Origin of the sequence: Enterococcus montenegrensis (genome assembly GCF_029983095.1) — a bacterium.
GTDB lineage: Bacteria > Bacillota > Bacilli > Lactobacillales > Enterococcaceae > Enterococcus_C > Enterococcus_C montenegrensis.
Map to the genome: position 1 here is coordinate 1,472,501 of NZ_CP120467.1, position 57,671 is coordinate 1,530,171.

Here is a 57,671-nt window from a genome sequence, read left to right on the forward strand (position 1 = left end):
TGTGACGGGCGGTGTGTACAAGGCCCGGGAACGTATTCACCGCGGCGTGCTGATCCGCGATTACTAGCGATTCCGGCTTCATGTAGGCGAGTTGCAGCCTACAATCCGAACTGAGAGAAGCTTTAAGAGATTAGCTTAGCCTCGCGACTTCGCAACTCGTTGTACTTCCCATTGTAGCACGTGTGTAGCCCAGGTCATAAGGGGCATGATGATTTGACGTCATCCCCACCTTCCTCCGGTTTGTCACCGGCAGTCTCGCTAGAGTGCCCAACTAAATGATGGCAACTAACAATAAGGGTTGCGCTCGTTGCGGGACTTAACCCAACATCTCACGACACGAGCTGACGACAACCATGCACCACCTGTCACTTTGCCCCCGAAGGGGAAGCTCTATCTCTAGAGTGGTCAAAGGATGTCAAGACCTGGTAAGGTTCTTCGCGTTGCTTCGAATTAAACCACATGCTCCACCGCTTGTGCGGGCCCCCGTCAATTCCTTTGAGTTTCAACCTTGCGGTCGTACTCCCCAGGCGGAGTGCTTAATGCGTTTGCTGCAGCACTGAAGGGCGGAAACCCTCCAACACTTAGCACTCATCGTTTACGGCGTGGACTACCAGGGTATCTAATCCTGTTTGCTCCCCACGCTTTCGAGCCTCAGCGTCAGTTACAGACCAGAGAGCCGCCTTCGCCACTGGTGTTCCTCCATATATCTACGCATTTCACCGCTACACATGGAATTCCACTCTCCTCTTCTGCACTCAAGTCTCCCAGTTTCCAATGACCCTCCCCGGTTGAGCCGGGGGCTTTCACATCAGACTTAAGAAACCGCCTGCGCTCGCTTTACGCCCAATAAATCCGGACAACGCTTGCCACCTACGTATTACCGCGGCTGCTGGCACGTAGTTAGCCGTGGCTTTCTGGTTAGATACCGTCAAGGGATGAACATTTTACTCTCATCCTTGTTCTTCTCTAACAACAGAGTTTTACGATCCGAAAACCTTCTTCACTCACGCGGCGTTGCTCGGTCAGACTTTCGTCCATTGCCGAAGATTCCCTACTGCTGCCTCCCGTAGGAGTCTGGGCCGTGTCTCAGTCCCAGTGTGGCCGATCACCCTCTCAGGTCGGCTATGCATCGTGGCCTTGGTGAGCCGTTACCTCACCAACTAGCTAATGCACCGCGGGTCCATCCTCAAGTGACGCAAAAGCGCCTTTCAAATACTAAACATGTGTTTGGTATTGTTATGCGGTATTAGCACCTGTTTCCAAGTGTTATCCCCCGCTTGAGGGTAGGTTACCCACGTGTTACTCACCCGTTCGCCACTCCTCTTTTTCCGGTGGAGCAAGCTCCGGTGGAAAAAGAAGCGTTCGACTTGCATGTATTAGGCACGCCGCCAGCGTTCGTCCTGAGCCAGGATCAAACTCTCATAAAAAGTGTTTGAACAGTCATAGACTGTTAAGCTCAAATAAAAATTAACTTTGCTAGCTATTGCTTGCATGTTGTTTGCTTCTATAAAAGAAGCGCCCTACACATTGGTTCGTTTGCTTGCTTTGTTCAGTTTTCAAAGGTCTACTTGCGAAGTTAAATGTATTTATCTAACTTGCAATTGGTTGCTTTTTGAAATGTTTCAGCAACTCTTATATCTTATCAGCTGACTTAATTCCTGTCAACTGTTTTTTTCAAAAAGTTTTAAAAACTTTTTGAAATGATATTTCAGAAGTTCGCCGCTCATCAAGCAACTTCGTTAGTTTAACAGTCGTTGTAGCAACTGTCAACAACTTTTTTCAAAAATGTTTCAAGTTGTTTTCAATTATATGACTGCCTTGCCAACGTTGATTAATTTACCACTTCCAAGTATTTGCGTCAACCGTTTTATTTTCATAAAATACCAGCTCACCACCGTGCCAAAACTACTCTTTTTATCTTTTGTTCGCTTTTTTTGCGCTTACAAAAAAAGAAGTTAATCTTTTTCTTCATAAAAAACCTAAACTGTAAAAAAGTAAGAGAAATCCCTCTTAAAATTCGGTTATTTTTTTATTTTTCAGGCACAAAAAAGGAGATTTCCATCTCCTTAGCTAGTTTACTTATCGCGACTTAAAAAGCGAATCCGTTTTTCTTCATCGCGGTAAATAATTGTTTCTTCGTTTAAGTAAGAAAAAGTTAGTTTTTCTAAATTTGGCGTGCTAATCATTTCTTCGTATCCAGTAAAAATATCGTGAATATATTTTTTGTAGGCATGCTTCTTCTTTAATCTTTTTTTCATGGGGCACCTTCCTTTTTCAAATCACTGTCATCTTACCAAAAGTGTTACGCATTGGACAAGTAGTTTTCGTCGATTCTCAAAGATTGTTACAAGGTGCATTTTTTTACTAACTTAATATACAAGACAATTCTCTACCACTTTTATAATATCAGACAAATGATCAATAACTATATCCGCTTGTCGTTGATCAATTGGAAAATCTTGTTTTAGTGCCAATGTATACAGCTGTGCAGCTTTCGCAGAAGCAATCCCGACTGGTGAATCTTCTACTGCAATGCAGCGATCACACTTTAGCGCCGCTTCAGCCAATTGATAAATTTCTGGATGTGGTTTACTTTTTGATAAACTTTCGCCGGAAATAACAAAATCAAAGAAAGATGTTAAATTATTTTGAGCAAGCATCGTATAAATTTCGTTTTCAGGCGATGAAGAAGCAAGTGCTATCTTTATTTTTTTAGCCTTCAAATAAGTCAATACACTCTTAACATCCCCTCGCAAGGCCTTGGTAAAATCAATTGGATGTGTTTGCCGATAATCTTGATACTCTTTTTTTAATAATGCACGGTTTTCTTTTGCTGGGACTAAAACTTGCCAAATACCCACTTCAGTCAAGCCGACAAAATCCAATTTGTTTTTTGAGCCTGGACTCAAATTTTTTTCAGCAAAGAAATCCATCCGCCGCTGAAAGTAAAAGCTTTCAGAATCAATTAAAACACCGTCCATATCAAAAATTATACCTAAAGTCATATAAATCACTCCTAGCCATTAATTATTTCGTGAATTAGACGCAGCTCTAAATCCGAGATCTGAATAGTATATTCATTTTCGACATTGCGAAATGCTCGATGAATTTGTTCCATTTCCATGCCAGCTTGTGCTAAATATTCAGCAATATCTTCTTGTTGATCAACACTTTCTTTACGTAAAATTCGTTCAATCATACAACAGCAATGCAAATACAATAAAAATAATTTACTATTTGAAAGCGTAATGGCTAAATTAACCTCTGCTTGTGATACTGCACTTTGCACCAGACGTAAAAGTTTTGTCGCATCTAGAATCGTTAAATTCTCAACGATTTTGTTAATGGAAAAGCTAAACATTAGCTGTTCCTTTAATGCTTTGTCACTAATATCAAAATAATCTTGTAAAATTGTAACAAATTTCTCTATATCTTCCCCATTAATTAAGTGATCTAAGCCGATATAAGGAATCTGCTGAATTTTGGGATCTTCTGTACCAACAATCATTAACACTTCATACATTTGAAAAGGATCTTCATACAGTTTATTTTTTTCTAACTTGTGATAATCATAAGGTATGATGGCTAACTCGTCGCAGTAGTCTTTTAGACAATGTTCTAAAATTTCTTGAATTTGAATGGCAGAGCCCATTCCAGTATAGCAACAAGTTAAAATAGCTTGTTTTTTCTCTTGCTTTGGCAAAATCAATTGCTTTTGAACTTTATTTTCAATATCAACTCGTTGACTGATTTCTGAAATAGATAATTGATTTTGAATTAAATGACCGATTTCTAAAACTAACGGGGTGCAAACATAGTCAATAATCAATAATGGTCCGCGAATTTTATCTTCTAAGCGCTCACCTAATTGATTTAACGAACCCATGTCCACTAATAAAATTAAACCAGCGTCTGTATGGTAATCGTTAATAAAGCGAATGACTTGTTCTTCGACTTTGTCTAGTGTGATATTTATCGGCATATCATAAGCATGAAAAATATTTTGTTGTAACATGCGATTGCCGACATTAGCTAGACTACTGGCAGTGGAATAACCATGGGCTAGAATAATACTTTTGATTTCTTTTTCACGGGGCGTTATTTGCAAACCGTGAAAGTAAAAAGAAATAAAGATTAAATCCTCGTCTTTAAAATCCTGGTCCAATTGACGGGAAATATGACCTAAAGCTTTCTTTGCATACCAATAAGAAGTATCCATTGAACTGGAGATTAAACGCAATAGCTTTGGTTTTATCGTATGCCATTCGTGATTTTCTGCAATCGTATCGGTATTATTTTTGCGATAAAGGTATTGTGCGAGTGCGATAACCCGATTACCATCTTGATCAAATCCATAATTATCGTGCATCCAATCAAAGGTTTCTCGAATTTGATAGGTCAAAACGGAATAAAAAGACTCTTCTTTAGCATAATTATCTTTAAACATAAATTCATCCATTAAGTTATTGACACGATTTACCATCGTTGCAATAAAATCCTTGATGGCTAACTCTTGTTCATCGACTTTTTGGTAAAGTTGAACCATTTTTTCAAATAATTGTCGGATCTGCTTTGCTTCAGTAGACTCTAAAAAAACCTGATTTTTCGTATGGGGCAAATATTGGCGATCTGGTAAAGCTTTAATCGTCTTTTTCAACTGCTCTTTTAAACGTAGCGCATTCTCTTGAGGTAAATCTTTTAAGCGCACTCTTATTGCAGGGTTGTTTTGATTTTTTGCATAGGCGCTGCCACAAATGTATTTAACAATATTTTTGATTTTACCCACATTGCCTTCTAAGTCACTATTTAACAAAAAGTCTACTAGTTGATAGCTAACATCAATTCGCTTTTTTAAAATATTAGCCTCATTCACAAAAAAAGTATCAATTAGCTGCATTCTTTCTGACTGCGGGCGCTGTTCATAATTGGGCAAACTAACAATTACCGGCAGACGCCGAATAAAAGTTGGCAAAAAAGTCTGATAGACATTTTCTGTTGTGGCAAAAATTAGCCGTACCTTTGCCTTGCGTTTAAGGGCATTATCCCCCATAGGTGAAAATTCACCGGTATCCATGAAGGTAAATAATTTTTCTTGCCCTTCATCTGACAGTCGATGCACTTCATCCAAAAATAAAATACCGTTATCTGCCTTTTCAATTAAACCGATATGATCTTTTTCAGCTCCGGTAAAAGCCCCCTTAATATGACCAAACAAAGCAGAGGATAACAATTCTGGATTATTGAAATATTGAGCACAGTTATAGGCGATAAAAGGGGAATCTTTTTGAATGACCTTCTCTGTGACTGCGTATTCGTGAATTTTTTCAGCTAAGAATGTTTTCCCTGAACCGCTACTGCCAGACAAAAGAATCGGCAACCCGTTATTTGGATAAAGCACCGCAGTTTTCACTTGATCAATCGCTTCTTTTAGACTCCCTTTGGCACCAATTACTAGCTCTAATGCATTTTGTTTTTCCAATGTAAATAAATCTTCCCAACTCTCATACTCTGCGCCTTTTACGATAATTCCCAGCTCAGCAAGTGTTGCAACGTGTAAAAAAGCGACCGGATAGCTCTTAACTTTGACAACTACGCCTTCTTTTAACCCTTGATTTAAGTAAGAACTGGTCGTGCTACGGTTTAACCCGATATGCTCACTAATGGCTGAGGCAGAAAAATCCCCACGATGATGCTTGTCGTAATCTCGCGTTAAGTCAATTAAATATTTTTCTACTTTTTCATTCATGATTTACACCACCTAGCTTCTTTTTTAATCAATTGTAAGAGATTTCATACCAGCTTTCAATACAAGACAGAAAAGCTGAGGCAAATGCCCCAGCTTATGAAATCTTAGTACTCAAGTTTCCACATATAACGACGTTTTGTTAATGGATGTTGACGCGCTTCCGCCAATTCTTCAGCATAAACACGGAAGACGGCCGTAATGACAAATGGATTGAAGTAATCTAAGACTTCTTTTGAAATATGAGCCGATAGACCCCAGTCTAGTGCATCCACAACTTCTGTTTTCGCATCGAAACGATCTAAGAAGGTTAATGCTCGCGCGTCAATTGGACGTGTACGGCCATCGTTCATCAGTAAGATAAATGGCACACCTTTATCGGTAATTTCAAATGGCCCATGGAAGAATTCACCTGCATGGAAAGTACCGGAGTTGATCCATTGCATTTCCATCATTAAACAAATTGAAGTCGAATAGGCTACTTCGTGAGTTGCCCCTGAACTCATAACATAGATAACTTTTTCGTCTTTGAAGCGTTGGGCAAATTGTTTCGCTTGTAAGCGTGCTCCTTCAGCGCTCTCTTGTGATAAATCGTAAATTTTACTGAAACCATCCATCATTTTATCGTAGTCAGCATAACCTTCAATTTGATTTAACAACTCAACTGCTAACAACAAGCAATAGCCGGTTTTTTCAAGTTTCGCAGCATAATTTTCAGCAAAACGGTGATAAATGACATAATCTGCATCTTTTGTTAGCGGAGAATCTACGCTACGTGTTAAACTAATAACTGTGGCACCTTTCTCTTTGGCTACTGCGTTAGCTTTAACAGTTTCAGGAGTGGTACCTCCTAATGAAGCTGAAATAACCACAGTATGCTCGTCGACTGAGCTAGGTGTCGCATAGTTAAATTCGTTGGCTGTAAAATGACTAATCCGTAATTTTTGTGCATTTTGATCTAAAAAGTATTTACCTGGATATAAATCAGCTTTTGACGCACCACAGCCAACAAAGACGATGGATGTCACTTCTTTATTACTAACGATTTCTTTTACAATCTCTTTTGGACTTAATTTTGAATTCATTTTTGAATTCCTCCTCTTAACTTTTTTATTTGAACCTGAATAGGTTTGTCCCTTAACTAAAAATGCCGCATACACTTAATAAAATCCCGCCAACAATACAAATGACCAACATTACGCCGGTTTTAACTTTCTTTTGTAGTAACCAGTACATAAAAAATGTCAGACCCAAAGGAATTAATTGTGGCATAATATTATCTAAAACATCTTGTAAAACAAATGCTTTGCCAAATTTTAAAGGTGTTGTAATACCGATCATGCTTGCAATCATTGCCCCGATTACCATCAAACCTACAATCGTACAAACATACATTACCTTATCCATTAAACCTTCTTGATAAAGTTTAGCTAAATATTTATTCCCTGTGTTATATCCAATCTTACCACCGTAATAAGTTACTAAAGACGAAGGGACAAATGAGATAATCATCGCTAAAATTGGTCCCAAAATACTTCCTTGTTGCGCTAAATTAATCCCAAAACCAAAAGCTAAAACCCGGACAGTTCCTTGGAAAAAAGAATCGCCAATCCCTGATAGTGGTCCCATTAAAGAAGTCTTTAAAGCCCCAATTGCTTCTGGATTAAAGTTTTCTTGGTCTTGTGCATATTGTTCTTCCATTGAAGCGGCTAAACCCAGTACAAATGCACTAGTCTGCGGTGTACAATTGTAATACGCCATGTGACGTTCGTAAGCTTCCATCTTTTTTGAAGCGTCTTCTGGTTTGTCGTAAATTTTGTCGATGATCGGTGCAATTCCATACATAAACCCCATATTCATTTGTCGCTCGTAATTCCATGAAGCTTGAATCGCCCACGAGCGCCAGAAGAATTGCCAATATTTCCAACTGTTTGGATCTTTTTTAGTCATTTATAAGACTCCTTTCTATAAATCGTCTAAAGGATCAGGTTCACTTTGCGCAGCATTACCACCATTACTGCTACCAAAATTAACTTGGGCCATCACAAACGCTACAATGCAGGCAAATGCTGCAACCCCTGTGATACTTAGGCCAGAATATGCAGTTATTAAAAAACCCAGCAATAAAAACGGTATCATTTTCTTTGTTAACATTGTTTGTAAAAGCAAAGCAAAACCATAAGCCGGTAAAATCTTACTTGCTAAAGTCAAACCATTTGTTAACCAAGCAGGAATGCTGTCAACAATACTTTTGACCAAATCGGTACCAAAATAAATAGCTAGAAAAATCGGAATAAAATACATTAAGGAATACAAAACCGAGCCATAAACAATATGAATCCTTCTTGCACCAGCAAACTTACCTTCAGCAATTAACGTATCTGCACGGTGTGTTAAATTTGATAAGACCGTTCGCATTAAAATCCCTAACATTTGACCTAATACAGAAATTGGAATTGCAATGGTTAACGCTGTTTCCGCATTTGAACCAGATAAAATTGCAAAAGCCGTTGCAATAATAGAAGCCATATTCATATCCGGCGGTGCAGCTGCCCCAATATTTACCAACCCCAAAGACATCAATTCCAACGATGCCCCAACCATCAAACCTTTTTCCAAATCTCCTAATACCAAACCAACCAGCGTACTCACAATCAAAGGCCGTTCAAAGTTCAGTCTTCCTAACAATCTGGAGTCCAGAATACAAAATATTCCGATTAGACCCAGGGCAATCGATTGAAACAACATAACGCAAACCCCTTTCTTTTAAATCATTGTATTTAAATCCTCTTTTTTAGAGGTTGGTACCTGCTGCATAAACTGTGTAATCCCCATTGCTTTTAGCGCTTTGGCATCTTCAATTTCACTTTCTGTTAAGAAAATAGCGTTGCTAAATTGCTTAGCCCCTTCTTTTTTAATAATGCCGCCATAATTGATGGCCTCAATTTTCTGATAGCCTTCACAAAACTTGCGGACATCTTTAGTATTCCCGAAAATCAACATGATATTTTCTTTTAGCGTTTCAACTTTTGGCATTTTTGCTAAAGTGTTGGCCACTGTGAAAATATTCAATTTAATTCCTTGGGGTTTGGACAATTCTAAGGACATCTTTTTAAATTCATCATTGGCCGCTTCGTCGTTTACCACGATAATGCGATTTATTTGTAAAGACTTACTCCAAGAAAACACTACTTGTCCGTGTAACAATCTGTGATCAATGCGTACAAGTTTGATCATAGATCATCACCTCCTTTTTCTGATGTTTGTAATAGACGACTACAATCAATTAGTGAATTTTGGCTTTCTATGATAATCCTTTGTAAATCATTTGAACTAATTTTCCCAGCCTGTGTTGCGATGGAAATCACAAGGGGTAAATTCATTCCGGTAATAAGATGTATTTCGGGGTTGTCTTTTAAAAGGGGTAACATTTCGTTATTAACACTCCCCCCTAAAATATCTGTTAAGATAAATAAATTTTTCGTCCCCAGTTTTGTAACTAATTGCTGCATTTGTCCTTCGATTGGTTCATCTTCATCGCGATAAGCCGATAGTGCGTAAATATTATTTGCTGGACCTAGAATCATTTCAGCGGTTTGCTTTAAGCCTTGTGATAATTCTCCGTGGCTTGCTAGAATGATAGTATTCATTTTTTCTTCCCTCCTTACTGACACTTTTATACAAGCAAGTTGCGTGCCAACTTTTGTCTAAGGTTCAAATCCCGCTTGATTTCAGCGTTTTTCTGACACTTCCAACACATCTAGAACAAAAAAATACAGTGTTGGAAATTTTCACTTGAAGTGTTGATAAAAGCGTGAAGTAGCGATTGATCAATTCTAAGAAAAAAAGACACCGCAAAAAAGATTGGAAATTTTTTAAGCCCAGGATTTTTTCTTCTTTTAAATCGCTTTTTATAAATTTCAATTGCTTTTTACTTAATACTTCGATAGACACAAAAAGTCCCCGTACAAAAGTTAGTTTAGCTTTTGTACGGGGACTTTCATTTTTTATTTTGGTGCTACATACGTAACATTGTTAGAGCGGGCAATACTATTAGGGATAATACGGTATGAAACAGTTGTTGGCCCGACAACATTTCCTTCTGAGACCAAAATGCCATCTGGTCCAACAGCTTCAACAAAAGCCACATGACCATACACGGAACTAGAACCAGCAACTCCAGGATGGAAACTTACGGCATAACCAACTTTTGGTGTTCCAGTTGTTTTATAGCCTAAACGAGCACCTTTTTGACCCCATTCGCCACCATTGCCCATAAAGTTGTCAACCCGGCCACCTAATTGGGTAATCCGATTGTAAACATACCACGTACATTGTCCCACTGGATAAGAACCAGAAGTATTATAGTTGCGACCATCAAAATCAGGGAAAATCATTTTATTACGATAGTAGGTTGGAATATTTTGCCGTGATTGAATGATCATTCCGGTTTTTGTTCCAACAGGTGTTTCAGGTTCATCGTACTGGGTTAAATGATAAGCTGCGATAATCGAATTTAATTTATTACTGTATTGCGTATCCGTTGCATATTTCCCCATTAGATGGTCTGTTGCTTGGAGATAATTTCCCGCCTCAGAACGCCATGCGCCTTGATAAAAACCATCGTTTCCAGAAATACCGCCACGAATTAGTTCAACATAGTCTGCTAATGATTCTTTGTAACTAGGATAACTTCTAAAGTTTGCCGTGATTTGATACAACTCGCCGTTTCCTTTGTCTTCCATTGTTTTCATAGCGACAGAAGAACCGCCGTGAGAACCTTTAATTCCAAACAAGTTGTAATAAGGTGCTCTTGATAACCCACTGCCACCAGAACCGCTTTCCAAAATTGCCTGAGCAATCATGACCGAAGCAAAAACATCATATTTTAACCCTAATTCTCTGGCATCATCTGCAATTGCATCGATGAAGCGTTGTGTAATCGGATTGGCTTTAAAATCAACAGTAGCTGCATAATTGTCTAATGTCTTTTCACCTTGTTGTGTCAAAACGAGATTTTCCGGCATGCTAACTGCAAAAGATGGGTTTTTTATAACGCCATATTTTTCGCTTAATAGCGCTATATCATTTTCTTCTTTACTGTCTGCATCTGTTTTATCAGCAATTTTTACAATTCCGGCGTCATTAACTTCATAACCTTGAATGGTGAAAATTTGGACACCTGGCAATTCTTCTTTATCTTTTATTTGTTCTGTATCTTTAGTAGCGTCACTAGTAGTTTCTTTTTTCTCTAATGCTGCTGCTTCTTTTAGTTTATTTTGTTCTTTTAAAGCCTCGTGATTTTCATCAGTGGCCATTATATATTTACCCTGACCAAGGTAAATGGCAACTTTGTTAACTTCTTTATCTTGCCAGAAAAGAAGATCACCAGGTTGCGCTTTTTCCAATGAAATTTGCTTTTTATCTTTTACCATTTCCTCATAATTTTTACCAAGAGTTATGCCAAAAATTTCGTTATAAAGGTAATTTGGTAAACTTAAATTATTAAAGGCAGACGGCGCTTTACCATCTTTTGCAAAAGGTTTATTCAGAGTCTTCAAAGCAGCTGCGATTATAGCACCTTGCTTTTTATCCTTTAAACTATTTAACAACGGCAATTCAAAACCATTTAAATTTGAATCAGTTAAACTGTCGACAACCAAATTATCATCCAATGGTGCAGATGCTGTGCCATCTTTACTTGGACCTTGAACAGGTTGTTTGGGGGTTGTTGCATCTGTTGTGCTTGGTTTGGATTGGTTTTGGTTTGTATTGCTTTGATTTGGTTTATTGGTCGCAGGCTTATTCGGCTGTGGCTTTGGTTTAGGATTAGGCTTTGTTTCTGGCTTAGGATCTGGTTTTGGCGTAGGCGTAGGTTTTTGCGCCTCCTCTTTGACTAACCCAGTAATTGCCTTTTGTAAATTAACCAACATGCTGCTAACTTCAGCACTAGAAGCATCCTCATTGGTTAAGAGAGTATTGGTTAGTCCAATTTGTTTTTACAAAACCTTAAATGAAGCTGGTGTATATTCGCTAGCCTTAAAGTCCATTGCTTTTTTCAACAAAGCTTGTAAGCTTTCCTTATCGGGTTTTACTTCCAGTTGTAGACTACCTAAAAACACTTGAATCCTTTCAACCAAAGCATTAACAGTATTTTGATCAACCTCGTTTGCATTTTGCATTACCGAAGCTTCCTGAAAAAGCTCATTTATTTTATCACCCGGGAATGTAGAGGGGCGATATTGATCTTCTGTATTAATCAGATTTTGCAGCTGATTGTACATTTCTGTTAACACAGTTTTGTCCACAGCCACCGGTGTCGGTGCAGGTGTCGGGTCGTTTTCACCTTCACTAACTTCACCTGTATTTTCAGGACTATTTTTGGTTTCTGTTACCGCTGTGTCACTATTATTTTGAACTGCTTCACTTGCTTGCGTAGTTGTAACAACATTTGCGAAAGCCGGCGTTCCTTGCGAAAAAAGCACTAACACAATACTAAACATAGAAAGTGCCCTTCGCAAACGTAGACTATTCCTTTTTTTCATCAGAGAACCCCCTTTTATTTCCTCGCTATTATATTAGCACATATTCTCATTAAATTCTAAGTCAAAACGTCTGAACAATTAATATAACAGTCGTAACTACAACTTGAATAAAAAGAGAAACTAGCATCCTAAAGGGTTTTTGCTAGTTTCTCAAGATTAGAGAATGATTTCAGCCAATTTTAATAAATAAATTTAATTATTTTGACGCGTCCAAATTAAAGTAAAAATAACTAACTTTATTGCGTTATCAACTGATATGCGTTTCGTAGACCTGACGGAATGGGAAATTCAACTTGACCGCAATAACTAAATCCAAGCGCATTGATCGTCTTGATCATAGGAAAATTTTCTGGATACGTATCAATTCGAATATCTTTAAACCCCTTTTTTTCGGCATTATTAATTAAAGCAGCTAAAAATTTTTTGGCAATTCCTTTTTTGGCAAAATTTTTACTAACCGCTACGCGATGAATTGACACATAATCCTTACGGTCAACTGTCATCCAACGACCACAAATAGCAGTATAAACAGGATCAATTCCTTCGACTAAACTTGCAACTGCCACGATACTGCCTTCCATTATGGCAACCCAACAGAATTTATTTGCCACATCTTTTGTCATTTGATCTTCATCAGGTCCATAGCCATCTTGCCACTGAGGGGATCCTTGAGCTTTTAAAGAAGCTCGTCCATCTGCAATAATTTCCATAATCACAGGTAAGTCCATAAAAGTTGCTAATCTTATTTCCATACTGCTTAAACTCCTTAGTTAAAATAAACGAAACGAACTAATTGGGTAAAAGCGCAAACGAAATGCGCCGATAATTTCATCACGGTGGATGGAACCAAAATTACGGCTATCTGTCGAGTGATCTCGGTTATCTCCTAAAACAAAATATTCACCCTTAGGAATGCGATAAGTAAAATTATCCATCTCCCATACCATATCACCGGTTTTAAACCCTTCGGAAGTGGCTTTATCATTAATAAAAAGGTTATTGTTTTTGTATTCGATTTTTTCTCCTGGCAAACCAATGATCCGTTTAATGAATTTTTCCTCTTCACTAAATTGATCTGGATTATTTAATACAACGATACTAAACCGCTGCAACTTGCCGATTTTCAAGGCAAACCCCCGATCACCATCGTAAAGCGTTGGTGCCATTGATGAGCCGTCAACAATTACTGGGGAGAAAATAAATATTCGAATGATTATTAAAATGGCGATAAAACCACCAAAAATCGCGATATCACGAACAGATATCTTCATCTTCTTCATAAACAACATCCTTTAGCCGGCTCTTTTTAATGTTCTTGATAAAAATTTATAACGTAACCCGACTCTATTCCATAACTTACGCTAGGATTAGAACCTTCTTACAATAAATATATAATAACGACACCGGTATTTCAATGAATATCCATTTAAGCAAAAAGGAAGATTCTCGTAAGTAAATCACAAAATTTATGAAAAAGAAATTCAACACATTTTTTTGATTGTTTCATTTTAATTTTTTTAAAGTGCCTACTATTGTAGTTTTCTTTTGGTAGTAAAAAAGATTATACCTTTTGAGGTACAATCTTTTTTGCTAATTAGTCAATGACTTTTAATTTTCCCCGAAATTCATCAATTGTTTGATAGCCTTTTAAAGTCATAATGCTAGCCAACTCTTTTGTCAAACGCTCGAAAATAGCCGGTCCTTCTTTTTGCAGTTGCGTTCCCACCTGTAGCATCGTAGCGCCACACAATAAATGCTCATAGGCATCTTGGCCTGTTAAAATACCGCCGGTTCCGATGATTTTAATTTCTGGTTTTAAACGTGTATAAAAAGCTCGCACATTGGCTAAAGCCGTTGGTTTTACGTATTGACCACCAATTCCACCGAAGCCTTCTTTGGGTTTAATGACGACTTGATCGCTGGTTGTGTCGATATATAAGCCATTTCCAATACTATTGATAGAATTCACGTAAGCTAACGGATATTTATTTAAAATTTCTGCCATTTGATCAAAATGTGCCATATCAAAATACGGTGGCAATTTCACACCTAAGGGCTTGGTAAAAAATGTAAAAACTTGATTTAATGTTTCTTCTGTCAACTCAAAATCATAAGCAACTTGCGGCTTGCCTGGAACATTAGGACAAGATAAATTTAATTCAGTTACCCCTGCAAAATCACTGGCTTCAATTTCTTTTAACATCGCAATATTTTCTGCCACACTCATTCCGGCAACTGAGAAAAATAGGGGGCGTTTTGTGTTTTCTTGTTGTTTCAAGGCATATTCCAAATAGTACTCAAAACCTAAATTAGGTAACCCCATCGAATTAATACTACCCAAAGGAACATCGTAATAACGCGGCTCGCTATTTCCTGCTCGCTTTTTAGGTGTTGCACTTTTCATAATATAAGCGCCTGCTGCTGAAGTACTTAGTTCGTCAAGTTCTTTTATGGTCATGCAATGAACACCTGAAGCATTCATAAAGGGATTTTCAAAATCAAAGTCCAAAAAGTTGGTGGTTAACACAAAATCGCCTCATTTCATTTTTTGTTGGACTTAGCATAGCGGCTTTTTAGCATAAATTCAATAGTAACAATAAAACTTACGCATAATTCTTGTTTTTTGTTCGTCTTTCTTTTTTTAGTGCACAGATGATTTACAAATACCCAAAAACAAGTTATTATTTGAACAGAATTCTAAAGGAGGTTGCAGTTATGAATGAAATCCGCACCGAACAAGAAATTGAAGAAATCAAAGAACGTATTTTAACCGCATTAGAAACTGTGATTGACCCTGAATTAGGGATCGATATTGTCAATCTTGGTTTAATATATGATATTGAATTTGAAGGCGAAACAGGAGAGGCCGTCATTAAAATGACCTTGACCACCATGGGTTGTCCTTTGGCTGATATTTTGACCGATCAAATCCATCAAGCGCTAGCTGAAGTGCCAGAAGTTACTAAAACGGAAGTTAAACTGGTTTGGTACCCTGCTTGGACTACTGATAAAATGAGCCGTTATGCCCGAATTGCTTTGGGTATTCGCTAAACTTTAATAGAAATTTAAAGGCGTAACCTTTCCCTAAACCACAGGAAAGGTTACGCCTTTTATCTTTTTATCTTCACAAAAACAATTTTCAATTTTTTATTTAGCCTTATTTTTTATGCGTAATAATTTATCACATTCAGTGATAGCTAATATCACGACCCCGGCTGCCACAGCGATTCCCCATTCCAAAGGCGATAAAGCGGCTGTATAAAACCAGTTTTGCATAAACGGAAGATATGTTAGTGCAATCTGCAACAAAAGCATAGTTCCGCTAATCCAAAAGGCTTTGGGATTAGTAAAGAAACTTTTTGAAAAAAGTGGCGCTTTCGTTCGAATATTAAACAAGTAAAAAATCTTGCTTAAAACAACGATATTAATCATCATCGTACTAGCCACGACCCTCGTCACACCTTGCAAAAGCAACCATTCATATGAAATCAGGCTGATAGCTGCCACTAAAATAGAGACATATCCCATTTGAAAAATGTCATGGCGATTAAATATTCGTCCCGTTGACTGCCTTGGTTTTCGTGTCATAATATTGGCTTCTGCCGGTTCAAAAATGAAGGCAAATTGAATCGTAATCGCTGAAACCATGTTAATCCAAAGCAACTGTGTAGGCTGTAGCGGCATATCTTTTTGCAATAATATTGTAAAGGCGATAATCAACCCTTCTGCAAAAGAAGTTGGCAACAAAAAGAGAATGCTCTTTTTGATATTGTCATAAATCCTGCGCCCCTCACGAATCGCAACTGCCATTGTGCCAAAATTATCGTCAGTTAAAATCATATCTGCTGAATCTTTGGCCACATCCGTTCCTTTTTTCCCCATTGCAACACCAATATTGGCTTTTTTTAATGCTGGCGCATCATTCACGCCATCTCCAGTCATCGCTGTCACCAAGCCATTTTTTTGGAGGGCAGCAACAATTTCCAATTTATTTTGCGGTGTCGTTCGTGCAAACACTTGATTTTCTACTACTGCTTGTTCTAGTTCTTGTGGGGACATTTGCTCTAATTGGCCTCCGGTGATAACTGAAACTTCAGGTGCCAAATTGAGCTTTTCTGCAATTGCTTTTGCTGTCAGCGGATGATCGCCTGTAATCATTTTGACACTCACCCCAGCTTGATTCATTTCCTTTAACGCAGGTATCACTGATTCTTCTGGTGGATCGATAATGCCGGCAATTCCGAGAAAATGAATGCCTTTGGTTAAAAGTTCAGGTGTAATTTGTGTAACCAAATTGCTCACAACTTGGTATCCAACCGCAACAACTCTTTTTCCTTGCTCAGTTAAGTTGGTTACCTGATTTGTCCAATAGTCCTCAGCAAATTTTTGTTTTCCATTGGCTTTTGCCATTAAAAACAATTTATCAGGGGACCCTTTGATAAATAAAATTCGCTGCCCATCTTTTTTCTCTACTAATTTAGCAATATATCGGTAATCTGAATCAAATGGCAACATGTCAATTTCGGTATACTCTGTTTTTTTAGGGAAGGGAAATTGCTTATAATACAATGTTAAAAAGGCACCGTCCGTTGGTTCACCATTAATTTGCCAGCCAGCTTCATTATGCAAAACAGTATCGTTGGCTTCAAATCCTGCTTCTAAAAACAACTTTAATTCTTCATCTAGTTCGACAACTTGATTATCAGCGCTAAGAATAGCACCAGTGGGGTCATACCCATCTCCTGAGACTTTTAATTGACGTTTTGAAAAAATAATATCCTTTACGGTCATTTCATTTTTGGTTAAGGTCCCCGTTTTATCGGTTGCAACCACCGCAACTGATCCTAATGTTTCGACAGCTGGAAGTGTTTTGACAATGGTATGATTTTTTTTTGCCATCTCATTTACTCCCATGGCCAAAACAACAGATGTCGTTGCCGGCAGTCCTTCTGGAATTGAGCCCACAATCATAGTCACCACCGCCAGTGTTAGAACCGAAATTGCATAGGTTTCTAACAGAAGACTTAGGATAAATAAAAGAACCGAAACGCCGATAATTACCCAAGTAATCCCTTTTCCCAGATTATCAATTTCTTTCATTAAAGGTGTCTTTTCACTTTTTGTTTGGGCAACTTCTGTTGAAATCTTTCCAATTTCACTGTGTGCACCAGTGGCAATAACAATTCCAATACCACTGCCCGCTGTGACTGCAGTTGAGGCAAAAGCTAAGTTGTTTCTTTCTGCTAGTGGCGTAGCAGCTTCACTGATTTGGTCCGCATTTTTTTCTACCGAATCAGCCTCTCCGGTTAATGAAGACTCTTTTATACGTAAATTGTCGGTTTCGACCATTCTTAAGTCGGCAGGAACATTATCGCCAGCTTCTAAAAAGACAACATCGCCTACCACCAATTTTTCAGCTGCGATGTCTTGCCGAATGCCATCGCGATAAACTGTCGCTTCTTGCGACAACAATCCTTTGATTTTTTCTAGTGCATCTGCTGCACTTGCCTCTTGGTAGTAGCCGATTAATACATTGACAATAACAACCACAGCAATAATAATCGCATCTGAAACATGTCCCATTAACAACGTCAAAACAGCCGCAAATAATAAAATGTAAATAATCATATTGTGAAATTGTCGCAACAGTAATTTCCATTTGGGAGTTTTCTGACTCGTTAACTGGTTCAAACCATCTTTTTGCAACCTTCTTTTGGCCTCATCCTCACCAAGACCTAATGCAACTTCTCGTACACCATATTTTTTTAATAGTTCTTGTTTTTCCAACTGAAAATCTTGATATTTCTCCATGTTTGTACTCCTTTATTTTTGAATAAACGACAAATAAGCCCCTCACAGACACAACGGTCAATGACGTGCTTTATTTTTTATTCAATTAAAAAGTAAGCCAAACAAACTAAAAACTTCTGCTCTCCCTCAGGCGAGTCGTCGTCCAAAAATACCATCCCCTTTCATTAGCAAGTGAATAAATTTATTTTTTGCACATAAATTTATTTCCTACTTTCAAAATAGCATATGTTATAAAAAAGAAAAAGTCTTTTTTAAAAAAGTAGTAGATTTCTGTTAATTTATATTTTTCTTAAATTTCTTAAAATTATTTTAGAATAATAAAAAAAACGAACACTTCATTTAACTGTCACTCTCTTCTCACAAGTAAATTACTTAAAGAGAGTACGGATAGTTTGAACTGTTCGTTTACTTTTTATTTCACTTTATAGCTAACAATAGCTAACATTTTTAAAGGAATTATTTATGGCTTTTTTTCTTCGTCATTTTAATTTCAGGAAAGACTCCTGTTACTTTAAACGTTCGTTGATCATCTTCACTAGCAAAACGTCCGATAATAGATTGTGTTGGTACAAAATCGACAAAAGCATTTTCATCCACTTCTAAAATTGCCTGCTCTAAATCATACAATTCATAACGGGTGACAACCATCATAATCATTTTGCCTTCCACCCCAGAATACCCTCCCATTGAAGGTAGTAACGTCATTCCACGAAAAACATGTTCTGAAATGTTCTGCCCGACTTCATTTGGTTTTGTTGTGATAATAAAAGCCGTCACTTTTTGATGACTTGTATGAATTGCATCAACGACGTGACTCATCGCATAAATAGAAATGATCGTATATAGTGCGCTCTCCCAGTTAAAAATAAAACCAGCAATCAAAACAATAATTCCGTTTAGTAACAACATAAAATTACCGACAGTTTTCCCGGTCGTGTTGGATAAAATAAGCGAAACGATATCTAAACCACCGGTAGTAAACCCAAATTTCAAAGACAGGCCACCACCGACACCTAATAAGACTCCACCAACAATGGCATTCATCAAGATATTATTTGTCACTTCTCCTTGTGGAATGATAATGGTGAATAAAGAAACACTAATAACATTCATAAAACTCCAAAATGTTGCGGCTTTCCCCAATTTTAAAAAGCCCACGACAAAAATTGGCACATTTAATAAGAAAATAAAAATCCCAGTATCAAAAGTGATACCTAAGTATTGTTGTCCTAATGAGACAACAATTTGTGCGACCCCGTTCATCCCTGCTGCTAAGACTTGTGCTGGGATTAAAAAGAAGTTCAGTGCCACCGCAGCGATTACGCCTGAGAGCAAAACAACTCCAATTTTTTTCATCATTTCCATTTGCAGGTGCTGCTGCCAAACTTTTGTCACTACCTTCAAACTCCTTTTTGTGATAATTTATTTCACATCAATTTTGACAATATCATTCCATTTCTAATATAGCAGTTGTTGCTGTTAATGCAATCATTTTAGCTATTTTTTTGTGCCCAAAAATGCAATAAATTTTGTTTTAGTTCCTGACGATTGTTAATTGACAGATAATGCTGCCAATGTGCCGGAAAAAGGGCCTTATAATCAGAATTTTCAAACCGTTGATCTACTAATAAAACCACACCATAATCATTTTGATCTCGGATGACACGACCGGCTGCTTATAGGACTTTGTTCATCCCCGGCAGTCGATATGCATAATCAAACCCTTTTTTTCCACCGTAATAGTCTTTTAGTAATTCTTGTTCAGGATTGATTTGAGGCAGACCAACCGTTACCACCATACTGCCGATCAAACGAGTTGCTTTTAAATCAATTCCTTCTGAAAAAACACCACCGAGTACACAAAATGCAACTAAAGAAGTTTTAGGTTTAGCTACAAAGGCCGCTAAAAAGTTTTCCCGTTCTATTTCAGTTAATTCAGTATTTTGAATCATTACCTGTATGTTAGGATAAGTTTTTTTGAAATTTTCAGCTACTAAATCCAAATACGCATATGAAGGTAGGAAAACAAAATAATTGCCTGTTTTGACTGTTGCCATCTCATAAATAGCCAAAATTAAATCTGACAAGCTTTTTTCGCGATTTTTGTAAGTTGTCGGAATATAGTCCAATAAAAATAACCCTTGGTTTTCTTTGGGAAAAGGACTGGGCAAACGATAACGCAATGCCTCACTGCCTCCGCCTAAAACATCTTGATAGTAATCTAATGGTGTAAAACTGGCAGAAAATAAAACCGCTCCTTTTCCTTTTGCTAGCATTTGCTCTAAAAACGGCGCCGGATCAAGACAAAATTGTTTTAAGGTAACATCGTGGTAGTTACGGGTAACTGTCGTGACATAATGATCGTCGTAAAGTTCGCTAATTTTAAGATAATTTAATACAGCAAAGTAGTAATTTAATGCGATTTCTTGGGCTTTGTCTTTCGGATTTTCGCCCAACCACTCTTGGAGTTTTTCAGAAACTTTATACAATCTTTTATTTAAAGTCTCGGCCGGTAGCGTTTGGGAGAAAAAAATATCATTTTTCTTTGTGACTGCTGTCTCAATTAGGCTAAACTCATCATCCAATGAAGTTAACGCCCGCCGTAATTTCCGCTCTTTTTTTGGTAGTAATGCTAGTAAATGTTCCCCGCTTTGCCGATTAATACTAGCAGAATACATTTCTCTTGAACGAGCGACTAGATTATGGGCTTCATCAATTAAAAAATAATAGTTTTCTTCTTCTTCAAAAAAGCGGCGCAAATACACAGTGGGGTCAAATAAATAATTATAATCCCCTACAATAACATCGCACCATAAACTAACATCAAGGGACAACTCAAAAGGACAAAGGGTATGTTTTTTCGCGTATTTTTCAATAATTGGTCTAGTAATTTGATTTTCGTGATGCAATAAGTCCCATAAACCTTCGTTAATGCGATCGTAATACCCGTTAGCAAAAGGACAGTGCTCTGGGGTGCAGTTGCGTTCCGTCAAAAAACAAATTTTATCTTTGGCAGTGAGTGTAACACTTTTTACTTGGGCGCCTTTTTCACCACTAAGGGATTTTAAGGCGTCTTCTGCTACTTGGCGGGTAATGGTCTTTGCTGTTAGATAAAAAATGCGGTCGTTGTCTTCTTCTCCTAATGCCTTTAAAGCTGGAAAAAGTGTTGAAATCGTCTTACCGGTACCTGTGGGTGCTTCAACAAAAAGCCGCTGTTGTGTTTTTAAGGTCTTATAGGCTGCAACAGCTAATTCTCTTTGCCCAATCCGAAATTCATCATAAGGAAATTGCAAAAGCTGTAAGGACGTATTGCGAACTCTACGCCAGTTGTTTTGAAATTCTAACCATTTTTGGTACTCGTTGGTTAAATCGGTAAAAAAATCAGCTAATTCTTCCAACTGGAATTGGCGAATTTCTTTTGTAATTTTCTCTTCAATTGTTTGAAAATACGTTAACTGAACACTAATTGTCGTTAATTCTTGTTGTAAAGCGTAAATATAAGCATAAACCATACCTTGATAAAAGAATAATTCTTTTTGTTCCGGCGGTAATTCCTCAAAAGGTGTTTCAGATGTTTTAATTTCATCAATCACATAGCCTACCTCATTGGCAAATAGTCCATCCGCACGCCCTTCTACTGTAAGTTCGTCATTATTTATTTTAACAGTCTGCTTTAAAAAGACTTCTTTTTGATAGTCGTCTCCGGCAGCTTTTTGCAGACGGCGGTGAATTTTGGCACCTTCTTGGGCTGTATGACTACTTGTATGACGACTATCGATACTCCCTTTACGCAAAATAAAGGTCACTAGTTTTCTAACTGAAACTCTCGCACTTTGCAAAGGCTCACCTCCCAATAATTTAAGTCATCTTTTTAAAATACAACTCAATTTAACAGAAATTAAAAACCAAAACAACTGGAAGCTGACTTTTCTATTAGGGCTATATAGGTCTTTTAAAAGCTAAAAAGCCATGACACTTTTGTCACAGCTTTTTTAAGTCAATTCATTTATTTTGTGGTTTTTATTTGCGTTTCCATAATGCAACGATTTCGGCCAAAAACTTTGTAAAGATCGTCATATCAAAGCCAAGTTTACGATAGTTTTCAAAAATAGATTCAATTTCTAAACATAAGTAGCCTAAATAAAAGACCCATAACATAGCGACACCCGTTTTAGCTGGCAAAATAAAGGCGACTGGAACAAAGAACAGTAACAATAACATGCTTGCCAGTTTTCGAATAATCCCATTAATGCCAATCCGAGAAGATATCACCCTTTTGATTTTGGCCACTACCATACCACTAAAAAAGTCAAAAATCATCGCAATTGCTAAAACTGCTACTACATTAAAAATCCCAGTACCTTGCAAATACAATAAAAAATGCCAAAACTCTTGATACATCTTCTTCTCCTCCCTTCATTATAACAACGAAGAAAGCAGCAAAGATGTCAAAAATTATTCAAAAAAAGTGTCATCTTTTTGCGTAACAACAGCAATTTCATAAGCTGATAAAGGACATATTTTTTTAATATTTTCACAGACTCTTTTTAATGCCGCGATTCGTGAAGGGACATCGGTATTGGCATTTCCTTGCATGATTAATAATAGGTTTTTCGTCTTTGGTGTGATTTTATAAGCTTCGCCATCACGGGCATCAAGATACGCCATCACGCCTTTTTGATCGCGATAAATTATATCCCCTACGCTAACTTGTTTTTCATTAGAGCCAATTGGGAAAAAAACGGTCGCCTCATAGGCTCGTGTAAATTCAACAAATTCAGTAATGGTATCAAAATCATGGGCACCAATGGCCAAAAATGAGTGCAGTGCTTCTGCATTGTATAAATCTACAATACTATTTACCCGCGGCATACTTCCACGTCGCTGAATATTTTTGATCAAGGCTTCTGCTGTGGGGGGATTTTTTTTTACACTCTGACCGATTGCTTGCATCTTGGCACGATAACCCGCAATAACTGAATGAACACGAATCGCCTCTCGATCATAATTTGCCGCTAATTTTTCACTTGCGGTAATATAGTTTTCCAACTCTTTGGTTAACGGAACATCTGGTGTAACATTTGTTACTTTTGCTAGTACGATGGCTGTCATACCTAATTGAACTAAACTATCCCTCAGATAAAATTTCATCTTTTTTCTACCCCCACTGCAACTTTTTTCTTTTATCATAGCATATTTATACAAAGGGCTACTTCAGACATCTCCCTTTGTTTGTTTTTGTTCTTTACGCTATACTGAAGGAGACAAATGTTGTTTGGAGGCGAAGAAATGGAAATTATCAAAATTCCAACCGGGGCAATTCAAGAAAATTGCTATTTAGTAGCTGATAAAGAAAATCTTTTAATTATCGATCCCGGTGCGGATGGTCCAATTATTATCCAAGAAATAGAAAAGTTAAAGGCAAAACCGGTAGCAATTTTATTGACCCATACCCACTATGACCACATTGGAGCTGTCGATGAATTACGCGATTACTACAACATTCCTCTTTATGTTAGTCCCTTAGAGGCAGATTGGTTGCAAGATCCGATTATGAATCTTTCTGGCCTAGGAAGACACGATGAGCTGGAAAACATTCTTGTTGCACCAGCAGACTTTTTATTTGAATTAAAAGAATACACGCTAGGCGGCATGACCTTTGAGGTTGTGGCAACTCCGGGTCATTCCATTGGGAGTGTTAGCTTTATTTTTGATTCTTTTGTTATCAGTGGCGATGCCTTATTCCGTGGCAGTATCGGGCGTACCGATTTACCAACAGGCAATCTTGAACAGCTATTGACCAGTATCAAAACAGAACTTTTTACTTTACCAGATGAATTTCCCGTCTATCCGGGTCATGGTGAGTCAACTACTGTTGAACGCGAAAAAAAATCCAATCCGTTTTTTCTAGCAACACGTTAGAATTTACTATTTTACTAAAAGTTAAAGAATTAAAAAGGAGATTTCAAGATGGAAAAAGTTGAACTTTATGTTATTCGTCATGGCAAAACAATGTTTAATGCACTGCAAAGAGCACAAGGATGGTGTGACACTCCCCTAACGGAACAAGGTGCCCAAATGATTCATTATTTAGGTCTTGGTTTAAAAGAAACAGACTTCGTTGAAGCTGTTTCCAGTGATTCTGGCCGCGCAATCGAAACAATGCGGATCGTCTTAGGTGAACATAGTGATGGGAATAAAATTCCTTACTCGATAGACAATCGCATCAGAGAGTGGTGCTGGGGTTCTTTAGAAGGTGGTTATGATTCTGAAATGTGGGGTGTTTTGCCTCGAGTTTTAAACTTTAAAGACAGCGAAGAAATGTGGGAAACTAACATTTCATTTGAAAAAATTGCTGAAGCTGTTAAAGATGCCGACACTGCTAATTGGGCAGAAGATTTTGAAACAATTAAAAATCGCGTACTTTCTGGTTTTGAAGATATTGCACATCGTGTGCAAAAAAAAGGTGGCGGCAAAGCTGTCATTGTTTCCCACGGCTTCACGATTGCCTTTTTACTCAATTTAATCGACGAAACACAACCGGTTCGGGTCGATTTGCAAAACGGGAGTGTCACTCGGTTAACTTATGACGAAAATGGTAATTTTTCCATCGAAGAAGTCGGTTCTACTAATTTTATTGAAGCGGGCAAAAAGATTTCAAAAAATCTTCTAGCTTAAACGTTTAATTCAATAAGTTTTTAAAAAATATTTTCCCTTTAGACAGTCCGTCAAAAATTTTTGCGGATTGTCTTTTTTTTATAAAAGACTCAATAAAGCAATTGGTTTTCCAAAAATTTAAGGGTATACTATAGCCTGTAATCTTTTTATGGCGCTTAGTGCCAACTACAAACTTATCAAGTTAAGAAAGGAATGAAAGCATGTTTTTGCTTAACATTTTAAAAGCAATTATTCTAGGAATCATTGAAGGAATCACAGAATGGTTGCCAATTAGTAGTACTGGACACTTAATTTTGGCTAATGAATTTATCAAGCTGCAAGAATCAGAAGCCTTTATGACAATGTTTAACGTTGTGATTCAATTAGGTGCAATACTTGCGGTTATCTATCTTTACTTTAATAAATTGAATCCTTTTTCTCCTCGTAAAAGTGAGATTGAGAAAAAAGATACTTGGAATCTTTGGTTCAAAGTTGTTGTAGCTGTTATTCCATCAGTTATTATCGGATTACCTTTAGATGATTGGTTAGATGCACATTTCCATAAGTTTTTCCCAGTAGCATTGATGCTGATTATTTACGGGATTGCTTTTATCGTGGTGGAAAAACGCAACAAAAATGTAACACCAAAATGTACAGATTTAAATAAATTTACTTACAAAGCAGCATTAATCGTCGGGATGTTCCAAGTCTTATCATTAGTGCCTGGTACTTCCCGCTCTGGTGCGACAATCTTGGGTGGTATTTTAATCGGGGCTTCTCGCTTTGTTGCCACCGAATTTTCTTTCTTTATGGGAATTCCTACGATGATTGGTGCCAGTGGTTTGAAAATTGTAAAATTTATTATGCATGGCAACAGTTTTAGCTTCCAAAGTACAATTGTATTATTAGTTGGTACTGCCGTATCTTTCATCGTTTCAGTATTAGCAATTAAATTTTTAATGAACTACATCAAGAAAAACGACTTTACCATTTTTGGCTGGTACCGAATTATTTTAGGGGTTATCTTAATTGGTTATTGGCTAATCGCAATGTAATTTTTTTCATTGAATAAAACAAAAGGTGTGGCATCGAAGCGATGTCACACCTTTTGTTTATAACTTAGCAAAATACCTCGTCATTTACTAAAAAAGACTTCGCTAAAAATAAACGTGTTTGCTATAAAAATAGCTAGATGAAACTTTTACGTTATTGAAAAATCTCAGCTTAGTAGGTCAGCGTAAATTTTTTTTGTTAAAAAAAGTGCGGACAAGTCATAAAACTTGCCCGCACCTTTTCATTAAGTATTTTTAATTACCATGCCGTCAATAATATCCACAGCATCTTCACTAGCATTAACGATTTGTTCCAAACGATCATAGACGTCTTTCCATTTAATAATTTCTAAAACGTCAGTTTCTTCGGTAAACAAGCCTTTTTTCAATTCAGAATATAGGCGGTCAGACTCTGATTCAACCTGATTTACTTCATCAATCATTTTCTTCAAAGTTTTTGAATGTTTAAACTTCGGAAATTCTAGCATCGCCGTATGAACTCCGTTTGTTGCTGTTAAAACCATTTTAGCAAACTCATCTGTTTGTGGACGCATTTTAGTAATAGCTAAGTTTTCAAAAAGATAAGTCAAGGCATTAATCCCGTCTAAAATATCATCGATTCTTTCTGCTATAATCAAAATATCTTCCCGATCAATAGGGGTTATAAATGCATCATACAATTCATTAGTCAGCTCCGTCACAATGCGGTCGCCTTCTTTTTCCAAATCATGAATTTTCTCTGCCTCTAATGTTAGCGTTTCTGCAGAATAATTTTTTACTAATTGCACTAACACTTCTGCCGCATCCGCTGCATTTTGGGTCAAATGTGCCATTGCACCTAAAAAATCATATTGTTTTCTTCGTGCCATTGTATAAGCTCCTTATCTAAATTAAAAGATTGCAACAAATAATTTCGCCATTAAATAGGCAATTAAACCACAACCTGGAAAAGTCATTACCCAGGCAAAAATCATTTCTTTTACAATCCGCCAATCCACACTGGAAAGTCGTCTTGATGCGCCTACGCCCATAATAGCAGTCGTTTTAGTATGGGTAGTGGAAACTGGAATACCAAAGACTGAAGCTAGAAATAAAACAATTGCTGCACTTACGTCAGCAGAGAAGCCTTGATATTTTTCTAGTTTCACCATATCCATTCCGACCGATTTAATAATTTTCATACCACCAACGGAAGTTCCAATCCCCATCGTGATCGAACATAACGCCATTACCCATAGTGGAATGGTAAAACCACCACCAGTTTTTTCAGCCAAATTGTTATAGTAAAGGCCTAACATAAAGACCCCCATAAATTTTTGCCCATCTTGAGCGCCATGTAAAAAGGCATTGGCTGCCGCTGCAATAGCTTGGCCGACAGTAAAAAACTTGTTGGCTTTTCTTCTTGGAACATCGCGAAAAATAAGCGCAATGAGCTTAGTAATTAAATAGCCACCACCAAAACCTAAGATTGTAGACACGACTAAACCAATTAACACTTTAATCCACTCTTGTCCATTAACGGCACCAAGACCGCCTAAAGCCATTGCAGAACCAGTTAAACCAGCAATTAACGCATGGGATTCACTGGTGGGAATACCAAAATACCAAGCCGCGACTGCCCAGACAACAATTGAAAAAAGTGAAGCTGCCAGTGCTACTTGTGAGGCGCCGATATTCCCTTGGGCGTCAAAACTTACAATATTACTGATTGTTTCTGCAACTTGTGCATTAAAATAAGTCATCACTAATGCGCCAAGAAAGTTCATAATTACCGCGATCCAGATTGCCACGTTTGGTTTTAGAACCCGTGTAGAAACAGCCGTCGCAATGGCATTGGGTGCGTCAGTCCATCCGTTGACAAAAATAACGCCCATTACCAGGGTAATCGTTACAACTAATGCTATACTCAAAAAATTACACCACCAAAAAGCAGATTTGTTTTTTTACGTTAGTATCATAGCATATTTCAATTTTGTTTGCGCTATTTTTTTAACTTTTTCTGTTAAGTAAAATTTCTTTACAACTTTTATTGCATTGCTTACAATGTTTGGGTATAATGATTAGTGTTGATTTGTATGACTTATCATGCAAAACTTTTTATTCGGAGGTGAAACTTATGCCAAACATTGAATCTGCAATCAAACGCGTGAAAACTAGCACTGCTGCTAACGCTAAAAATTCATCTCAAATGAGTGCTGTGCGTTCAAGCATCAAAAAATTCGAACAAGCTGTCGAAGCTGGTGCCGACAACGTAGAAGCTTTGTATAAAGAAGCTAGCAAAGCGATCGATATGGCCGAAACTAAAGGCTTGATCCACAAAAATAAAGCTAACCGCGATAAAGCTCGTTTAAGCAAAAAAATCGCTAAGTAGTTTCAAAAAGCGTTGAAGTTAATTCTTCAACGCTTTTTCTTTTACTTATTAAGTTTGGCAAAATTTTTATCGCGCGGTTTTTAAAACAAAAAGTTGGAATAAAAATTCTTTATCCATCTGGCCCGTTTTAACAAGATAATCATTTTCGACTAATTCATCAAACAGCGTCATAAGCTGTTTTTCATCGTATTTTTTTACTTGCTGCATGGCCAATTTTACACGATAAGGATGTACCTTTACCGTCTGGGCAATGTTGGCTTGTTGATAGCCCGCCTTCATCAATATTTTAGTCTGCAACAACAAGCGCACCTGCCCGATTAAAATAGCGTTGATTTTAATCGTCTCTTCTCCTTGTAGATGTAAATCTTCATATATCCGTAATGCTTTGTCGGCATTACCTGCTAAGACATTTTCTGTCAATTCAAAAATATTATTTTCCAAAGATTGTGGCACCAACTGTATAATCACATCTTTTGTTAAAGACGCACCCGTTGCCCCGTATAATAATAATTTATCCAACTCTTGCATTGCTTTGGTTAAATCCATTTCTGTAAGTTGCATAAAAGTATCAAAAGCCTGGCGGTCTAACTGAATGTTTGCAGCCGCTAGCGTCTGGCGCACATAACGCTGTACGTCTTGTTCTTTTAAAGGTTGTACATCGATTACAACCGCCTGTTTTTTTAACAACTTGGTGACCTTTTTACGTTCGTCTAATTTTTCATAAGGCGCAATCATAACTACGACACCACTTTGCGCCGGATCGGTTAAATAGCTTAAAAAATCTGTTAAGTCTTGTTCAATCACATTACTCTTTTTTTCTGCAGTCAAAAACAACGGATTTTCAGCAATGATTAACCGTTTATCTTCTAAAGAAAACAAAGACGGTGCTTGCGCTTCTGCCACGACTAAATTTAAAGGGTCCTGCTCCAAGTCAAAATAAACCAAGTCTAAATCATCTTTTTGTAATTGCAGTCGCTCCATAAAAGCGTGCTTGATGCGATCTTGCAAATAGCTTTCGGTCCCTAAGATAAGATATAACGGTGCCAGTGGTTTTTCTTTAATTGCTTGTAATGCTTCTTGGGCTTTCATTTTTTTCTCCTTACAATGACTCTTTTTTACATCCTAACACTTTCTACTGCGGAGGGCTAGCAGATTCTTGAACGGTTTTGGGCGTTGCGACAGGTTCTAAAAAGCCCCAAGAATAATAAATCATCCCTTGTTGATCGGTGCGAAAAGTTGTGACTTGCTGTTTGTTTAGTGTTTCTAAAACTTCCTGATGCGGATGATTAAAACGATTATTTAAGCCACAGGAAATAATAGCGGCCTTTGGTGCTACCTTTTGAATAAAGATAGGCGAAGATGAGGTTTTACTCCCGTGATGTCCTAACTTTAATACATCGCTTTTTAAATTTTGGTATTTTTTTAGCAGCTGTTTTTCTCCAGCTTGATCTAAGTCTCCAGTCAATAAAAAGCGTTGCTTTTTTATTTGAGTTTGCAAAACAAGGGAGTCTTCATTTTCCCCTTTGCTTTTGAGGGGGGCAAAAACACGTAACGGAAAATAACCGGTGACAGATGCTGCCCCAGAAAGCAGTTTTAAATCTGTTTTCTGGGGCAACTGATTTAAAGACTTTGCAATATTTGGCTGTTTTTCACTTCCTGCACCTAAAACTAACTCCTTTACATCAAAATCTTCCAATACGACATCTAAGTCTCCCATATGATCACTGTCACCATGGGTAATAATTACGCTATCAATTTTTTTAATCCCGCAAGCTTTTAAAAAAGGTACCAGTGTATTTTGGGCATTGCTGTTTTGAATTTTCTGCTGCCATTTCTCTTGTGGAAAAAGCACTTTTCCACCTGTATCCACTAAAATTACTTCCCGGTTAAAGGGTGCTTTAAAAACGATCGCATCGCCTTGACCGACATCCACAAAAGCTACCATTAAAGGAAACGTCACGCGATTAATTAAAAATGGCAAAAAAAGCAGTAAAATAGCTAGTTTTATTTTAGAAAATTTCTTTTGGTACAGATAAATCCCTAAAAAAGTTAGTAAAAAGACATATAACGGCGGTACCCAGCCAATTGGTAAAGTAAAATGGACGGTATTTGCCAAAAGACTTTCAAAGAGAAAAATAAATTTTTCAAATAAATGAATCAGAAAGTCAAACGAAATAACAAATGTACTGACTATAATCACCAGTCCTACTGGTAATAAAAAAAATTTGAACACTGGTAATAAGGTGACTGTTAAAAAACCGCCCAACAATGGCCATTCATAAAAATAAAAGCAAATTAACGGTAATGCCAAAAGGGTTAACCAACTACTCGTTTTAAAGTCTTTTAGCTTACCTTGCTCATTGACTGTGATAACCAATAAAAGCGACATCATAAAGGATAATTGCCCGCCAGTCTGGAAAATTAGTAACGGCTCTTTAAATAAACATAGCAAAAGAACAATGCCAAATTTATCCATTGGTGATAAAACAATCGGCAAAAATTTTATTAATAGGTTTAAGATAAAAAGCAAAGTTGCTCGCCAGATTCCAACGCTTCCACCTGTCAAAAGGAGAATAAACACAGCAAAAATAAGGACTGGCAGCAGACTTTCTTTTAACGTTAGCCGTAAGCATTGCAATAAACCTAACCATGCCCCTAAAAAGATATGCACATGCATACCTGAGATACTAAAAAAATGCAAAATACCACTTGGTGATAATGTGCCCTGCGTTTGTTTAAAGTCTTGATCTTTATAGCCAAAAAATAATGCCCCAAGATAAGCACTCGTTTTTTGTGGCAGCTTCCTCTTTAGCTGGCGAATAAAAAAAGCACGCACTTGATCCCAGGTGAAAGTTTTTTTAGCGTGCCAATTAATTTTTTTGCTATTTAACACACCACAATAACCATGGCTTCTCAAATACTTTTGTTGATTAAAGCCGGCTAAATTTCGCTGCCCTCTTCCTTTTGTAAACGTGCCAAAAATAGTAGCGTAGTTTTGCTGAAGGTCTTTATTTACTATCTGCTTTTTTTCTGTCTCACTTTGAAAAGTATAATAACAGCTAAAAACTTCGCCACGTTGATTTTCGCCATGAAAACTCAGATTATCCCCATTAATTTTTAGACTATCTGCAGAAACTTTTAAAATAAACTCCTGTTTTAATGTATAATCATGATCAATTTTATCTAAAGTTGTCAGCAGCCGTGGTACGATAAAAAGACTGCAGAACCCAATCACAAAAACAAGTTTGAACTGGCGGCTGCAGCAAAAATAGACACAATATAAAAACAGTATTAAAAATAGCAGTGGACAATTTAAATAAATACCACAGATAATAAGAACCATCGCAAGACTCGGGATAATCCAGCGATTAGCTAAATCGTTAATCAGTTACTTCGTTTAAAGAACCAAAAGAAAGTTTTTGAAAATATTCAGGATCTAAGTCAACTTTTTGGGCGGTTGCTCCCACTTGTGCAATTAATTCAATCGCATATGGATCATTACGATAATCGTGTAAGTAGTAGATTTTTCGAATACCTGCTTGTAAAAGCGCTTTGGTACATTGCAGACAAGGAAAATGCGTTACATAAACCTCTGCTTGATCTGTGGAAATGCCTAATTTCGCGCATTGCAATAATGCATTCATTTCCGCATGAATGGTGCGAATACAATGGTTATCTACCACATAACAACCATCATCGATGCAGTGAACATCACCACTAACTGATCCGTTATAACCTCCTGCAATAATGCGTTTATCTTTTACTAATGTTGCCCCAACTTCAAGACGGGTACATGTACTGCGTAATGCTAAAAGTACCGCTTGTGCCATAAAATACTGGTCCCAAGGGATTCTTTGATCAGCCATAGCGTTGCTCCTTTATTATTTTATTTATATTGTAATCGATGCACGTAATTTTTCAACCGTCTTTTCCCCAATTCCTGAAACTTCTTTTAGCTCTTCTATTGATTTAAAACTTCCATTTTCTTCCCGATACGCAATAATTGCCTCCGCTTTTTTTTCGCCAATGCCTGAAAGTGTTTGTAACTTGGTTAAATCTGCGGTATTAATATTGACCATTTCTGAATTGGAAGTTGCCTGTTTATTGACGCTAAAATCATTACCAATCCTGACAGACGTTGATTCTTTTTGATTTGGTACATAAACCATCTGTTGATCTTCCAATTTTTGGGCCAAATTAATTTCTTTTTGCAGGGCACCTTTAGTAAATCCTCCAGCTACTTGAACAAGTTTTTGCATCCTAGAATCCATAGGTAGTTCATACACCCCTGGTTTTGCGACCTCTCCTTTAATATCAACTGTAATTGTCTTTACTTTTGTTTTACTTTCCTTTGTCTGTTCAATTTGACTACTCGAGTCCAAAGGTAACGACGCCCATGACTTTTTTTCATTTTGTTTTTGCCAGATAAAAAGCCCGCCGATAAGCAACAAGACAGACAAAACTGCACCAACTAGTATCACTCGTGTTTTATGTTCATAAAAAAATGCCATCTTCTTCCTCCTTTCACAATTATTTACGCAAAAGAAATAAAAAAACTGCAATAATATTGTCATTATTATCAAAAAAATCTACTTGTAAATAATTATCTCAAAATAATAATTACATTTAATTATAAGACAAACAAATAACTGAATTTACGTCTTTAGATTTATCTAAGAATAATTAAATTTTTGAGTATCTTGTTTTTTATAATTGATAATTTCAAATCATTTTTACTTACTAACACTTTAAGTGGTTCTTTTACAAATTGTAACAGACCTATTATTTTGCAGAAAAACTTAAGTTAACTAACTACTCAGCACGCTGATTTATTGATATAATAAGTAAAGAAACGAGGAGATGACATGCAATCTGCTGTATTATTAAAAATAAAATCATTAGAGTCAAGCTTCACATCTAGTGAACACGACATCAGTAAATTTGTAATTGAAAACCCCGAATATGTTATTTCAAACACTATCACAAATTTAGCCAAGAAGACGAACACCTCAGAAGCCAGTATCAATCGATTTAGTAAAAAAATTGGTTTTAAGGGTTTTAATAAATTCAAAATTGCATTGGCTCAAAGTATGAATCAATTAGAGGACCAAGAAAAGTCCTTCGATGAATCTAACTTGATTGAGTATGTTACACTTGATTATCACAAGATGCTAACGAATACATGTGCCATGCTGGACGCACAGGATATTGAAGATGCAGCCTCAATGATTACGCTCAATCGCAAAGTATTTATCTTGTCTATTTATAATACTTCTTTTGTTAGCAAGGAATTCGCTTTCAAATTACGTCAACTAGGAATGGAAGTAACCACCTTAAAGGAGAACTTAGAAACACAATTAGCAATAGAAAATATGAATAGCGACTCCGTTTTAATTGCTGTTGTCCCATCTGTAATAACCAAGGATATTATCCCGTTCCTAACTAAAATAAAGCGAAAAGATATAAAAACTATCCTAATCTCAAGCAACGATAATCCAAAAGTAAGCGACATGATTGATATCAAATTTATAATCCCAGACCACATGTCTGCAAACAATTCATTAGTAATGACAAACTCAATAATGATATCTTTAGTTTTTGACATCATTTTTGCTACAATTTTACGAGATAATCGCAGTCTAAGACAGAGAAAGCTAAGTAGTGATACAATTATTAATTCTTACGAATCAGCAGATTCAGCTATTTATGAATGGTAAGAGATACCAGGCTCGAAGATACTTTATATAAAAATGAGTTCAGATGAGTCTCTACATTTTTTAATCCTTCTGGTAAAAAAATTTGCTTTTTAAAGAATTAAAAATGATTGTATGAAATTCATTACACAAATTTTGTTCTTAATTATTCAATTCTTTTAAAGACTTTAATAGCACACATTTTCCTTTCAAAAAATAGCTAGATGCAAACGCATCTAGCTATTTTTTATTGTATTAAATTGATTGTATTCCTCTTCAATATCTTTCATAGATATTTGCTTAGTTCGCAATAAATACTGATAATCATAGTAGCTGGGTAATTTTTTTAGATTTAACAGATTTTTGGCAAACGAATTTGCTGCTATCTCGCTTGTCCGACGAATATGAGCTTTTTGAGAGAATCCCAGAATTTTTAAACTTTCTATTGGTGAAAATTGATTATAGACATGGTTACTACTTTTTTCTTCTAAGTAATGAAAGTATTCATGTGCTAAAACAATCTGTTTCATAGCTTTTAAACTTATCCTGTTTATTTCTGCTAACTCGGCAATTGATTTTTCATACAAATAAACAAGATTATTACCTTTTCGATCTGACTCAAACTGAGCACGCATTTGAACTTTATAAAAAACACCATCATGTTTTTCTACCTTAATTTTAATATTATTTTCTGCGTAAAGCTCAAAAATATCTTTCGATTTTGTTTTTGATGAAAAGTTTTTTCCGATAGAAAGAGACTTTTCTAGATAATACAAGATATCTTCTGACGGTATCTTGTGAAATAACATATCCTGTTTTAATTCTAAATAAGCCAAAAATTCGTCTGAAAAATAATCCATTATTACTCCTTCTTTATTTATACGCTACGGCAATAACTTCTTCGTTTGTATCTAAATTATCCGTCTCGACATCCATAATTGATGTTAATTGTTCCAATGTTTGCATTCCAGTCAAGTCTAGCATTTTTTCTCTAAAAAACAAGAAAACCTTAGGAATAGTTGCATTTGCATCCGAATAAATTGTATGTTCATCAATAAAAGAAAGGAAATCTTTGTCTGATTGATTTTTTTGAAATTTAAAGTAATGAGCATTACTGTGCTTAAAACGCACAACTCCTTCACGGTCGACTACACATACATTTGTTTGTTTACTCTTGAAAAAGAATTTCTTTTTGATAATTGTTGCATCCATCAAATTCCAGCGTCCCACTTTACCAGCAAGTTTTATGTTCGTTGTATCTAATCCTAATGCTTCTGAAGTAATTGTTTTCAATTGATTTTCAGTCACTTCTGACGCTCCTAAATTTTTTTGGCGTAGTTCTGTGGCACCCGTTGCTACTGCCCGAACAATATTGCGTTGTGTATCAATCTCAATATTTACTTCCACAGTTTCTTCGTTAGCTCCAGATTGTACTATTTTTTCAATAACATCTGCCCGAATCTTTTTAATATCACTTTCGCTTGGATTCGTGATTGAACGTTCAATTTGTTCACGAACCATTGCTAAAGCTACACCAATCGTTGAAATATAAGGTGCATTTTTAGCTAATTTCCATTTATAGTCAAAATATTCCGCTAAAGCTGGGACAACAATTGCACCTGAACCCCCACCACCAACTAGTGTGATAAAGTTGCGATCCATTTCGTATTCCTCAATTAAATCATTTATCACGGGTTCTAATTTTTCCATTGCAAAATTCATAACTACTTTAGCCGCTTCTTTTGCTGTTGTTCCTAAATACATAGCCAATGCATCCCAGGCTTTTTTGTTTGCATCTGCGTTTCCTTGGGCGTAGTCACCTTCGGGCACATAACCCAACAAGTTTGCTGCGCCAGCTAGCGTATAAGAATATGCGTTGGTACCCGTACCTTGAATAACTACATACTCATTTGAATCCCCTTCACGCGGAGAAACAAATTCTATGGTTGGATTATCCAAATTTTCTACATTAGTAAAACATTCATATTCTAACCCAGCGATGTGAGCACTCCGTGGACCCACATCGACAATTTTTTTGTCTTTCACACGGATCATACTACCACCAGCAACAGCAAGTGTTCGAACATCTAATGAACGAAGATAAGTTTTATGGCCCCCAACTTGAGCATATTTAATCATTACTTTTCCATTTTTAATGACCGAGATATCCACACTAGTTCCGCCAACTTCAAAGAAAATTCCATCACTTACTTTTTCATACATCAAAGCACCAGCTACACCCGCAGCTAACCCTGATAACATAGTTAAGATGGGTCGTTGACGAACTTCATTGATGCTCATCACACCACCATCGCATCGCATAATCATGAGACCAGATTGAATTTTTGTATCCAATACTGCAGATTCTGTCATGTTAGCCGTTTGCATCATTTTAGGAATCAGCGATGCATTTACTACTGCAGTTCGCGTACGCATTTTAAGACCATAGAGCTGAGAAATTTCATGTCCCCCGGTAGCAAATAATTTTTCTTCTTGCGCTTTTTGGATTACTCGTATTTCATTTTCAGGATCGTCAACAGAATAAGCTTCACTAGCGACAATTACTTGGCAATCTTTATTTACTAATTCATGAATGCTTTTTTCAACTTCTTGTTCTGTTAATTTTGAAGAATCGACAAAGACATGTTCAGAATTCAAATATTTATTTGGAGCTAACTCAATGTGTTCAATTGAAGTTTCTTTTTTTGCAGTCCGAGCATCCATTCCAGTACCCATACCCACGATTCCGACTTTCGCAACATCACCCTCAAGCAATGCATTTGTAGCCTGAGTGGTTCCGTGCGCTATAAAAATGACGTCTGTTGCAGCGATACTATTGTCAGACAAAAGTTTTTGAATTATTTTTACAATTCCCCTTGCTACCCCTTCTTCATGTGTAGTTGGAATTTTTAGTTTTGCAATCACTTCGTATGTTTCGTTATCAATTGCTACTGCATCTGTAAAAGTGCCACCTACATCGATTCCAATTCTTACTTTTTTTCCCATTCTATTTACCTTCAATCTCTAATTAATATAAGAAAAACGAAGCGACAACCAAACCAACAAAAGTTGAAATTGCTACCCAGCCAATTGTTTTCTTCATTACTTCATTGACATCTGTTTTAATGAAATCCGAAACCCATACATTATGTGAATTTGTTGGATCGCAAACAGATTGAACGTTACTATCTAGACGCAATGCTACCATTGCAGCAATTGGATTCATACCTCCAGCAACTAGGAGAGAAATAATCCCGCTGCCTAACCCCCAAACGTTTAATGGTCCGCGATAAATTGCTAAAGGTGAGAGAAGACCAAAGATTAACACAAACATTAATTGATTTTTAGGAATCATCATAGAAATTGCTGGTTGCAAAATAGTTGATACTTCAGAAGACATTACTGCATTCAACAGCATCCCAATCCCAATCATTAAACCAGCTGCCCCCGCTACTTCTTGAATTCCTTCAACAAAAGCGCTGCTCACTACATGAATAGGATTTTTTGGTGTACTTAAAATTAAAGTTACAATAATTCCAGTAATAATTGCTGCCACTAATGGGACTTGAAAAGCAAAAACTAAAACGACTGGGATAATTGGTGAAATTAAAGCGATGCTACGAACTTGACCAGTTCTACCTTGTTTAGTTGGCATTGCCCAAGCTTTTCGACGTTTTCCGCTGAATTGCACATAATAAATTACCATAATAACGGAAATAATAATTAATGGTAGGCCAACCAGCCACGAATAAGAAGTAACTTCGCTTAACTTCAAACCCAATACGTCAATATAAACAGCCAATGTTGAGACAGAAAAGTTTACGCCAATCCCATTTGCTAAAAGCAAAATAATTCCACTAACCATCGGTGAAAGGCCTGCTGAGATCATAATTGGAACAATGATTGTCCCAACTAAAATAACCATACCTAACCCATTGCTTGCTGCAAAAATAACAGAACATACCGCTAAAAATGATAATGCGATTGGTAGGGCTTTATCGCCAGCCATTTCAGCAGCTTTTTTGATAATAGTTTCAGTAACTCCAACTTTAGATAAAACTTTTCCGAAAAGCGATCCAAAAATTAAACCTGAAATTGCTGTAGACATTCTCATAGAGCCAGCCTCTAAAACGTCTTTAACAATTGTGAAGTGTTCTGGATCTTTTGAAATTACAGTGATTCCAGCAATTAAAGAAATTGCAATTGCCATAATAGGTAATGCTAAAATTGTAGGTACCTTTCTTGTCATCATCAAACCAACTAAACTAAAGAATACTAATAGTATCCCTACTAATTGTACTGTTGCCATTGTTTTCCTCCTAAATTTTGATAAAGCTTTTTTGCTCAATCAATTTATTTTGTAATTCTTTAATATTGATTTCTCCAGTTGCTTGATCCTCTTTTGCTGCTAAAGCTGCTGCAGTTCCAGCAGCTTGTCCTAATGCTGTCATTGTTGGCGTTGTACGGATTGCCGCCTGTGCTTCAAAGGAAGCAGACACGCATCGACCAGTGACAATCAAGTTATTAATTTCATTGGCAATCATGATTTCATAAGGAATCCCGTAATAACTATCAAATACAGATTTATCAAACTTTTCATGTTCAACTTCTTCTGTTTGATTCGCATGTACTGAAACTGTTCCCTCACCTTTTGGATTATGAATATCAATTGGATAACCAGAATGAGCTATTGTAGATGGAAACGGTCTATTTTCTAAAACATCTTGATTTGTTAACGTATATTTGCCCTTAATCTGTCTTGTTCCTCTAACACCAACGCTTGGACCGCTGTACGCAATCTTAGCATTTTCAAAACCAGGTACTGATTCAACCAAAAATTGAAATAACTCTTCACATTGCTTACGACCGATCATTTCTGCTCTAGTCAATCCCTCTGCGGACACTCCGCTTTCGTTAATGATTCGAGACGTATTCATGATAAACTCACCAGGTACATTTGTTTCAAAAAAAAGAATATCCTCTCGTGGGATACTAATCCTCCCCTTTTCTTTAGCTTTTTTAAATTCATTATCAAAACCGACAAAAGATAAGATTTCAGTATTTTTCATGACTTCTAAGTCTCTATTTAATCTTGGAAATTTTTCGGGATTCGACAAAACTGTATCGCGAAGTTTTTGAGTATCAACCCCATAAACTTTTAAATTCATAGTCATTGGTTGCATCGCATTATCTGTTTCTCGCCCCAGTTGAAATGGAACCCCAGACATTACTGCCAAATCGCCATCACCTGTTGCATCGATAAATACTTTACTTGAAATCTTACTAATACCATTTTTATTTACCACAGAGATATTCTCTATCTCATCTTTTTCTTTTTCCAGACCAATTAAATAAGTATGGAATAAAACATCAGCACCAGATTCACTAACCATCTCATCTAAAATAATTTTTAAACCTTCAGCTGAAAATGGTGTCACATAAGAAATATAGTTAGTGGAATCTAGAACATGACCTGGAGAATAGCCTCTTTTTACTAATCGTTCTACCATTTCTTGACCTAAACCTAAAATAACCTGCTTATCTCCGGCGAAATAGGTCATCATAGGACCCACACCGTTTGCAGTTAAGGTGCCTCCAAAATAACCATTTTGATCAATAATCAATGTCTTTGCTCCGTTTCTTGCGGCAGCAATCGCCGCAAATGCACCTGACATCCCACCACCTACTACAACTACATCATAATTTTTTTTCACAATAGTTGAATTCAAAAAATGCAACCCCTTTCTGTTTGCGTTTACAAAAACAATAATACATTATTTCCAAAAAGTGTCAATAGTTTCGGAAATTTTTTTCACATAGAGATATACTTATAGAAAAGAGAAATATAGAATAACAATTATGCTACCTTATGTTGATAGATCAGACTTTTTCCGCACAATATCATAACAAAATAATTCACAAATAGTAATTATTAATTTTAATAATTAAATATGAACAAAATGATTTTCATATAAAAGCAGCAGCATGAAAAATGTTTTAACAATTTTTTTGAAGGTTATATTTTTTCTGATGGTGTTAATGGTCTAAGTCTATATACTTCTGAAATAAATATTGACCCTAACAAAAATGATGTTCCGTAGCGCAATGACCATTATTATTTCAAGCTCAGATATCCAAAAATTTCTAAGTTAAACATCAAGTGAAATTTAACAATTAGTTTTTTAAAAATAAATTTCAAAAGTCTTTTCATTCTGTTTATGCAAAATAAAAAAATCGTGAAAACCAGCTTTAGCTAATCTTCACGATTTTTCTATTTTGTAATGAGATTTTGTAACTGATTAAAATCAGTAACGTAGTAATCTGCGGGGATATTTTTTAATAAGCCTTCATTATCAAAAAAGATGGTTTTTAAACCAGCCTGTTTACCCGCAGTAATATCTAAAAGGCGATCACCTACCATCACCGTTTGCATTTTTATTAACTGATATTTGGCAAGCAAATAAAGCAACGCCTCTGGATTCGGTTTTCTTGCAAAATTATTTTCTTCGCCGACAATTTCAACAAAAAAATCAGTCAATTGGTAATAGGCCAATAATTTTTTGGTGGATGCGACAGTTCGATGGGTCATAATAAAATTTTGTCCACCCTGCTCTTTTACAGCCGTTAACATTTCTCTTACGCCTTTAAAAGGATGCGGCCATTTATCGATCTGATCTTCATATTGATGAAATCGCTTGGAAAAATCAACAAAGTCTAAGTCATAGCCTTCAGTGACGGCTTTTGAAGATTTTTCTTTTAGAAGACGATAAATTTCTTCTTTTGGAGGATTTAGACCTTCTTCTTGCAAAACTTTTAAAATAGCTTTTAACATATTGGGGTACGTATCAAATAAAGTACCGTCAAAATCCCAAATAAAATCTTTCATTTTCATCAACCTTTAGTTTTTAAATGAATGGATTGGGGCTGGAATACGGCCGCCCCGCGCGATAAAATCAGCACTTTTAGCCGGATTAACTTTCATTACTGGCGCACGACCCAACAAGCCGCCAAATTCTACCATGTCTCCAACTTTTTGTCCTTTAGCTGGAATTATCCGAACTGCAGTGGTCTTATGATTAATCACGCCAATCGCTGCCTCATCGGCAATCATTGCCGCAATCGTTTCAGCAGTCGTATCACCAGGAATAGCAATCATATCTAAACCAACTGAACAAATTGCCGTCATTGCTTCTAATTTTTCTAAATTCAATAATCCGTTTTCAACAGCTTTAATCATCCCTGCATCTTCAGAAACTGGAATAAAAGCACCCGATAATCCACCGACATGATTACAAGCCATAACGCCACCTTTTTTTACAGCGTCATTTAAAAGTGCCAAAGCTGCAGTTGTGCCGTGGGTTCCAACTGATTCCAAACCCATTTCCTCTAAAATTAAAGCCACGCTGTCTCCTACAGCAGGCGTTGGGGCTAATGACAAATCGACAATACCAAAGGGTACACCTAAACGTTTTGAAGCAACTTGTCCGACCATTTGACCCATACGCGTAATTTTAAAAGCAGTTTTCTTAACAGTTTCAGCTACGACATCAAAAGATTCGCCTTTCACCTTTTCTAATGCTCGTTTTACAACGCCGGGACCACTGACACCAACATTAATCTCACAATCAGCTTCACCAACGCCGTGAAAGGCGCCAGCCATAAATGGATTATCCTCAACTGCATTAGCAAAAACAACTAATTTGGCACACCCCATATCAGAAGCATCCGCAGTTTTTTTGATTGTTTCCCCCATTAATTTAACTGCATCCATATTAATTCCCGCCCGGGTAGAACCGATATTAACCGAAGAACAAACAAATTGCGTTTCTTTTAGCGCCTCTGGAATTGAAGCAATCAGCGCCTCATCTGCACCTTGATAGCCTTTTTCAACTAAAGCTGAAAAGCCACCAATAAAGTTTACACCTAAAGCAATTGCTGCTTTATCTAAAGTTTTTGCAAAAGGAATGCAATCTTTTGTTCCACTTGCAGCAGCAATCAGTGAAATCGGTGTTACAGAAATACGTTTATTGATAATAGGAATACCAAATTCCGTTTCAATATCTTCTCCTACTTTTACCAAGTCGAAAGCTTTGGTTGTAATTTTTTGATAAATATTGTCACAAGTCTTTTTGACATCGCCGCTGATACAATCTAGTAAAGAGATTCCCATTGTGATCGTACGTATATCCAGGTTTTCTTCTTCTACCATGCGAATGGTTTCTAAAATCTGATTTGTCTCCATGGTTATAACCCCTTACTATAATTTATGCATTGCATTAAAAATTTCTTCATTTTGAATGTTAATTTTGACACCTAAACTATCTCCAACTAAGTTAAGTGCCTTTTTGATACTTTCAAACTCTGCGGTTTGTTTTAGCTGTAACATCATGGTCATTGTAAAATAATCTTCCATAATCGTTTGGGAGACATCTAAAATGTTAATATCTAAGTCAGCCAACTTTTGGCTGACGCCGGCAATGATTCCCACCTTGTCTTGTCCGATTACTGTTAAAATAGCTTTCATAAAAATACCTCCTGTTTTTTTCGAGTATAGCAAAAAAAGGTTGTCCTTTCGACAAAAAAGTGAACATAATTAAATTATCAGCTTGAAAAGTTCGTGTTTATAGCAACTTTTTCGCGATTATTTGCAGCTTATCGTCGAATTCATAAACAATTGGTGCAGCATTGGGAATTGCAATCGTATCCATCTCATTTTCTGGAACAGCTTCTAAATATTTCACTAATGCCCGTAAACTGTTGCCATGTCCAGCTATTAAAATATTCTTACCCTCTAACAATAGCGGTACAATTTGATCTTGCCACAATGGAATAACCCGTTTAACCGTTAAGTCAAGACTTTCTCCTTTTGGTAGATCTTGGGTTGCCAAATTTTGATAACGGCGATCAAAATTTCCTGCATATTCTAATGGTGGCATTTCAAAATATCCCCGCCGCCATTTTTTTACTTGTTCTGCGCCATAAATTGCAGTCATTTCATCTTTATTCTTACCAATTAAAGCACCATAATGTCGTTCATTTAAGCGCCAAGTTTTTATTAATGGCACCCACAATTGATCGCTTGTTTCTAAAACCAATTGACTTGTTAAAATGGCACGTTGCAAAACAGAAGTAAAAACGGCATCAAATTGCAGCTGAGCCATTTTGATTTTATTTCCAGCTGCTTTTGCCTGCTCTTCACCTTTTTTTGTTAAGGGGACGTCCAGCCACCCTGTCCAATAATTTTCAAAATTTGCAATACTTTCACCGTGGCGTATCAATACAACTTTCATCTTGCCGCCTCCTTAGCTCTATTATCCCAGTAATAAAAAGAAATGTCATGAAAAAAATGAAAATTCTTGCAAAACCTCTTTGAAAAGGCTTGTATTTAATAGTCGTTATGCTACCATTTACTTTGCTTAGGTAACAAGTTTGAATTAAAAATAAATTTACAAAAAAATAGGAGTAAATAAATGAAAGATTTGACAAAAGGAACACCGGCCAAACTGATTTTTATGTTTACGATTCCATTATTTGTAGGGAATATTTTCCAACAGTTTTACAATATGGTAGACATGATCATTGTCGGTCAAACAATCGGCAAAGATGCTTTAGCCGCTGTAGGTTCAACAGGGAGCATTACTTTTTTAATCATTGGTTTTGCCCAAGGTTTAACCGCAGGGCTTTCCATTATTACTGCCCAACGTTTTGGTGCAAAAGATTACAAAGGAGTCAAAAAAAGTTTTGCTGCAAGTCTTGTGATTAGTTTAATCGTTACCCTTATTTTGACGGTTTTGAGTTTAGTTTTTCTACGCCCTTTACTGCATATTATGCAAACTCCACCAGAAATTTTTGATCAAGCGGAAGAATTTATCTCCGTTATTTTGGGCGGAATGTTTGCAGCCATGGCTTTTAATCTTTTGAGTAATATGGTGCGGGCGTTAGGGGACAGTCGTACGCCGTTATTCTTCTTGATTTTTGCTGTTATCATCAACGTGGTATTAGATCTAATTTTCATTACTAAATTTAATATGGGTGTATCAGGCGCTGGTTATGCAACGGTTATCGCCCAAATGTCAGCCAGTTTGATGTGTTTTATTTATATTAAACGCCGTATCCCGCTTTTACAAATTAGCAAAAATGATTTCAAAAACTTAAAAGACGAATACCGTGTTCATTTAAATGCCGGTCTACCAATGGCCTTTCAAGCTTCTATTATCGCTATTGGGGCAGTTATTTTACAGTCGGCGCTAAATAGTTTGGGAACAGATGCAGTAGCAGCTCAAGCTGCTGCCGGACGGATTGATCAATTTGCAACTCAGCCGATGATGAGCTTTGGTGTTACAATGGCCACCTTTACCGCCCAAAATTACGGGGCAAAAGAATATGGGCGCATTCTAGTAGGGGTCAAGCAATGCTTAATTATGAGTATTATTTTTAGTATTGTTGCAGGTATTGTCGTAATTTTATTTGGTGATTCTTTTGTTGCATTATTTGTTAGTCGTAGTGAGACGAAGGTTTTTGAACTTTCTCGTATTTACTTTTTAATCGTCGCTAGTCTTTATTGGATTTTGGCTATTCTTTTTATTTTACGGTATACGCTACAAGGCTTGGGGCAGACCAAAATCCCCACAATCGCAGGTATCATGGAATTGATTATGCGTTCTTTTGCTGCAATTGTTTTAACTCACTACTTCCAATATCCCGGGGCAGCAGCTGCTTCTCCACTTGCTTGGGCTGGATCAGTCGTTGTTTTATTGTACTCTTATGTTAGAGCGATGAAAGATTTACGTCGTTTAGATCATGAGCAAAAAGCGCAATTATCAAACTAAACCCTGCAATTAAAAAATCACCAGCTGGTATTTCTTACTCTTTTTAAAGACTAAGAAATACCAGCTGGTGATTTTACTTTTTACTAGACTAATCTAATAATTGATCCATATCGACTACTTTACGATAAGAATTGATTTCTGTGATTCCCATTACCTTATCAATATCAATACTAAAGCAAATTCCATTACCGGGCTCGCTAATTTTAATCCCTTTACCAATAGCATCCATTACTTCATTTGTTAAAGTATCTGGCACCAAAGTCAAAACAACATCTTTTTCAGGTTCAATTTCAATCCCGAAAAACTTTCCTTTATCATGAGAGCCAGATCCTTTACCATGAAGCAAAGTTCCGCCATTTGCTCCGGCTAATTTTGAATAATTAATGACCTCATCGCCAATGCCACGGTCTACAATCGTAATAATCATCTCAAGGTTCAAAGCTACTGGTTTGTTCATTTTTCAGCCTCCATTTTCACTGCTTTTTGTTCTGCTCTTTTTTTATAAATATATCCTAGTGCTAAGGTGGATAAAATCGGTGTTAAAGCAATTAAGGCCACCACACCAAAACCATCAATCAACGGGCTACGCCCTTCAATTTCAGCCGCAATAGCAACGGCCATTGATAAAATAAAGGTTGAACACATCGGTCCAGTCGCCACCCCGCCATTATCAAATGCCATGGCCAAAAACATTTTGTCAACTTTACGTCCCAAAATAAAGACTGCAATATAGCCCGGAATAAGAAAGTAATAAAGGCTAAATCCTGCCAGTAAACGCCACATCGACAAACTAACCGCTGCCCCAATTCCAAGCGACACGACAGCTAATAGTACCTTGCCGCGTACCGTTCCACCACTTTCTTCTTCCACTTGTTTGACCATCACGTGAATTGCAGGTTCAGCAAAGCCTACCAAAAAACCCATTAAAAATCCCAAGGGAATTAAAATCCAATTGTAATCCAGTTGTGCAATTTCACTTCCTAAATATTGCCCCACTGGCACATAAGCAATGTTAACACCATGCAAAAATAAAATTAACCCTACTGTCGTAATCAAAAAACCTTTTAAAATCTGACTGAATTTCTTTTTACTCAACTTAAAGCTGGTAAAATTTAACAAGACAAATAAAAAGACAATTGGAAAAATTGCAATTAAGACATCTTTAATCATTTCAGTGAAGCCGGTAAAGACTTGTTGTAAAAAAATCATTGGAAAATCACCCCCAAAACCATTACCGCAAGTATTGGACCTAAAGAAGAAACGCCTACCATACCAAAACTATCGTTTTCTCCTTTTCCTTGATGAATCATACTCGTCAACCCACTGGCCAATGCTAAAATAAACGGTACTGTAACCGGACCTGTGGTAACGCCGCCGGCATCAAAAGCGATCGGCATAAATTCCGGGCTGGTAAAAAATGAGGCGATAAAGACTGCAACATAGCCAATTAACATCATGTGATAATAAGACAGACGAAACACTGTTCGTAACAAGGCAAAAGCCAGAAATATTCCCGTACCGACGCTTACTACCCCAATCAGAACAGCTTTAGTAATCGTACCCTCTGAGATTTCTGTCACTTGTTGTGCCAAAACCTGGACAGAAGGCTCGGCAATTGTTATCCCGATGCCAATTGAAAAGCCCAGACTAATCATGATTGCTAAACTGCGGCGTTTGATCATATATTCCCCTACTAATTCGCCAACTCGCAACATCGAATATTCCGCACCAAATAAAAACAGCGTCATGCCAATCATCATAATTCCTGCCCCAACAATAAAAGTAGCCAGGTCTTCAAAAGGTAACGGCGCAAAAATAAAAGTCAAAATGACAATTAAAACTGTCATCGGTAAAATAGCAACAATCACTTCTTGAAAATTTTTTCGCATATGGTCCCTCCTTAAAAAAATTTTCGATACTTTTGCCAAAAAAGTACCTAATAATTTAAGTATACAATAAAATGACAAACAAAAAACAAAACCATGTCTATTTTTTAATGATTATCACTTTTTCCTCATATATTTATTACGTAGCAGGCTTGTCTGCAAAAACAAAGCAAAAAAGCACAAGCCAGTCTTTTTCAATATGAAAGACTGGCTTGCGCCTCTAATTATAATTTTTAAATTAATTATCTAAAATGGTTACTTGCACTTGTCGGCGGCCCCAAACATCACATTGTGCGGCTGTCGGAAAATGAACGTCAATAATATTTCCTTGAATTGCAGAACCCGTATCAACTGCGTAGGCCTCGCCATAACCTTCAACATATAAATGGGTACCTAAAGGAATAACGCTAGGATCAACGGCAACTGCCATCGGATTTTCCAAAAGATTTTGACCAGTCGCAGTCACTGTGCCTCCACCTAAAGCATCAGCCGGATCAGAGCTATATGCAGTTGACTCCATCGTGATTGTACGACCAGAGTAGGCTGTATTCGTTGTTGCTGCTGAACTTTCTTCTTGGCTCGTTGTTTGATTAGCTGGTGCAGCAGTAGTGTCTGATGAAGTTGTAACATCTTTATCTGTATCAAATTTCAATACTTGTCCATCAATGATTAAATCAACGTTTGTAATTTTATTTGCTGTTGCAATTGCTTGAACATGATCTGTGTCACCATAGTATTTCAAAGAGATACTTGTTAATGTATCTGAACTTGTAACGGTATGTTCAACTTCGGCGGCATTGGCATTAACACCAAAGGCTGCGACACCGGCTAGAATTGCTGTTGTTGCAAAAAGTGATTTTACTAATTTCATCTATAAGTTGCTCCTTTATTGTTTCAATATTCGTCTCAAACGACTTGTATATCATAACAAGGAGCAGCGATTTATAGGTGACAACGCCGTAACAGAATATTTCAGTTTCACAAAAATTATTACAAAAAACCAGCTTTATTAAAAAAGAGGCGGTCTATTCCTTTTATCTTTTGAATTATTTCCTTCAAAAATTTTCTGACAATTGTCATATAACAACCATAATTTAAGTGATAAAAATTAAGAAAACATTAATCGTAAAATGAAAGCCTTACTTTCAACCTAAAAATTACAAAAATATTATTTTGTTACTCCATTTTGTAATGTAATATCCCTTTCTACTATCGTTTCTTACGCCAACCTTTGATTAACTTTTTTAATAAAATTGTGCCACAGACAATCAAGGTGACATTTTCAATGGTTTTTCTTTCAAAAGTCAATTGATAATGGAAATCTTTATTTTTAACTTCTACTTTCAAATTTCGACCTCCTAAAAATCGGATACTATTTTTTGTTCAACTTATGGCGATTTAACCATTTAATTTATGTGATTTACTTTTTTTACTTTATGCGCAACAGGAAAAATTCAGACTAGTTTTCATACTTTTGAATTTTTTCTGTGTATTCCCGAATAACCGTTGCAGAGTGATGGAATTTTGCTTCTTCTTCTGCAGTCATATGAATTTCTAAGATATCAAAAACACCCGAGCGATTTAAAACAGCTGGAACACCAGCAAAAATTCCTGTTTCATCGTACTCACCTTCCAATAAAGTTGAAACCGGAACAATTGAGTTTTCGTCATATAAAACAGCTTTAATAATCCCCACGCAGGCAGATGCAATCCCATAATAAGTTGTTCCTTTACGGTTATAGATCTCCCAACCTTCTTGTGTAGTTTTATAAACTATCTCATCTAAGTCTACATCTCCTACTAATTCCGTATTATCAGCGATGATATCCGTAAATGTTTTTCCCGCTACCGTTACCGTTGACCAAGGTACCATTAAAGAATCCCCATGCTCACCTAGAGCGTATGCATATACACTTCTCGGATCAACATCAACTAAATCTGCTAAAAAGTTTTGTAACCGAGCGGAATCAACAGAAGTTCCAGAACCAATAACTTGGTTTTTGGGTAGCCCTGATAATTTATAAACCAAATGTGCTAACATATCGACTGGATTAGAAACAACAATAAAAATTCCATCAAAACCACTTGCCATGACAGGTTCCACAATTGATTTAGCGATTTTGGCACTAATATCTAAGGTATCCAATCGCGTTTGTCCTGTTTTTGGCGGTGCACCGGCAGTAATAACGACAATATCTGCATCTGCACAATCTGTGTATGTGCCAGCTTTTACCCGCACATTCCGACCTAAAAAACGAATGGAATTTCGCAAATCCCGTACTTCACCTGACGCTTTTTCAGCATTTATATCAACCATTAACACCTCATCACAAACACCTTGGGTAATGAGACTAAAGGCAGTTGAAGAACCCACCAGACCACTACCAATAATTGCAACTTTAGATTTATTTATTCGCATATCTTCACCTCAAATTTATTTTGAATACATCATCATGTTATCAAAAGCGCGTCAAACTGACAAAGCATTGACGTTATTCACTGTCAAAAAATATTTTCTGAAATTTTCTTGACTTGAATACTACTTTTCGCTAAACTAACAACAGTTAAATATCTCGGGAATGATGTTCTCCCTTGGAATTATCCAAAACCGCTATTAAAGCTAATGACTTCTGCAAGTTTATTTGTAGAACCATTAGCTTTTTTTGTGTTTATTTTGCGAAAACATCAACCCAGATATTTCACCACATTATTTTTAGGGGGATTTAAATGTTCGAAAAAGCAGTAGTAAAAATGGTAAAAGAAAGTGGCATTTTTTACGGTGCGGTTTTCATTGTTGCACTTATTACCGGGACCGTCTCTCATTTTTTATTAGCCGGTTTAGCTTGGGTGGGAAGTTTCCGAGATAGCCATGCCTATCTCCTATATTTTTTACCAATACTGGGTGTCCTAACTGCCTATATATACCAAATTTATGGCAAAGGCGCAGATAAGGGTAACAATTTGATTATTGAAAGTATTCAAAAAGAAGCTCGTGTACCAGTCAGAATGGGATTTTTTACTTTTATCTTTACAATTTTATCCCATTTATTTGGTGCCTCTGTTGGTCGTGAAGGCAGTGCTGTACAAATTGGCGGTGTTGTTTCAAACAAATTAGGCTTACAATTAAAATTAAATAAAAAAAACCGCAAACTATTAATTCACGCGGGTATCAGTGCCGGTTTTGCCTCGATCTTTGGTACTCCTTTAGCTGGAGCATTTTTTGGCATGGAAATGGCGTATATTGGAAAAATAGAGCGCAACGCTTTACTAGCTTGCTTTACAGCTGCATACGTCGGCAATTTTACAGCGTTAATTTGGGGTACCAGTCATAGTCATTATCATATTGAGGAATTAACAAGCATTACGCCCCGCTTTATTTTAGTATTTATTGTTGCAAGCATTGCCTTTGGTTTAGCTGGACGACTGTTTGCCTACTTAACTCACAGCTTTAAAAAATTTTATCGCCAAGCTCTGCCCCATTTTTTAATACGAGCATTTGTTACAGGTGCGATTGTAGTTATCCTAATGCTCCTTTTGCAAGGAGAAAAATATGAAGGATTGAGCCTTTGGATGATAAAGGATGCCTTTTTAGGACTTGCATCTGTAAAACAGGCCTTGTTTAAATTATTGTTTACTAGCTTAAGTTTGGGGGCAGGTTTTCAAGGTGGTGAAGTGACACCATTATTTGATATCGGGTCTGCTTTAGGATCTGGAATTGCTACCAGTTTTGAACTTTCACCTAGCTTATTTGCTGCCATTGGTATGATTTGTGTCTTCGGTTGTGCTGCTAACGCTCCTTTAACGACAATTATGTTGGGGATTGACTTATTCGGCGCAAAAATGCTGCCTTTTTATGTAGCAAGTGCTTTTATTAGTTATTTCATATCCGGTCATCAAGGGATTTATACGTCTCAACTTATTGTGCGACCAAAATCTGTTCTTTTAAAAAAGCACGTTGGCTATCGCTTATCTGAAATTCCCAAAAAAGGAGCCTCAAATGAAAACTAATCCGGAAAAAATCTTCCTCACAAAATTATTTGGCAATAAGCGTCTTCATACTTTGCATTTTAACAAAACCGGTACAAGGTACTTTCACATCAAAGTCTTTGATGGTACGGTGCAGGCAATTCATAACAGCTATAGTTTAGACACCAGAAATTGGTTAGATAATCCCAAACATACTAAACCCTATCAATCCCAGCATATCTTAAAAGCTGGCGAAGAAAAAATTATTAAATATGAAATTGGTAAAGTTCACGAACAGCACGATAAAGTCTTCGTAATAAATCATCATTTGTTTAAATCAGCTAGCTTCTCCATTCGTGAAATTACTGATTAAACATAAACTTCTTTTATAAAAAAAAAGCCAGCTTTGCTTACGGCAAAACTGGCTTTTTACTATTTCTTCAAATCTGCTAATTGGCTGTATACTCCGGTTCTTTCTTCCATATCTTGAACCGTTTGCTCTAACATTTCATCCACCTCTTCAGTTGATGATTTAATGTTGCGCAAAGCAGAAAAACGAACTTGATTTTCTAAAAATTCATTCATCTTGGTAAAATCAACTTTTTTAAAGTCAATTCGCATTGGATCTTTACCTTTTTCCCGTAAGCGCGGATCATAACGGTACAATTGCCAGTAACCACTTTCAACAGCAGCCTTACTTTCTTTAATAGACTGGCTCATGCCACCTTTAATTCCGTGGTTAATACAAGGGGTATAACCAATGATAATTGAAGGGCCCGGATAAGCTTCGGCTTCCATAATGGCTTTTAAAGCTTGTTTGGCGTTAGCCTCGATTGAAATTTGAGCGACATAAACATCTTGATAAGCAATTGCCATCATACCCAAATCTTTTTTCTTCGTTTTCTTCCCACCAGCAGCAAATTTTGCAATCGCAGAAGTTGGCGTTGCTTTGGACATTTGTCCACCTGTATTGGCATATAATTCATTATCCATTACAAAAATATTAACATCGGCCCCAGTTGCTAAAATGTGATCGATTCCAGAATAACCAATATCATAAGCCCAACCGTCACCACCAATAATCCACTGGCTTGGTTTAACAAACATATCTTGGTATTTTAATAATGGTGCTACAGCAGCGCTATCCGTTTCTGTTTTTAACGCTGAAATAACTTTTGCTGCCCGTTGTTGTGTACCACTTCCATCGTGGATATGCTCCAACCAATCAGTCAGCAAAGCTGTAGTTTCTTTTGAAACAGAATTTTGCTGTAAAATACTTTCCACTGCCGTTGCCAAACGCTTGCGTTTTGTTTCATTGGCGATATACATCCCCAAACCAAACTCTGCATTATCTTCAAACAAAGAATTAGACCAAGCAGGACCACAACCACTTGCATTTGTTGTATATGGTGTAGCCGGTGAAGAGCCTCCCCAAATAGAAGAACAACCTGTAGTATTGGCAATCATCATACGATCGCCGTACAATTGCGTTAATAATTTGATATATGGCGTTTCGCCACACCCGGCACAAGCCCCAGAAAATTCCAATAGCGGTTGTTCAAATTGGGAACCTTTAACAGACTCTTTTTTCACAGGATTTGCTTTTTGCCGTAAAGTCATCGCAAAAGCCCAGTTCATTGCTTCATCTTTCATTTCTTCATAAGGTTTCATGACTAATGCTTTTCCTTTAGCTGGACAAGCTTCAACACAAAGACCACACCCCGTACAATCTTCGACAGATACTTGAATACGATATTCTAAACCATCTGCACCGCGCATTTTCCGCGTGATAAAACCTGCCGGTGCCTCTTTTGCTTCTTCTTCATCCGCTAAGAAAGGACGAATCGCAGCATGGGGACAAATGAAGGCACATTCGTTACATTGCGTACAAGCATCTGGTAACCATTCTGGTACTTCTAAAGCGATACCCCGCTTTTCGTAAGCCGCAGAACCCATTGCCATCGTGCCACCTAACATATCGTTATCCATCAAGTCTTTAACCGATAGGCTGTTTCCTTCTTGTCGGTTAATCGGTTCTAAGATGTTGCGAATATAAGCCGGTTTGTTCATATCATCTTTTGGATTTCTACTTGGCACTTCAATATCAGCCCACTCTTTTGGCACCTCAACTTTTGTTAAAGCTGCAAAAGTTTCGTCAATGGCATTCCAGTTATTTTCAACGAGTTTCATTGATTTTTTACCATAGGCATTTTGTACTTCTTGTTTTAATAAAGGTAAGAAAGTTTCACGTTGCATAATATCAGTTACTTCAAAGAAGGCAGCCGAACATACCGTATTAATGCGACGACCAAGTCCATTTTTAATGGAAATATCCATTGCATTGATAATATAAAAATTAATATTATGGACAGCCAAATACTTCTTCAAGCGACTTGGTAAGTTCTTTTTAACTTTTTCTTCATCCCAAACCGTGTTAAGTAAGAATGTTCCGCCGTCTTTTAAACCTTTTAATAACTCATATTGATGAATATAGGCGCTATTATGACAAGCGATGTAATCAGCTGACTCCACATTATACGTAGAACGAATTTCATGATCACCAAAACGCAAATGCGAGATTGTTAGCCCACCAGATTTTTTGGAGTCATAAGCAAAATAAGCTTGCGCATATTGCTCCGTATTATTCCCAATAATTTTAATAGCTTGTTTATTGGCTCCAACTGTACCATCTGAGCCAAAGCCCCAAAACTTCGCTTGGAAAGTACTAGGCGATGTTAAATCCAAAATTTCTGATTGTGGTAAAGATAAATGTGTCACATCATCTTTAATACCAATTGTAAAGCGGTATTTTAACTGCTCTGGTGGTAATAATAAATGATCAAAAACCGTGACAATTTGATCTGGTGTCACATCTTTTGAAGCAATCCCATAACGACCACCAATTACAATTGGACGATTAACATGACGATACAAAACACTTTGCACGTCTAGCAATAAAGGTTCACCATCTGAACCCGGTTCTTTGGTCCGATCCAAAACAGCAATCCGTTCAACTGTATCAGGTAAATTTTGCAACATATTTTCTGCCGGGAAGGGACGATATAAATGAATATTTAAATGCCCTACTTTACGGCCTTGCTTATTTAAATAATCTACTGTCTGCTGGATTGTTGGCGAAGCAGAACCCATGGAAATAATAACTTCAGTAGCGTTGGGATCGCCATAATAATTCGTTAAATCATAATCAGTCCCCCGCAAAGCGTTAATTTTACCCATGTATTTTTGTACAACTGGTAAGATATTATCATAATACTGGTTAACAGTTTCTCGTTGTTGGAAATGAATATCCGGATTTTGAGCAGTCCCAGAAACAGTTGGATGATTAGGATTCATACCTCTTTGTCGGAATTTATCCAATTCTTCCCAATTTACCATTTCTTTTAAATCGTCATAATCCAATACCTCAATTTTTTGTAACTCATGACTGGTGCGGAACCCGTCAAAAAAGTTCATAAAAGGCAAACTACCTTCAATTGAAGCTAAATGTGCCACAGCCGACAAATCCATTACTTCTTGCACGCTAGATTCAGCCAGCATACAAAATCCCGTTTGTCTGGCAGCCATCACGTCACTATGATCACCAAAAATAGATAAAGCATTCGTAGAAACAGCTCTGGCAGCGACGTGAAATACTGTCGGCAAAAGTTCTCCTGCAATTTTGAACATATTGGGAATCATCAAAAGTAAGCCTTGTGATGCTGTATATGTTGTTGTTAATACCCCTGTTTTCAATGAACCGTGAACAGTACCTGCTGCTCCTGCTTCAGATTGCAATTCAACTAAATTAACGGTCTCGCCAAAAATATTGCGTTGATCATTAACAGAAGACCACTCATCAACCATCTCAGCCATTGTTGAACTTGGTGTAATCGGATAAATTGCGGCAACTTCAGTAAAAGCATAAGAAATATAAGCAGCTGCGGTATTACCATCCATCGTTTTCATTTTTTTCATTCCAGTCACCTCACTTATAAATTATGACAAATCGCCATAAATACTTTGTTATTATACATGGACTTTTTGATTTTGGATATAGTTGTCAATTTGTGTTGCAGCAACTTTGCCAGCACCCATCGCTAAAATAACCGTTGCAGCCCCTGTTACAATATCTCCCCCAGCAAAAACACCTGGAATATTCGTCTCTCCTGTTTTAACATCGGCATCAATATACCCCCAGCGATTTAGCTGTAATGCAGGGAACGTATCCAGCAAAACTCGATTAGAGCCTTGACCGATTGCCTCAATTGCCGTATCCGCAGTAATAATAAATTCACTATTAGGAATCACCTCTGGGCGACGGCGTCCAGATTCATCGGCTTCACCTAATTTCATTTTCACACATTTTACAGCTTTCAATTTACCGGTGCCATCATTGAGATATTCAATTGGATTTGTTAGCCAATGATAGTTAATTCCTTCTTCAACCGAATGGTGATATTCTTCTTCTCTAGCGGGTAACTCTTCTTTTGAACGACGATAGATAACTGCAACATTCTGAGCACCTAACCGCTTGGCCGAACGCGCGGCATCCATCGCTACATTCCCGCCACCAATTACAACAACGTTTTTTGAAGCTTGAACAGGTGTATCGTAATTAGGAAAATCATAAGCTTTCATCAAATTAATTCGCGTCAAATATTCACTTGAACTATAAACACCATTTAATGAAGTACCAGGAATATTCATAAAGTTTGGTGCACCTGCACCAACAGATAAATAGCACGCGTCAAATTCAGCTTGAATTTCTTCCATCGTAATTGTTTTTCCAACCACAACATTTGTCTCAATTTTTACGCCTTGAGCTATAATTGTTTCAATTTCTTTTTCTACAATTTTTTTAGGTAGACGAAACTCAGGAATTCCATAAGTTAAAACCCCACCTGGTGCATGCAGAGCCTCAAAAATCGTAACATCATAACCAAGTTTTGCTAAATCTCCTGCTGCTGTTAACCCAGAAGGACCTGAACCAATGACTGCGACTTTTCCTTTATCTTTTTTATTAGTCACAGTCTCAATTGGTTGTTGAAGTGCCCAATCAGCTACTAAGCGTTCTAATTTACCAATTGCAACTGGCTCGAATTTCTTTGAACGTCCCAGGCGACAAGTCATTTCACATTGTTTTTCTTGCGGGCAGACGCGGCCGCAAATTGCAGGCAAATTCGTATATTTACTTAATACTTCATGAGCAGCTTTCATATCGCCTACTTCAATATGTTTAATAAAACCTGGAATATCAATCATTACTGGACAATTTTGAATACAGGGTGCATTTTTACACTGTAAACAGCGCGTTGCTTCTAATTGTCCTTCCTCTAAGGTGTATCCTAAAGCAACTTCAGAAAAATTTTGATTGCGAATTTCAGGAGCCTGCTCACGCATCGGCGTCTTAGTATAACTACGCTTAGCCATTCAGCATTCCTCCTTCATATACAGTATCAGCAAGTTTTTCTTCATTGCGGTATTGTTGCATCCGATTAACAAATTCATCCCAATCAACCTTGGCACCTAAAAATTCTGGTCCATCGACACAGGCAAATTTAATTTGATCATCGACTGTTACGCGGCAACCACCACACATCCCCGTTCCATCAACCATGATTGGATTTAAGGAAACAAAAATCGGTACACCAGCTTCATTAGCACTTAGAGTAGAGAATTTCATCATCATACTAGGTCCAATGGCCCAGGCAGTATCAATTTTCTCTTTGGCAAAAACTGCTTTCATTGCGTCCGTCACTAAACCTTTTTGTCCTAGAGTACCATCGTCTGTCATCAAGTAAAGTTCATCGGAATATTTTTCACATTCATCGGCAAGAATCATTAGCTCTTTACTCTTGGCCCCTAAAACCGTAATAACCTTATTTCCTGCTATTTTTAACGCTTTGACAATTGGAAACAGTGCGGCAATGCCAACTCCGCCACCAACTAATAACACTGTCCCGTACGTTTCAATTTCCGTTGCTTTTCCCAAGGGCCCCACAATATCAGTCAAACTATCCCCGGCTTGTAACTTTGCTAAAGCAGCTGTAGATTTACCAATGACTTGAAAAATTAAACGAACTAATCCCTTTTCCGGTTCCACATCCACAACCGTTAGTGGAATCCGTTCACCTTTATCATCAATTCGCAAAATGACAAATTGACCAGCTTGTGCTTTTTGTGCAATTCGTGGTGCCTCAACAAAAATTTCAAATTCAATTGGATTTAATTCATTTCTCTCAACTATTTTAAACAACGAAAATCATACCCCTTTTCTAACTTACGCTTTTGTTAAGGCTGTCACAAAAGCTTTTAACACCTCTTCATCTTCATCATCTGCATCATTTTCAATTTTGACTAATTCCGCGCCTCGTTTTGCCCCTGTTTTTTCAAAAGCTTGGTCAAAGTCAATTGCTGCTTGACAGAAATAATCTGGATATAATTCGCTGTCACCAGATCCGACAACACCAAAGACTTTACCATCTAAGTTAAAATCTGGTAATTCATCATAGAAATCTTCCAAATCAAAAGGAATTTCCCCATCACCATCTGTATACGTTGCAACGACACAAATATCTGCATCATCAAAAGTCGCATCATCGGCGTCATCTGCTTCGATTCTTTCAACATCAATATCCAGTGCTTTAAAAGCATCTTCTAAAATTTCTGAAATTCCTTCTGTATTCCCTGTTGCACTTGCATAAACGATTTTTGCTACTGCCATTATTGTTCCTCCTCATATGTTTAAAAAATGATTTTTTCAATTAAAAATTTCTTTATAGTAATTAATACTTAATCACATTTTACTTCATTCTTGTTAAGAACTAAACAAAATTTGACATCTTTTTTTTCTTTTATTCATTTTTTACCAGCATTTCCACACATTTTTTCATTTAAAATAACTTTTATTATACAAATTTATCTAAATCTTCACATAATTTGTTACAATAAAGAAAACGCTTTTTTGAAAGGGTGTCTACTATGAACAACTTAAAACTAAGTCAAACCCGATTTATTACGCAAACTGCTTTTATGATTGCGTTAACAGTCATTTTTCAAGTCGCTACTATCGGCTTTGGGCAATTGGTAACTGGTAGCTTAGTCAATTTGATTTTGAT

At 36.9% G+C, this 57,671-nt stretch carries 51 protein-coding genes, 1 rRNA gene, 1 pseudogene and 1 riboswitch (2 of these 54 running past the window's edge); of the genes and pseudogenes, 10 read left to right on the forward strand and 43 right to left on the reverse strand.

All coding sequences use genetic code 11. The features are described 5' to 3' along the window. The 14 genes from P3T75_RS07150 to P3T75_RS07215 form a co-directional block, all read right to left on the reverse strand. Window positions 1-1,427 (reverse strand): 16S ribosomal RNA (locus tag P3T75_RS07150); it reaches 133 nt to the left of the window's first position. Between the two features lie 648 nt (window positions 1,428-2,075). After that, the gene (locus P3T75_RS07155) at window positions 2,076-2,258 is read right to left on the reverse strand and encodes a hypothetical protein (RefSeq protein WP_206904192.1); all 183 of its coding nucleotides are present in this window, start codon (window positions 2,256-2,258) and stop codon (window positions 2,076-2,078) included. 111 nt (window positions 2,259-2,369) lie between these two features. After that, window positions 2,370-3,005: an HAD family hydrolase gene (locus P3T75_RS07160; RefSeq protein WP_282461208.1), complete on the reverse strand. Its 636-nt coding sequence runs from the start codon at window positions 3,003-3,005 to the stop codon at window positions 2,370-2,372. 11 nt (window positions 3,006-3,016) lie between these two features. Next, window positions 3,017-5,746, reverse strand: coding sequence for a sigma 54-interacting transcriptional regulator (locus P3T75_RS07165; RefSeq protein WP_282461209.1), 2,730 nt, complete (start codon window positions 5,744-5,746; stop codon window positions 3,017-3,019). 104 nt (window positions 5,747-5,850) lie between these two features. After that, the gene (locus P3T75_RS07170) at window positions 5,851-6,828 is read right to left on the reverse strand and encodes an SIS domain-containing protein (RefSeq protein WP_282461210.1); all 978 of its coding nucleotides are present in this window, start codon (window positions 6,826-6,828) and stop codon (window positions 5,851-5,853) included. Window positions 6,829-6,880: 52 nt separating this feature from the next. Beyond that, window positions 6,881-7,693 carry a PTS system mannose/fructose/sorbose family transporter subunit IID gene (locus P3T75_RS07175; protein WP_206904180.1) on the reverse strand — a complete coding sequence of 271 codons (813 nt, stop codon included), beginning with the start codon at window positions 7,691-7,693 and terminating at the stop codon, window positions 6,881-6,883. 15 nt (window positions 7,694-7,708) lie between these two features. Next, window positions 7,709-8,491 carry a PTS mannose/fructose/sorbose/N-acetylgalactosamine transporter subunit IIC gene (locus P3T75_RS07180; protein ID WP_282461211.1) on the reverse strand — a complete coding sequence of 261 codons (783 nt, stop codon included), beginning with the start codon at window positions 8,489-8,491 and terminating at the stop codon, window positions 7,709-7,711. 18 nt (window positions 8,492-8,509) lie between these two features. Next, the gene (locus tag P3T75_RS07185; protein ID WP_206904176.1) at window positions 8,510-8,980 is read right to left on the reverse strand and encodes a PTS sugar transporter subunit IIB; all 471 of its coding nucleotides are present in this window, start codon (window positions 8,978-8,980) and stop codon (window positions 8,510-8,512) included. Beyond that, complete coding sequence (locus P3T75_RS07190; protein WP_230708431.1) at window positions 8,977-9,393, reverse strand: PTS sugar transporter subunit IIA; 417 nt, start codon at window positions 9,391-9,393, stop codon at window positions 8,977-8,979. Before P3T75_RS07190 ends, P3T75_RS07185 begins: the two co-directional genes overlap by 4 nt. 357 nt (window positions 9,394-9,750) lie before the next feature. Continuing rightward, window positions 9,751-11,676 carry a glucosaminidase domain-containing protein gene (locus P3T75_RS07195; protein WP_282461212.1) on the reverse strand — a complete coding sequence of 642 codons (1,926 nt, stop codon included), beginning with the start codon at window positions 11,674-11,676 and terminating at the stop codon, window positions 9,751-9,753. 66 nt (window positions 11,677-11,742) lie between these two features. After that, complete coding sequence (locus P3T75_RS07200; RefSeq protein ID WP_282461213.1) at window positions 11,743-12,288, reverse strand: hypothetical protein; 546 nt, start codon at window positions 12,286-12,288, stop codon at window positions 11,743-11,745. A 236-nt stretch (window positions 12,289-12,524) separates the two neighbouring features. Further along, complete coding sequence (locus P3T75_RS07205) at window positions 12,525-13,040, reverse strand: GNAT family N-acetyltransferase (RefSeq protein WP_282461214.1); 516 nt, start codon at window positions 13,038-13,040, stop codon at window positions 12,525-12,527. Window positions 13,041-13,058: 18 nt separating this feature from the next. Then, complete coding sequence (lepB, locus tag P3T75_RS07210; protein ID WP_206904166.1) at window positions 13,059-13,568, reverse strand: signal peptidase I; 510 nt, start codon at window positions 13,566-13,568, stop codon at window positions 13,059-13,061. A 314-nt stretch (window positions 13,569-13,882) separates the two neighbouring features. Further along, on the reverse strand, window positions 13,883-14,815 hold the full coding sequence (locus tag P3T75_RS07215; RefSeq protein WP_282461215.1) for a dihydroorotate oxidase: 933 nt from the start codon (window positions 14,813-14,815) through the stop codon (window positions 13,883-13,885). A gap of 188 nt (window positions 14,816-15,003) precedes the next feature. On the opposite strand from P3T75_RS07215, the gene P3T75_RS07220 reads away from it, so the two are divergent. Beyond that, window positions 15,004-15,339, forward strand: a complete 336-nt coding sequence (locus P3T75_RS07220; protein WP_206904153.1) for a metal-sulfur cluster assembly factor — start codon at window positions 15,004-15,006, stop codon at window positions 15,337-15,339. Between the two features lie 96 nt (window positions 15,340-15,435). On the opposite strand, the gene P3T75_RS07225 is transcribed toward P3T75_RS07220, so the two are convergent. The 5 genes and pseudogenes from P3T75_RS07225 to P3T75_RS07245 form a co-directional block, all read right to left on the reverse strand. Next, window positions 15,436-18,099 carry an HAD-IC family P-type ATPase gene (locus P3T75_RS07225; protein WP_282461216.1) on the reverse strand — a complete coding sequence of 888 codons (2,664 nt, stop codon included), beginning with the start codon at window positions 18,097-18,099 and terminating at the stop codon, window positions 15,436-15,438. 456 nt (window positions 18,100-18,555) lie between these two features. After that, a complete protein-coding gene (locus P3T75_RS07230; RefSeq protein ID WP_407649842.1) occupies window positions 18,556-19,464 on the reverse strand; it encodes a YitT family protein in 909 nt (302 codons plus the stop codon). Window positions 19,465-19,592: 128 nt separating this feature from the next. After that, window positions 19,593-21,938 (reverse strand): annotated as a pseudogene (locus P3T75_RS07235) (ATP-dependent DNA helicase). A 181-nt stretch (window positions 21,939-22,119) separates the two neighbouring features. Beyond that, window positions 22,120-22,500: a phage holin family protein gene (locus P3T75_RS07240; RefSeq protein WP_282461218.1), complete on the reverse strand. Its 381-nt coding sequence runs from the start codon at window positions 22,498-22,500 to the stop codon at window positions 22,120-22,122. Window positions 22,501-22,554: 54 nt separating this feature from the next. Beyond that, the gene (locus P3T75_RS07245; RefSeq protein ID WP_282461219.1) at window positions 22,555-23,250 is read right to left on the reverse strand and encodes a B3/B4 domain-containing protein; all 696 of its coding nucleotides are present in this window, start codon (window positions 23,248-23,250) and stop codon (window positions 22,555-22,557) included. A 138-nt stretch (window positions 23,251-23,388) separates the two neighbouring features. Here P3T75_RS07245 and P3T75_RS07250 point away from each other — a divergent pair, with 138 nt between their 5' ends. The 3 genes from P3T75_RS07250 (at window position 23,389) to P3T75_RS07260 (ending at window position 25,811) form a co-directional block, all read left to right on the forward strand. Then, window positions 23,389-24,021, forward strand: coding sequence for an MBL fold metallo-hydrolase (locus tag P3T75_RS07250; RefSeq protein WP_282461220.1), 633 nt, complete (start codon window positions 23,389-23,391; stop codon window positions 24,019-24,021). Between the two features lie 48 nt (window positions 24,022-24,069). Continuing rightward, window positions 24,070-24,777: a histidine phosphatase family protein gene (locus P3T75_RS07255; protein ID WP_282461221.1), complete on the forward strand. Its 708-nt coding sequence runs from the start codon at window positions 24,070-24,072 to the stop codon at window positions 24,775-24,777. 200 nt (window positions 24,778-24,977) lie between these two features. Beyond that, window positions 24,978-25,811: an undecaprenyl-diphosphate phosphatase gene (locus tag P3T75_RS07260; protein ID WP_206904134.1), complete on the forward strand. Its 834-nt coding sequence runs from the start codon at window positions 24,978-24,980 to the stop codon at window positions 25,809-25,811. A gap of 242 nt (window positions 25,812-26,053) precedes the next feature. Here P3T75_RS07260 and P3T75_RS07265 read toward each other — a convergent pair whose 3' ends face one another. Beyond that, the gene (locus tag P3T75_RS07265) at window positions 26,054-26,677 is read right to left on the reverse strand and encodes a DUF47 domain-containing protein (RefSeq protein WP_206904132.1); all 624 of its coding nucleotides are present in this window, start codon (window positions 26,675-26,677) and stop codon (window positions 26,054-26,056) included. A gap of 21 nt (window positions 26,678-26,698) precedes the next feature. After that, window positions 26,699-27,682 carry an inorganic phosphate transporter gene (locus P3T75_RS07270; protein ID WP_206904210.1) on the reverse strand — a complete coding sequence of 328 codons (984 nt, stop codon included), beginning with the start codon at window positions 27,680-27,682 and terminating at the stop codon, window positions 26,699-26,701. A 242-nt stretch (window positions 27,683-27,924) separates the two neighbouring features. Here P3T75_RS07270 and rpsT point away from each other — a divergent pair, with 242 nt between their 5' ends. Beyond that, on the forward strand, window positions 27,925-28,179 hold the full coding sequence (rpsT, locus tag P3T75_RS07275) for a 30S ribosomal protein S20 (protein ID WP_071864692.1): 255 nt from the start codon (window positions 27,925-27,927) through the stop codon (window positions 28,177-28,179). 66 nt (window positions 28,180-28,245) lie between these two features. On the opposite strand, the gene holA is transcribed toward rpsT, so the two are convergent. From holA to P3T75_RS07295, 4 genes are all read right to left on the reverse strand, one after another. After that, window positions 28,246-29,268, reverse strand: a complete 1,023-nt coding sequence (gene holA / locus P3T75_RS07280; protein ID WP_206904128.1) for a DNA polymerase III subunit delta — start codon at window positions 29,266-29,268, stop codon at window positions 28,246-28,248. 43 nt (window positions 29,269-29,311) lie between these two features. Beyond that, on the reverse strand, window positions 29,312-31,414 hold the full coding sequence (locus P3T75_RS07285) for a DNA internalization-related competence protein ComEC/Rec2 (RefSeq protein ID WP_282461222.1): 2,103 nt from the start codon (window positions 31,412-31,414) through the stop codon (window positions 29,312-29,314). A gap of 145 nt (window positions 31,415-31,559) precedes the next feature. Further along, window positions 31,560-32,045: a ComE operon protein 2 gene (locus P3T75_RS07290; protein WP_206904125.1), complete on the reverse strand. Its 486-nt coding sequence runs from the start codon at window positions 32,043-32,045 to the stop codon at window positions 31,560-31,562. 24 nt (window positions 32,046-32,069) lie between these two features. After that, complete coding sequence (locus P3T75_RS07295) at window positions 32,070-32,690, reverse strand: ComEA family DNA-binding protein (protein ID WP_282461223.1); 621 nt, start codon at window positions 32,688-32,690, stop codon at window positions 32,070-32,072. A gap of 354 nt (window positions 32,691-33,044) precedes the next feature. Here P3T75_RS07295 and P3T75_RS07300 point away from each other — a divergent pair, with 354 nt between their 5' ends. After that, window positions 33,045-33,896, forward strand: coding sequence for a MurR/RpiR family transcriptional regulator (locus P3T75_RS07300; protein WP_282461224.1), 852 nt, complete (start codon window positions 33,045-33,047; stop codon window positions 33,894-33,896). A gap of 212 nt (window positions 33,897-34,108) precedes the next feature. On the opposite strand, the gene P3T75_RS07305 is transcribed toward P3T75_RS07300, so the two are convergent. The 8 genes from P3T75_RS07305 to P3T75_RS07340 all read right to left on the reverse strand — a co-directional run bounded on the left by P3T75_RS07305 (window position 34,109) and on the right by P3T75_RS07340 (window position 43,162). Then, window positions 34,109-34,732 carry a hypothetical protein gene (locus P3T75_RS07305; RefSeq protein WP_282461225.1) on the reverse strand — a complete coding sequence of 208 codons (624 nt, stop codon included), beginning with the start codon at window positions 34,730-34,732 and terminating at the stop codon, window positions 34,109-34,111. Window positions 34,733-34,745: 13 nt separating this feature from the next. Further along, a complete protein-coding gene (locus P3T75_RS07310) occupies window positions 34,746-36,878 on the reverse strand; it encodes a hydantoinase/oxoprolinase family protein (RefSeq protein ID WP_282461226.1) in 2,133 nt (710 codons plus the stop codon). Between the two features lie 22 nt (window positions 36,879-36,900). Next, window positions 36,901-38,181, reverse strand: a complete 1,281-nt coding sequence (locus tag P3T75_RS07315; RefSeq protein WP_282461227.1) for a transporter permease — start codon at window positions 38,179-38,181, stop codon at window positions 36,901-36,903. 10 nt (window positions 38,182-38,191) lie between these two features. Further along, window positions 38,192-39,586 carry an FAD-dependent oxidoreductase gene (locus P3T75_RS07320; protein WP_282461228.1) on the reverse strand — a complete coding sequence of 465 codons (1,395 nt, stop codon included), beginning with the start codon at window positions 39,584-39,586 and terminating at the stop codon, window positions 38,192-38,194. 557 nt (window positions 39,587-40,143) lie between these two features. After that, complete coding sequence (locus P3T75_RS07325) at window positions 40,144-40,758, reverse strand: HAD-IA family hydrolase (RefSeq protein WP_282461229.1); 615 nt, start codon at window positions 40,756-40,758, stop codon at window positions 40,144-40,146. Window positions 40,759-40,770: 12 nt separating this feature from the next. Then, window positions 40,771-42,114: a PFL family protein gene (locus tag P3T75_RS07330; RefSeq protein ID WP_206904110.1), complete on the reverse strand. Its 1,344-nt coding sequence runs from the start codon at window positions 42,112-42,114 to the stop codon at window positions 40,771-40,773. Between the two features lie 15 nt (window positions 42,115-42,129). Continuing rightward, window positions 42,130-42,396, reverse strand: a complete 267-nt coding sequence (locus P3T75_RS07335) for an ACT domain-containing protein (protein ID WP_206904108.1) — start codon at window positions 42,394-42,396, stop codon at window positions 42,130-42,132. A gap of 97 nt (window positions 42,397-42,493) precedes the next feature. Then, window positions 42,494-43,162, reverse strand: coding sequence for a 2,3-bisphosphoglycerate-dependent phosphoglycerate mutase (locus P3T75_RS07340; protein WP_282461230.1), 669 nt, complete (start codon window positions 43,160-43,162; stop codon window positions 42,494-42,496). Between the two features lie 180 nt (window positions 43,163-43,342). On the opposite strand from P3T75_RS07340, the gene P3T75_RS07345 reads away from it, so the two are divergent. Further along, a complete protein-coding gene (locus tag P3T75_RS07345) occupies window positions 43,343-44,701 on the forward strand; it encodes an MATE family efflux transporter (RefSeq protein WP_282461231.1) in 1,359 nt (452 codons plus the stop codon). An 88-nt stretch (window positions 44,702-44,789) separates the two neighbouring features. Here the strand turns inward: P3T75_RS07345 and P3T75_RS07350 are convergent, their stop codons facing one another. The 6 genes from P3T75_RS07350 to P3T75_RS07375 all read right to left on the reverse strand — a co-directional run bounded on the left by P3T75_RS07350 (window position 44,790) and on the right by P3T75_RS07375 (window position 49,006). Further along, window positions 44,790-45,158, reverse strand: a complete 369-nt coding sequence (locus P3T75_RS07350; RefSeq protein ID WP_206904098.1) for a P-II family nitrogen regulator — start codon at window positions 45,156-45,158, stop codon at window positions 44,790-44,792. Continuing rightward, window positions 45,155-45,910: a DUF1538 domain-containing protein gene (locus tag P3T75_RS07355; RefSeq protein WP_206904096.1), complete on the reverse strand. Its 756-nt coding sequence runs from the start codon at window positions 45,908-45,910 to the stop codon at window positions 45,155-45,157. Before P3T75_RS07355 ends, P3T75_RS07350 begins: the two co-directional genes overlap by 4 nt. Next, window positions 45,907-46,590, reverse strand: a complete 684-nt coding sequence (locus tag P3T75_RS07360) for a DUF1538 domain-containing protein (RefSeq protein WP_230708461.1) — start codon at window positions 46,588-46,590, stop codon at window positions 45,907-45,909. Before P3T75_RS07360 ends, P3T75_RS07355 begins: the two co-directional genes overlap by 4 nt. 235 nt (window positions 46,591-46,825) lie before the next feature. Continuing rightward, window positions 46,826-47,458: a 3D domain-containing protein gene (locus tag P3T75_RS07365; protein WP_230708463.1), complete on the reverse strand. Its 633-nt coding sequence runs from the start codon at window positions 47,456-47,458 to the stop codon at window positions 46,826-46,828. 338 nt (window positions 47,459-47,796) lie between these two features. Continuing rightward, entirely contained in the window at window positions 47,797-47,934 is a 138-nt protein-coding gene (locus P3T75_RS07370; protein ID WP_206904085.1) for a hypothetical protein, read from the reverse strand. Between the two features lie 112 nt (window positions 47,935-48,046). Next, the gene (locus P3T75_RS07375; RefSeq protein WP_282461232.1) at window positions 48,047-49,006 is read right to left on the reverse strand and encodes an L-lactate dehydrogenase; all 960 of its coding nucleotides are present in this window, start codon (window positions 49,004-49,006) and stop codon (window positions 48,047-48,049) included. Between the two features lie 147 nt (window positions 49,007-49,153). After that, window positions 49,154-49,227, forward strand: a riboswitch (Fluoride riboswitch). 87 nt (window positions 49,228-49,314) lie between these two features. Between P3T75_RS07375 and P3T75_RS07380 the strand changes: the two genes are divergently transcribed. After that, window positions 49,315-50,595, forward strand: a complete 1,281-nt coding sequence (locus tag P3T75_RS07380; protein ID WP_282461233.1) for a chloride channel protein — start codon at window positions 49,315-49,317, stop codon at window positions 50,593-50,595. After that, window positions 50,585-50,926: a hypothetical protein gene (locus tag P3T75_RS07385; RefSeq protein WP_230708467.1), complete on the forward strand. Its 342-nt coding sequence runs from the start codon at window positions 50,585-50,587 to the stop codon at window positions 50,924-50,926. Before P3T75_RS07380 ends, P3T75_RS07385 begins: the two co-directional genes overlap by 11 nt. 59 nt (window positions 50,927-50,985) lie before the next feature. On the opposite strand, the gene nifJ is transcribed toward P3T75_RS07385, so the two are convergent. The 4 genes from nifJ to P3T75_RS07405 are packed head-to-tail and all read right to left on the reverse strand — an operon-like array spanning window position 50,986 to window position 57,277. Then, entirely contained in the window at window positions 50,986-54,528 is a 3,543-nt protein-coding gene (nifJ, locus tag P3T75_RS07390) for a pyruvate:ferredoxin (flavodoxin) oxidoreductase (RefSeq protein ID WP_282461234.1), read from the reverse strand. Window positions 54,529-54,579: 51 nt separating this feature from the next. Next, window positions 54,580-55,983 carry an NADPH-dependent glutamate synthase gene (gene gltA, locus P3T75_RS07395; protein ID WP_282461235.1) on the reverse strand — a complete coding sequence of 468 codons (1,404 nt, stop codon included), beginning with the start codon at window positions 55,981-55,983 and terminating at the stop codon, window positions 54,580-54,582. Beyond that, the gene (locus P3T75_RS07400) at window positions 55,976-56,809 is read right to left on the reverse strand and encodes a sulfide/dihydroorotate dehydrogenase-like FAD/NAD-binding protein (protein WP_206904065.1); all 834 of its coding nucleotides are present in this window, start codon (window positions 56,807-56,809) and stop codon (window positions 55,976-55,978) included. The genes gltA and P3T75_RS07400 overlap by 8 nt, the downstream gene beginning before the upstream one ends. 24 nt (window positions 56,810-56,833) lie before the next feature. Further along, window positions 56,834-57,277, reverse strand: a complete 444-nt coding sequence (locus P3T75_RS07405) for a flavodoxin (protein WP_206904064.1) — start codon at window positions 57,275-57,277, stop codon at window positions 56,834-56,836. A 257-nt stretch (window positions 57,278-57,534) separates the two neighbouring features. On the opposite strand from P3T75_RS07405, the gene P3T75_RS07410 reads away from it, so the two are divergent. Next, window positions 57,535-57,671, forward strand: partial view of an ECF transporter S component gene (locus P3T75_RS07410; RefSeq protein WP_206904063.1) — the start only. It continues 427 nt past the right edge of the window; only the first 137 of its 564 coding nucleotides appear in the window; it begins with the start codon at window positions 57,535-57,537; its stop codon lies beyond the right edge, outside the window.

Excerpts from the sequence above, each read along its gene's own strand:
- P3T75_RS07405 (WP_206904064.1), bottom strand. The coding sequence starts at position 57,277 with ATGGCAGTAGCAAAAATCGTTTATGCAAGTGCAACAGGGAATACAGAA.
- P3T75_RS07160 (WP_282461208.1), bottom strand. The coding sequence starts at position 3,005 with ATGACTTTAGGTATAATTTTTGATATGGACGGTGTTTTAATTGATTCT.
- P3T75_RS07225 (WP_282461216.1), bottom strand. The coding sequence starts at position 18,099 with ATGGAGAAATATCAAGATTTTCAGTTGGAAAAACAAGAACTATTAAAA.
- P3T75_RS07250 (WP_282461220.1), top strand. The coding sequence starts at position 23,389 with ATGGAAATTATCAAAATTCCAACCGGGGCAATTCAAGAAAATTGCTAT.
- P3T75_RS07340 (WP_282461230.1), bottom strand. The coding sequence starts at position 43,162 with ATGAAAGTTGTATTGATACGCCACGGTGAAAGTATTGCAAATTTTGAA.
- P3T75_RS07155 (WP_206904192.1), bottom strand. The coding sequence starts at position 2,258 with ATGAAAAAAAGATTAAAGAAGAAGCATGCCTACAAAAAATATATTCAC.
- P3T75_RS07260 (WP_206904134.1), top strand. The coding sequence starts at position 24,978 with ATGTTTTTGCTTAACATTTTAAAAGCAATTATTCTAGGAATCATTGAA.
- P3T75_RS07170 (WP_282461210.1), bottom strand. The coding sequence starts at position 6,828 with ATGAATTCAAAATTAAGTCCAAAAGAGATTGTAAAAGAAATCGTTAGT.
- P3T75_RS07290 (WP_206904125.1), bottom strand. The coding sequence starts at position 32,045 with ATGGCTGATCAAAGAATCCCTTGGGACCAGTATTTTATGGCACAAGCG.
- P3T75_RS07355 (WP_206904096.1), bottom strand. The coding sequence starts at position 45,910 with ATGATTTTTTTACAACAAGTCTTTACCGGCTTCACTGAAATGATTAAA.
- P3T75_RS07325 (WP_282461229.1), bottom strand. The coding sequence starts at position 40,758 with ATGAAAGATTTTATTTGGGATTTTGACGGTACTTTATTTGATACGTAC.
- P3T75_RS07200 (WP_282461213.1), bottom strand. The coding sequence starts at position 12,288 with ATGAAAAAAAGGAATAGTCTACGTTTGCGAAGGGCACTTTCTATGTTT.
- P3T75_RS07205 (WP_282461214.1), bottom strand. The coding sequence starts at position 13,040 with ATGGAAATAAGATTAGCAACTTTTATGGACTTACCTGTGATTATGGAA.
- P3T75_RS07375 (WP_282461232.1), bottom strand. The coding sequence starts at position 49,006 with ATGCGAATAAATAAATCTAAAGTTGCAATTATTGGTAGTGGTCTGGTG.
- P3T75_RS07270 (WP_206904210.1), bottom strand. The coding sequence starts at position 27,682 with ATGGGCGTTATTTTTGTCAACGGATGGACTGACGCACCCAATGCCATT.
- P3T75_RS07230 (WP_407649842.1), bottom strand. The coding sequence starts at position 19,464 with ATGGAAATGATGAAAAAAATTGGAGTTGTTTTGCTCTCAGGCGTAATC.
- P3T75_RS07365 (WP_230708463.1), bottom strand. The coding sequence starts at position 47,458 with ATGAAATTAGTAAAATCACTTTTTGCAACAACAGCAATTCTAGCCGGT.
- P3T75_RS07305 (WP_282461225.1), bottom strand. The coding sequence starts at position 34,732 with ATGGATTATTTTTCAGACGAATTTTTGGCTTATTTAGAATTAAAACAG.
- P3T75_RS07295 (WP_282461223.1), bottom strand. The coding sequence starts at position 32,690 with ATGGCATTTTTTTATGAACATAAAACACGAGTGATACTAGTTGGTGCA.
- P3T75_RS07300 (WP_282461224.1), top strand. The coding sequence starts at position 33,045 with ATGCAATCTGCTGTATTATTAAAAATAAAATCATTAGAGTCAAGCTTC.
- P3T75_RS07310 (WP_282461226.1), bottom strand. The coding sequence starts at position 36,878 with ATGGGAAAAAAAGTAAGAATTGGAATCGATGTAGGTGGCACTTTTACA.
- P3T75_RS07165 (WP_282461209.1), bottom strand. The coding sequence starts at position 5,746 with ATGAATGAAAAAGTAGAAAAATATTTAATTGACTTAACGCGAGATTAC.
- P3T75_RS07255 (WP_282461221.1), top strand. The coding sequence starts at position 24,070 with ATGGAAAAAGTTGAACTTTATGTTATTCGTCATGGCAAAACAATGTTT.
- P3T75_RS07385 (WP_230708467.1), top strand. The coding sequence starts at position 50,585 with ATGAAAACTAATCCGGAAAAAATCTTCCTCACAAAATTATTTGGCAAT.
- P3T75_RS07195 (WP_282461212.1), bottom strand. The coding sequence starts at position 11,676 with ATGTTGGTTAATTTACAAAAGGCAATTACTGGGTTAGTCAAAGAGGAG.
- P3T75_RS07240 (WP_282461218.1), bottom strand. The coding sequence starts at position 22,500 with ATGTATCAAGAGTTTTGGCATTTTTTATTGTATTTGCAAGGTACTGGG.
- holA (WP_206904128.1), bottom strand. The coding sequence starts at position 29,268 with ATGAAAGCCCAAGAAGCATTACAAGCAATTAAAGAAAAACCACTGGCA.
- P3T75_RS07345 (WP_282461231.1), top strand. The coding sequence starts at position 43,343 with ATGAAAGATTTGACAAAAGGAACACCGGCCAAACTGATTTTTATGTTT.
- gltA (WP_282461235.1), bottom strand. The coding sequence starts at position 55,983 with ATGGCTAAGCGTAGTTATACTAAGACGCCGATGCGTGAGCAGGCTCCT.
- P3T75_RS07380 (WP_282461233.1), top strand. The coding sequence starts at position 49,315 with ATGTTCGAAAAAGCAGTAGTAAAAATGGTAAAAGAAAGTGGCATTTTT.
- rpsT (WP_071864692.1), top strand. The coding sequence starts at position 27,925 with ATGCCAAACATTGAATCTGCAATCAAACGCGTGAAAACTAGCACTGCT.
- nifJ (WP_282461234.1), bottom strand. The coding sequence starts at position 54,528 with ATGAAAAAAATGAAAACGATGGATGGTAATACCGCAGCTGCTTATATT.
- P3T75_RS07180 (WP_282461211.1), bottom strand. The coding sequence starts at position 8,491 with ATGTTGTTTCAATCGATTGCCCTGGGTCTAATCGGAATATTTTGTATT.
- P3T75_RS07350 (WP_206904098.1), bottom strand. The coding sequence starts at position 45,158 with ATGAACAAACCAGTAGCTTTGAACCTTGAGATGATTATTACGATTGTA.
- P3T75_RS07315 (WP_282461227.1), bottom strand. The coding sequence starts at position 38,181 with ATGGCAACAGTACAATTAGTAGGGATACTATTAGTATTCTTTAGTTTA.
- P3T75_RS07185 (WP_206904176.1), bottom strand. The coding sequence starts at position 8,980 with ATGATCAAACTTGTACGCATTGATCACAGATTGTTACACGGACAAGTA.
- P3T75_RS07220 (WP_206904153.1), top strand. The coding sequence starts at position 15,004 with ATGAATGAAATCCGCACCGAACAAGAAATTGAAGAAATCAAAGAACGT.
- P3T75_RS07265 (WP_206904132.1), bottom strand. The coding sequence starts at position 26,677 with ATGGCACGAAGAAAACAATATGATTTTTTAGGTGCAATGGCACATTTG.
- P3T75_RS07335 (WP_206904108.1), bottom strand. The coding sequence starts at position 42,396 with ATGAAAGCTATTTTAACAGTAATCGGACAAGACAAGGTGGGAATCATT.
- P3T75_RS07175 (WP_206904180.1), bottom strand. The coding sequence starts at position 7,693 with ATGACTAAAAAAGATCCAAACAGTTGGAAATATTGGCAATTCTTCTGG.
- P3T75_RS07245 (WP_282461219.1), bottom strand. The coding sequence starts at position 23,250 with ATGAAATTTTATCTGAGGGATAGTTTAGTTCAATTAGGTATGACAGCC.
- P3T75_RS07190 (WP_230708431.1), bottom strand. The coding sequence starts at position 9,393 with ATGAATACTATCATTCTAGCAAGCCACGGAGAATTATCACAAGGCTTA.
- P3T75_RS07330 (WP_206904110.1), bottom strand. The coding sequence starts at position 42,114 with ATGGAGACAAATCAGATTTTAGAAACCATTCGCATGGTAGAAGAAGAA.
- lepB (WP_206904166.1), bottom strand. The coding sequence starts at position 13,568 with ATGAAGAAGATGAAGATATCTGTTCGTGATATCGCGATTTTTGGTGGT.
- P3T75_RS07360 (WP_230708461.1), bottom strand. The coding sequence starts at position 46,590 with ATGCGAAAAAATTTTCAAGAAGTGATTGTTGCTATTTTACCGATGACA.